This window comes from Granulicella aggregans (assembly GCF_025685565.1).
GTDB lineage: Bacteria > Acidobacteriota > Terriglobia > Terriglobales > Acidobacteriaceae > Edaphobacter > Edaphobacter aggregans_B.
Genome location: NZ_JAGSYE010000001.1, coordinates 691,097 through 746,533 on the forward strand (window position 1 = coordinate 691,097; position 55,437 = coordinate 746,533).

Sequence of the window (55,437 nt, forward strand, 5' to 3'; positions counted from 1 at the left end):
CTTCGACCCCGACAGCCACTTCCTCTTCTGGAAGCCTGACTCGACCGCCCTCATCGAACCCGAAGGCATGCCCTGGCGGCTCGACGAGGGCAACGACCTCGTGTTGAATCTCCACCTGAAGCCTTCCGGCAAGCCAGAGTCCACCCGCGTCCGCATAGGGCTCTACTTCACCGACAAACCCGCCACCCGCCATCCCATGCTCCTCCAGCTCCAGCACGACGCCGCCCTCGATATCCCTCCCGGCGACGCCAGCTTCTCCATCGAAGATTCGCTAAAGCTCCCCGTCGCCGTGGACGTCCTTGGCATCTACCCCCACGCCCACTACCTCTGCAAGCGCATGGAGGCCTGGGCGACCCTGCCATCTGGACAGCGCCGCGACCTCGTCCTCATCACCGACTGGGACATCAACCGCCAGAGCGTCTATCGCCTCGCCCACCCGCTCCCGCTGCCCGCAGGCTCCGTCCTGCACATGCGCTACCTCTACGACAACTCCGCCGCCAACCCCCGCAACCCGCACACGCCTCCCGTCCGCGTCCACGCCGGCAACCGCTCCGAAGACGAGATGGGCCACTTCTGGATACAAGTTCTCCCCCAGCCGTCGAGCACCATGACCGAGATCCAGGCTCGCGAGTCCCTCGAACGCGCCTGGATGGAGTCCGTCCTCCGCAAGTCTCCACAAGACCCCATTGCCCTCTACAACCTAGCCTCACTCGACCTGTCCGAAGGCAAGCCCGCCCAGGCCGCCGACCGTTACCGCAAGCTTCTCGTCGAGAAACCAGACGACCCACGCACCCTCACCGCCCTTGGCTCAGCCCTCGAAGCCAGCGGCGATCTCCCTGCCGCCCAAGCCCAGTTCCGCGCCGCCCACACCGCCGATTCAACCTACGCCGACGCCACCTTCGACCTCGCCGCGCTCGATCTCCGTCTCGCCACTGCAACCGAATCCGCGCCCAACGCAGACGCCAACCTCACCGAGGCCGAATCCCTCTTCTTGATCGTCCTGGCCACCCACCCCAACGATTCCGAAGCCGAGCACCAACTCTCCCTCCTCTACGCCGCCGAGGGTCGCCTCGCCAACTCCCTCGCCCACCTTCAGCGCTGGCAATCCCTCGCCCCCACCGACCCCGAACCACACCGCGCCCTCGCCCAGGTCTACATGCAGATGGGCCAGCTACCCGACGCCATCCGGGAACAGCAATCAGTCGTCACCCTCCTGCCCAACTCCTCCAACGACTGGAGCGACCTGGGCGTCATGCAGGCCCGCTCCGGCGACAAAGCCTCCGCCCGCCACTCCCTCGAACAGGCCATCAAGATCGACCCCACCAACCAGGCCGCCCAAAGCAACCTCACCATGTTGAAGTAAAGATCCAGGGCGTCCTTCACCACCACGAATATCGCCTTGTGAGTCGCTTTCTTCATGCTCGAATCACTTCGACGAGGCCGTGCGTTTTATGGGGGAGCTCTTCGATTCAACGTGAACAACTCTTTGCGGCGGCAGGGGAGCATCTTCTCTCAACCCCGGCACGAACTGCCCTGCCGGAACCGGAACAATCTCGCTAAGCCGCCGAAAATCAAGCTGTGCAATAGAGAACTCCCCCGCTTGGCCTCCAAAACAGAGTAGTGCTACAAGGTGCCCATCCTTGAGCCACGACTTAACCTCATCGGGCATTCCAGTCTCCATAGGTGTCTCGCCAGGCACAGCATAAGTGGATGAGCGTTTCCACGCGGCATCTTCCAACGCCTTCATCAAGTTGGGCTTTGCGATTACAGCCTCCACCAACCTAGACCACCTCGTGCAAAGCGCGACGAACTTCGCAAACTGTGGAAGCGTCAACGCTGCTCCCACACGGGTCGCGCCTGTGCTTCCCAGCAGTCCAGTTTCGTTCGCGATAAAGGTCTGCAATCGGAATGCATTAATGAATTGTTTGACGTTCCGCGGATTATGGTCGAAGACAGCATCGGCCATGTCGATGCATTGGTTCAGCGTGCCAGAATCGTCTTCTCCATTCACGATCTGGATCGCCTTCGCCGACTTCTGGCTCGGCGGAAATAACTCCTCCGGCGGCTTCACATCAGGATTGATCATCGCCTTTAATCCCGACACCCGCGGCACCGGCAGCGCGTACGACAGCTGGATAAACTTTTCCAGGAACCGATGCCCGTACTGCATCCCTACCGCAAACGTATCCCTCGCGTCCACGTTGTAAAGGTAAGGCAGAAGTTTTTCCTGCTTGGCCGCGAGCGCCGCCGCGACCTTGTCCCGGTCGAGCCCAAGAATCAGCCCAATCCGAGGAGCACTGCTCAGCAGAGTCAGCATGGATTGCAGCAATTCAGCCGCCTTCGAGTATTCGCAACGATCCAGATCGTCGATAAACACATAGACGTCATCATTGCCCGCATACGCAGTCACCAGCGACTGGAAGTCATGCGTGATCTGATCGATCAGCGGCAGCTTTTCCGTATAACTTGGCCGAGAGAACAGCTTTGTCCCCTTCTTCAGGTTGGCCGGACTGCCAAGTAAGTCGCCGAGCTGATGAAAAAATAACAGCAGCGCCGCCGCCGATCCTCCCATCCCACCGATCACGGCAAGCGTCTTTCCCGCAGCCTTCGTCGGATCCTTCTCAGACCAGAAGTCGCCCGCAAATGTAGAAAAATGAAGGTAGAGATACTGCCCGATCGCAACCAATGCGATCGTAGTCAAAACGACCCCGAACACCATCTTCAGCGTCTCTATTGTGTCCTGCCACGAGATCCGCAACCGAATCAGCCGGAAGCGAGCGGCAATCCTTTCACGAATCGTCAGGCTCTTATTCATCTGCCGGTCAAAGTCGCGGATAAAGACCGCCCACAGTCCATCGTCCGCGTTGTATTGCCAGGCATTGAAGCGAACGAGTTTCTTCCGCCCTTTAGCTCTGAGCGCATCCTCGAGTTGCAACATGAACGAGGACTTGCCCGATCCCCAACTTCCTTCAATCGACAGCGTCAAGGGAGTCTTCGTATGCGGGTCGGCCAGGAAATTGGCGACCGCATCCACATATCGCTTGAAGCCCAGCCGCTCATCCGCAGTGCCCGCCGGTTGATCTCCCAGAACATGATTTGAAATCGCCTGGGAGCCGCCCTTTACAGGATCAGAAGAAGCCTTCGAAGCCGATGGAAGATCAGCCTGCGCTTGGCTCGAGGGGATCGGCACCGATTCAAGCTCGCGGTCGTCCCGGTCCTTCGGGGCGAAGTCGCGAAGAGACGCTTGTGATTTGCTGCGAGGCTGAGGTGGCGTGGCACGCATGATGCGAAAGTCTAGCGCGATTCTTATGCCGTTTCGCAAGAATCTTTGTGGCCGATGCTCGCCTGGAATGTGGTTGTTTGTGATTCAAAGTCACCCGCTCAACCTCAACTCGACTTCTTAGAGATGTTCCCTTGAGCCCGGCAGTATTTCTTTACTTCTGGCAGGTTGAGCAGAAGTGCGTACTCCGCCCACCCACCACAATCTTCTTGATGGGAGCCTTGCAGACCACACAAGGCTCCCCCGTCCTCATGTAAACCTTGTGCTCAAGCTGGAAGAACCCGCGCACACCGTCCGCATCCACATAGTCCGACACCGAAGACCCACCCAGCGAGATCGCATGAGTCAGCACCGAGATCAGCGCCTCCCGCAGCCGTGCCAGTTCTGCCCGCGTCAGCCGCCCCGCCTGCCGCTTCGGCTTGATCCCCGCCCGGAACAGGCTCTCATCCGCATAGATATTTCCCACCCCATGCAGCAGCGACTGGTTCAGCAGCGCCGCCTTGATCGCCGTCTTGCGACCACGAAACAGAGCCACAAACTCCTCCAGCGGGATCGTCAGCGGCTCCGTCCCCGGACCCGCGTAACCCTCCTCCACCTCGCTCACCACCGAAAGCCGCCCAAACCTCCGCGCGTCGACAAACCGCAGCTCCTTGCCTCCGCTCAAGCCCAGCACCGCATGGGTGTGCGGCGGCAGCGGTACCTCAGCCTCTGACACCAGCAGGCGCCCCGTCATCCCCAGATGCACCAGGAACTGCGAGTTTTTACCACTGCCGCGAAGGTCGCAAACAATCGTCTTCCCCACCCGATGCACCCGCTCAACCCGGCTCCCGGTCAGCACCTCGGCAATCTCCTCCGGAGGCGACTTGAACGTCTGCGGCTTGTTGCTGGTCCACACAGAGAGGACGATTTGACCGTGGATGCGAGCGTGGACGCCGTTTGCGACCGTTTCGACTTCGGGGAGTTCAGGCATGACCTAGTCAGGTTACTGCAAGCTTCCTGTCCGATGCCGATTGTGCAAGGCCAATCCCTCTGCAGCCGATAGAGCAGGGATGAAGCGCTCACTCCATCTCCTAGCCCTCGCCGCACTGATCGCTCTTGCCTTCCTGGCTCCGCTGGCCTGCGCCGGCCAGGGCGCGCCACCTTTCCGGACAGAAGACCCCGAGACACCCGGCAATCGCCACTTGGAATTTAACTTTGGCGCGGCCGGAAACCGCAACCCCTCGGACGGCGAGTACGAGCTGCCAAGTCTCGACCTCGCCTATGGTCTGGGCAGCCGGATGCAGCTGAAGTACGAGCTTCCGCTCGTCGTCGCCGAGACCCGGCCGACAGCAGACGACCCCACCGATGGGCGAGTCATCGGAGGCCTCGGCCACAGCGTTCTCGGGGCCAAGCTGCGCTTCTACCAGCACACGCCTGGCAATAGCTGGATCTGGCACGGAAGATCGGAAAAACGCGAAGGAGCGGAGTCGCCCGAGGAAGAGCCTAGCTTCGCCGCCAGCATCTTTCCCCGGCTCTCGCTCGACAATCCGACCCGGAGCGTCGCCCGAGGCGTGATCGAACGCGGTCCGAATCTGCTGCTACCTGTCGAAGTCTCCGCAAGGATGGGCCCCATCCATCTGAACGGCGAGGCCGGCTACCAGTTCGGCAACCGCGACGTGCCCCAAAGCTGGGTCCGGGGCCTGATGATCGGCCACGACTTCAGGCGCGGCACCCAAGCCTACATCGAGATCTACGACCGCCAGGACGCAAACCGCATCGACGGTCTACAAAAGCGGAGGGATGCCACCGCCGAGTTGGGCGGACGGCAGACGCTGGGCCGCCACAAGCGGGTGCTCCTGCTCCTAATGGGAGGACGCAGCTTCCAGAGCGTCGTCCCCGAGAGAAGCCAGCCAAGCTGGATCGCGTATGTCGGCGTGCGATTCATCCTTGGACCCGAAGAGGCAGTCTCCGAGCGGGAGGAAGAACCGGGCAAAAAAGAAGACTGAAGGCGGCGAAGAACAGGAACTAGCTTCTCCATAAACCATCGTCAGCACCAATAGAGCCCTCTGCTCATGTGCACGTTATAGATTCTTTACCCCCCGACAACGGCAGCACGCTATGCTCTCCTCATGACCTCCAGCCCCCTGCGTTCCACGCTCCTGGCCATGCTGCTCGCCTCTTTCCATTGCGCGCACGCGCAAGACCAGAAACCCAGCTCGTCCAACCCATTGCCTTCAGGGCCAGCTCCCACCACACTCGTCCTGCCGAAATCAACTGGACCGGTGACGGTCTTTTCCTCCAGGCCTCAGGACGTTCCCCCAGACACTCCGGAGCTCTCCGAAGAGGACAGCTTCTGCACTACTCCTTCCAGCACCACCTACAAGACCGATCGACACCTGACCGCCGAAGAGAAGAAAGCCGTAGACCTCTACGCACGGAACACCAGTAAGACGATCTCGAGCAACTGGAAGATCCCGCGCGGAGCAGGTGATCCCTGGCGGAAAGGTGCTGTAGTCCGGATCCGCTTCGAGATTCTGCCGGACGGTTCTTTGAACAATCCGACCATCATGATGACCTCTGGCCGAGCCAGCTACGACCAGAGCGCGCTCGATAGCATCAAGCATTCGGCACCGTTCGCTCCCCCACCACCTATCGATACAAGTCCGATGAAGGTGTGTTTTAGCTTTGGCTACCGCATGGATCCCAGCCACACTACCACCAGCGACCTCCCGGAAGACGTCTTCGCCAAGAAGAAGCCGTCGCCACAGTGACCGCCAGCGGGAGAGTCTGCGCGAAGTATAGAATTGCGTAGGGCGTTCGTCGCAGGCTGCGCTCCTATCTTTCGAATTCTTTGGAGCAGCAACTCTCGTGACTCAGCGCAAATCAGCGGTAATTCTTGGTGCCCAGTGGGGCGATGAAGGCAAAGGCAAGATCGTCGACGTGCTCTCGGAGAAGTTCTCCGTCGTAGCCCGCTACGCCGGTGGTCACAACGCGGGCCACACCGTCATCATCAAGGGCAAGAAGTTTGTGCTGCAGTTGATCCCTTGCGGCGTGCTTCGTCCGGAGTGCAAAGGCGTCATCGGCAACGGCGTCGTGCTCGACCCCATGGCCTTCCTCAACGAAGTCAAGAAGCTCAAGGACGCCGGCCTTCCGGTAGACGAACAGCTCTTCGTCTCGAACCGCGCACAGGTGATCCTCCCCTACCACCGCATGATCGAGCTCGCAGCCGAGAACGCCCCCGGCCGCACGAAGATCGGCACCACCAGTCGCGGCATCGGCCCGGCGTACGAAGACAAGATGCACCGCAGCGGCCTCCGCGTCGTCGACCTGCTGAACTCCGCTCTGCTGCGCACCCACATCCAGAACGCCTGCTTCGAGAAGAACACCATCGCCCACGCGCTCTTTGGCACCGAGCCGCTCGACCCCAAGGCCATGTACGAGGAGTACGCCCGCGCCGCCGAGAAGATCGCGCCCTTCGTCACCGACACCGCCGTCCTTCTGAACGACGCCATCAAGAACGGCGAAAAGGTCATGTTCGAAGGCGCTCAGGGAGCCCTGCTCGATATCGACCACGGAACCTACCCCTTCGTGACCAGTTCCTCAGCGACAGCCGGGGGCGCCGTCACAGGAACCGGCGTAGGCCCGACCAGCATCGGCACCGTCATCGGCGTCACCAAGGCTTACGTCACCCGTGTCGGCGAAGGCCCGTTCCCCACCGAGATCCACGACAACTCCGCCGACCTGCTCCGCGCCCGCGGCCAGGAGTACGGCGCCGTCACCGGCCGTCCGCGCCGCTGCGGCTGGCTCGACCTTCCCCTGCTCCGTTACTCCAACATGATCAACGGGACGGAGTGGCTGGTCGTCACCAAGATGGACGTAATGGACGAGTGCGCCGAGATCCCTGTCTGCACCGGTTACCGCATCAACGGTCAGGTCACGGACGTGATCCCCGCCGACATGCGCGGCTTCGAGTCGATCCAGCCGATCTACACCACCCTCAAGGGCTGGAACTGCTCCACCGAAGGCATCACGGAGTTCGACAAACTCCCGCAACTGGCGCAGGATTATCTCCGCTTCGTCGAGAAGGAGTCCGGAGCGAAGATCGGCATGGTCTCGACCGGCCCGGATCGCGACCAGACCATGGTGCTGCCCGAGTTTGAAGATCTGCTCCGAAGCTAAGACGGATACAAGAGGAATTTTCTATGGTGAGCTTCACAGTCCGACTGCGTTTCGATCACGAGCACCACGAGCAAGTTGCCGAGCAACTGCGTGCCCTCACGCTGGCCTCCAGGCAGGAGCCCGGCTGCGTCAACTACGTGGCCCACTTCCTCGAGGCCGACTCGAATACCGTCCTCATCTACGAGCAGTACAAGGACGACGACGCCCTCGAGTTCCACCGCAACACACCCCACTTTCACCAGTACGCCATCGGCGGTTTCTACCAGTTGATGCTGGAGCGGCAGATCGAGAACCTCACCGCCATCTGCTAACGTGCGACCCTCTGGCTGCGTTTAATCGACATGACCATCCCGAGCTGCGGCGCCTGCTTTGACTAGCCCGCAGGGATGGGGCTACGATCCGGATAAGTTATGTCGCTTACACATTCTGTCGAAGGGTGGGGTCGACTGAACGGGCACGGAGCTTCCGTGAAAGCCGGCAGATCACTCGCGCGTGGTGTGCGACATCTCCGGGTAGCGTTGCTGCTGGCGATCGCGGTCCTGGGCGTTGCAGCCGTCGCCCACGCCCAGCACGCCCACAAGGAACACAAGCGCGACGAGAAGCGGGAGATCGAAGCCGCCGAGCAGCAGTGGCGCACCGCCCAACTTGCCGGCGACGTTACCACCATGGACAAGCTGCTCGCCGAAGATTACCTCGGCATCTCCAACAATGGGCAGCTGAACAACAAGACCCAGCAGCTCGAGCGCCTGCAGAAGCGGATGCTGGTGATTACAAAGATCGACGTATCGGATGTGAAGATCAAACTCCTGGGACGCGTGGGAATCGTCACTTCGCTGGCCCAGCTTGAAGGTACCAACGACGGACGTCCGCTCCAGGGACTCTTCCGCTACACCCGTATCTACAAACGCTACCCCGACGGCTCCTGGAAGATCACGAACTTCGAAGTCACCCGCGTCCCGAATAAGGGCGAACGCGGAGCCCCAACCGACTAGACCCGCTTACAGCGAAGAAGCAGTGAAATGCCGCGGAGTAGCAGCGGGCTTCAGCCCGCGGTGACCCTCGCCACCTTCAAGCGGGGCTTTGGCCCCGGAGCCCGATCTCCATCCAGCTGACCGCGCGGATAAATTCGAAACACCAAATTTCTCTCAGGCCGTCATTCTGAGCCGAAGGCGCAGAATCCCCGCATTCCGCCCGTAGCCGCACGCCTCTCAAGGACAGCCGCTCCCTGAAGTCACGGCGTTTCGCCCAACTTCCCAAACGCCTCCCGCAGCCTCTCCCAAGTCACGTCCAGACTCTCCGGCAACACCCGCGTCTCACTCACCACTGTCATAAAGTTCGTATCTCCACTCCAGCGCGGAAGCCCATGCAGATGAATATGATTCGCGACGCCCGCCCCAGCCGCCTCACCCAGATTCAGCCCGAAGTTCAGCCCATCCGGCCGATAGACCGCCCGCAGACACCTCTCCACCGACTGCGCCAGCGTCATCATCTCCCCAGCCGCCGCAGGTTCCAGCGCCGCCAGCGAATCCGTATGCCGGTACGGCACCACCATCACATGCCCAGTCGAATAGGGGTAGGCGTTCAGGCAGATGTAGCAAGAACTACCGCGATGGACGATGTGCGCCGCCTGCTCGGCCAGCTTCGCATCCATCCCCGAGGCGATCGCGAACTCCACCGACGCGATCATATTGCAGAAGACGCACGCATGGTCTCCCACCCAGGCTTCTAGCGCAACAGGAACGCCCTTGCGCAGGTTCTTTTCAGCACGGCTTACGTAGCTGTAGCGCCAGGGAGTCCAGAGACGATCCATGGAAGAAGGTTACAGCAGCCCTTGTCCGAAGATCGTTGCCTGCGGCCCAGCTCCAAGCATCCTCGCCATGTTTTGTGAAGCCCACATCAAAATACGCGTCACTCCCGCCCCGGCCACCGAATAACCGCCCTATTTGCATCATCCGTGGAGCGTATCCGGTTGACTACCACGAATCAGGGGCATATGCTTTTGATTGAGCTACCGCGTGTGGGATCCAAGTGCAGGCAGCCCCTCTGCAAGACATGTCCACTCTCCGATTGACATATCTGAACCCGGAAACAAATCAAGCAGCCCTTTTTATCGGGAACTCCACCGATGGGCCTTGTCCCGGGATCGCAGAGCTTGAATCTTGGAACCCGGAGTGCGCATCATCATGGTAGACGACCATAATTCTGACTACAACGAAGGCAAACCCCTGAGCACTGAAATCGAACTCCTCTCGCCCGAAACGACAGTCGAGCACAACGACCTGTCACTTGAATCCACCTCTAACCCCGTCCAGCACGCCGAAGCCACCGAGACCCATGGTTCTATAGCCACTCTCGCCGCTCACGAAGAGACTGCATCCAGCGAAGAACCAGACTACGACGCAGCCGACTTTGCTGCCGCCCTGGCCAACTTCGACCGCGAGCAGGCTGCTGAGACGGCTGCTGCTGCCAACCTGACGACCGAAGAAGTGATCGTGACCGGTACGGTCGTGAAGATCACCGACAAGCACGTCGTTGTCGACATCGGACTCAAGTCCGAAGGTCTGATCCCGCTAGACCAGGTTCTGGACGCCAACGGCGTCTCCAAGTTCCAGGCCGGCGATCAGGTTGAAGTGGTTGTCGAGCGCGAGGAGCCGGAAGGCGGCTATCTCGTCAGCTACGACAAGGCACAGCGGTTGAAGGTGTGGGACAAGCTCGAGCAGGCCGCGAACGATAAGGTTCCCGTCAAGGGAATGGTTCTCAGCCGCGTCAAGGGCGGTCTGACCGTCGATATCGGCATCAAGGCGTTCCTCCCGGGCTCGCAGGTCGAAGTGCGCCCCGTCCGCAATCTCGACGGTTACATCGGCACCGAGATCGAAGTCCGCGTCATCAAGCTGAACAAGAAGCGCGGCAACGTCGTCATCTCCCGCAAGGAGCTACTCGAGGAAGACCAGAACGCGAAGAAGTCCGTCACGCTCGCGACCCTTGAAGAGGGCAGCATCCTCACCGGGACCGTGAAGAACCTGACCGATTACGGCGCATTCGTCGATATGGGCGGCCTCGATGGCCTGCTCCACATCACCGACATGAGCTGGGGCCGTCTCACTCACCCCCGCGACCTCGTCAACGTTGGCGACGAGATCCAGGTGAAGGTCCTCAAGTTCGACAAAGAGAAGCAGCGCGTCTCGCTCGGCTTCAAGCAGCTCACGCCTGACCCGTGGCTCGATGCGACCGAGCGTTACCCGATCGGTGCACAGGTTCGTGGTCGCATCTTGTCTGTTACGGATTACGGCGCGTTCGTCGAGCTCGAGCAAGGCATCGAAGGTCTCGTCCACGTCTCCGAGATGACCTGGTCCAAGCGGATGAAGCATCCGTCGAAGATGGTCAAGCCCGGCGATGAGGTCGACACCATCATCCTGAGCGTGAACCCGAACGACCGCCGCATCTCCCTCGGCATGAAGCAGCTCCAGGACAATCCCTGGGAGCAGCTCGAAGACAAGTACCCGACCGGCGCCATCATTGAAGGCCGCGTTCGCAACCTGACCGACTTCGGTGCCTTCATCGAGATCGAAGACGGCATTGATGGCCTCGTCCACGTCTCGAACCTGAGCTGGACCAAGCGCATCAAGCACCCCTCTGAAGTCCTGAAGAAGGGTGAGAAGGTCCGCGCGATCGTCCTCGGCGTTGAGCCGGAGAACCGCCGCCTCTCGCTCGGCGTCAAGCAGCTTCAGCCGGATGTCTGGGACACGTTCTTCGCCCAGCACCGCGTTGGCGACGTCATCAAGGGCAAGATCCTGCGCACGGCGCAGTTTGGAGCCTTCGTTGAGATCGCTGAAGGAGTCGAGGGCCTCTGCCACGTCTCTGAAGCAGCCGATGCTACCGGGAAGCCCGTCGCGCTCGATGTTGACTCGGAGCATGAGTTCAAGATCGTCAAGATGAACCAGGAAGAGAAGAAGGTTGGCCTCAGCATTCGCGCAGTCGGCGAAGAAGCCAGCCGTGCCGAAGTGGAGAGCTACAAGGAGCGCGAGAAGTCGCCGAAGGGATCGGGCAACTCCGGATCCTCGTCTTCCTCCACGTCTTCAAGCAGCACCACGCTGGGCGATCTGATCAACTGGAAGAAGTCCGAACGCGAGTAATCGCACTCCAGCACCCAAGACTAAAGGCCATCCCAACCGGGATGGCCTTTACCTTTGCGATCAAAAACGATAGTGGACGAGATAGGCGATCTCAGAACCTGCCTAGAAACTCGACGCCCGATCCAACAGGAAAACACGTCCTCTCGACCGACCAACGGGAGTGGAGAGACCCCCTCATTTCGCCTTTGCTGACGTTCGAAAGCCCGAGGGAAGCAAACTTCCTGGTTAGCACACCGGCTCCCAGCCAAATGCCTCAGGCAGCGTCCGTCGACCGCGACTGCATAGCCCCAGGCCACGCCGTAGTCGTCGTCATCTTCATCGATGCGCGTCGCATAATCTCGATCTCGGCGGGAGCCAGCATATCCGGGGGAAGCCCCGCGATCGCCACATGGCCCGGGCTATCGCCAAGAACCTCAGAGATCTGGTTCCAGCGCAGGAACGGCGAAGTAGTAGGCAGCGTAATCAGGCGTCGCTTCGGCTCTGGCAGCGCGAAGTAGAGCGTCCAGGTAAGGAAGGTGAGGCATACAGCAGCATTGCCGACGATGCTGAAGAGCCCATACATGGAAGAAGAGGTGCTGTGCATCCACGCCGACTGGATCATGTCCGTCGTCGCCATCACTCCAAGGCCCAGGCTCACGCCAAAGATGCGGCTGCGATAGGAGAGGCCCATCGGCCGGATGGCGAAGCAGACAAAGAGCAGGAGGCAGAGGATGAGAATGCTCTGGGTACGCTGCATCTGCGAGACAAAAGCAACCAGGTAGTTGACGGTGGTGATGTGCGGAGCGAACGCCGAGCCGAGAGCCACAAGAACCGATATCGCGGCGACCCACTTGAAGACCAGCATGCCGAGAGTGTTCAAACCCTTGAGCGGTGCCATCGCCAGCCGGTACATGCTGACAATGACAATCAGCATCAGAACGGAGTTGAACGCGAATCCGGACCAATAGATCCAGAAGTCATACTGATAGGCGACACGGGCGTTGGGGAACATCTGCCAGCGGGAGACCACCACCCATTGCGCCGCAATAAAAGACACCCTGGAGGCGAGCAGACCGGCGAGGAAGCCGTACTGCTTCAAAGATCGCGAGAGACAGATAGCTGCGAGCGCGGCGACACAGAAGAGAGGTTCGCAATACTCAAGAAGTTTTACGGTCTCGGGTACGGTCATCGGGTCATCCTCGCGTAACTCTGGTGATTACAGAAGTCTACGCGAAGATGACCCGCTGGCAAATCAATTTCTTGGGCCGGTTATCGGCGATCGTTCTACTTGCCTTTGTTGTTCGCGGCGATGCCACAATCCGTCGTGCCATCCGGAGGGCAGGTCGGGATCGGCATGAACGACGAAGTCATCGAAGAAGAGGCAATCGTTTTGGCGGAAGCGGAAGACGTCCGGGTGGAGGCTGCGGCACCGGTAAGGGCGAGGACGACGACGAAAGCGCGGACGATGTTCTTCATGGTGTAGCTCCTTATGGGTAGGGGTCGAACAAAAGTTGTAGACAAACTCGATATCCAGAAGATAAGATCGTATCGTCGATAAGTCCAATGAAATCAGATATATAGCCTAATAATTAACGCGGTAGATTACTAACGTAATACAACTCGCGCGGCATAGTGAAACTTTCCACAGGCTGAAACCCGTCTCGCGGCAACCCTGACACGCACGAAAAGGGCCACCCGAAACAGCGGGTGGCCTCACTTTTGTTATAGATTTCTTAGCCTTCTGCCCCGGCGGGGCAATCGAGCACCGTCGTAGAGTCAATGGGAATCCCTGGACTCCGCCGCCTTCTCTGCAACTCACCCGGACAGGGGTCCGAGGAACTCCAGGAAAGCTAGACCTCGACCGGGGTCTCGACTGACGCAGCGTTCGACGCGGCCGCGGGCTTCTTCACGACTGGTTCCAGCTTCTTCGAGGGCGCAATAATGGCGTGCAGCGTCGTGCCTTCCATGCGCGGCATAAACTCGACCAGCCCCGCATCGCCGATGTCCAGAATCAGGCGGTTGATGATCTTGTAGCCCAGATCGCGGTGCGCCATCTGCCGGCCCTTGAAGCGCAGCGACGCCTTCACCTTGTCGCCTTCGCCCAGGAAGCGCACGGCCTGGTTCTTCTTGGTCTGGTAATCGTGCTCGTCCACGGTCACAGAGAACTTGACCTCCTTGACGACGATCACCTTCTGCTTCTTACGCGCCGCGCGCTCGCTCTTGTCCTTCTCGTAAAGGAACTTGCCGTAGTCCTGGATCTTGCAGACCGGCGGAACGGCATTGGGGGAGATCTCAACGAGATCGAGCGACTTCTCGCGCGCCATCTTCAGGGCGTCGAATGGTGCCATGACGCCAAGCTGCTCGCCATTTTCGTCAATGACGCGGATCTCGCGAGCGCGAATACGCTCGTTGGTACGGATAAAAGACTTCGCGGAACGCTTATCAATCGGTGGGATAATTTGCCTCCACAGCGAGCCCGCAGGCTGGCCATGCGTAGTTGAGATTTAGGCGCACCCTTTTCAGGTTGCACCGCACACTAAAGTGTAGCATTCGGCACGTCCTGCCATAGGTTACCGGCAGGCTAAATGCCCGCGAATACGAATCGGCTGGCAAGCCCACCGGAAGGCAAAGATTGGACATTTGGGCGAAGAGAAGGGCAAGATGGAAAACGCCGCAAAATCATGCGCCTTATCGCGCAGCAGTCAAAGAATCTGAAAGGTCAAGGAATGAAACGCAGGATCCTGCTGGTAGATGATGAAGTAGCCGTGTTGCTGACGCTGAAGGCAGTCCTTGAGATCAGCGGCTTCGATGTAGATACCGCCGCGTCAGCCCGCGAGGGCAAGGCCAAGCTCCGCAAGTTCGAGTACAGCATGGTCATCACCGATATGCGTATGGAGAGCGAAGACGCGGGCGTCGATGTCGTGAAGGCCGCCCGCGCCGCTGCGTACCAGCCCGCCGTAGCCCTGCTCACCGCCTTCCCCACCGACGACGAAGGCTGGCAGTACACCGGTGCCGACAAGATGCTGGTGAAGCCCATGCAGACCCGCATCCTGCTACAACAGATCGAGAAACTCCTCGAGACGCACGAAGCGAAGAAGGCTAAGGCTACCGGCATCCCCGCAGTACCGGTAAAGGCCGTGCGCAAGTCCGCCCCCAAGAAGGCCGCATCCAAGCGCGTCGGTACCGCGAAGCCGGGAACCAGGAAGTAAAGACGCTTCCGATCACCCGCTCGTGTCGCGTGTCGGATATTCTCCCCAACCTCAACTCTTCGGGTGCCCCATCCATCATCGCGCCTCTTGCGAAGGTGGGTGGGACGTATGCCTCCTACTTCGCCGTATGCGCCTTCACAAACTCCCGCAACGCCAGGTTGATGCCCAGCGCCTTCTCCACGCCGCCATCCAGCATCCGCAGCCAGTCCGACGCCGGCTCCTTCAGCTCCACGGTTCCCAGCAGGTAGCTGGTCTGCACCAGGATCTCCAGCGCGTTGCTGAGATCGTGCGCCAGCTTACGGATTCCCAGCGCGACCTCCTCCGGAATCATCTCCTTGGTTGAGTCAGAGGGCAGGGGTTTGTTCGAGTCAGTCATGGAGGCCGCTTTCTGTTCTAAAGTTCTTCAGAATCAAGTGAACGCGAGTTCAGTGTAGGCGAGCCGAGCCTCAATTGACAGCACCCTCCGGGTTTGACACACTAGAGTTTCACGGTTGAAGGCTTCAGCAACTTGCTGAGACGCTTTTACAGCGTGCCGTAGTGGCGGAATTGGCAGACGCGCATGGTTCAGGTCCATGTACTCGCAAGGGTGTGGGGGTTCGAGTCCCCCCTTCGGCACCAAAGATTTTTCTCTCCAGCTTCAAACCCCGTCTTTAGTTAGACAGAGCGAAGGCATGGCGACCCAGCTTGACCAGATTTTGGCGCGAACCGCGCTCGATGTAGCAGAGCGCAAGGCTGCTGCCGATCTTCGGGCCGTTGAGCACCGGGCAGCAGCTCACCAGCCACGCGGATTCGCCGCAAACCTCAAAGCCATCTCCGAAGCAAAATCTCACCCCGCAGTCATCGCGGAGCTCAAGAAAGCCTCGCCCTCTCGCGGCGTGATCCGGCCTTCCTTTGATCCCGAGCCGCTTGCGAAGGCCCTCGAAGCCGCTGGTGCCGGTGGTCTCTCTGTCCTGACCGACGAACCCTTCTTCCAGGGCTCTCTACGCAATCTAGAGATCGCTTCGGCGGCCACGACGATCCCCTGCCTGCGCAAGGACTTCATGGTCGACCGCTTCCAGGTCCTCGAAGCCCGCGCCTCGAACGCCGACGCGATCCTGCTGATCGTCGCGGCCCTCACAGACGCCGACCTGAAGCTCCTGAGCAACGAAGCCTACGCCTGCGGCCTCGATGTTCTCTGCGAAGTCCACGATCGCAATGAGCTCGACCGCGCCATCCAGATCGGCTGCCAGATGATCGGCGTCAACAGCCGCGATCTGCGCACCTTCGTGATGCACCCCGAGATCCAGCTCGAGCTCGCCGAAGCGATCCCAACCAATGTCGTTCGCGTAGCCGAGAGCGGCATCAAGGACCGCGAAGACATCGACCGTCTCACTGCCGCCGGCTACGACGCCTTCCTCATCGGAGAAACCCTGATGCGCGAGAGCGATCCGGGCGCAGCCCTCAGCGCCTTGCTCGCACGCCAAGCCGCAGTCGTGGCCTGAGTCGGAATCCATCCCCATGTGGATTAAGTTCTGTGCCAACACGAACCTCGAAGACGCTCTCATCGCCGCGGAACTTGGCGCGAATGCGGTCGGCTTTGTCTTCGCTCCCAGCAAGCGCCAGGTGACCGCAGCACAGGTCGCAGCCATCACACCTCATCTCCCGTCAGCGCTCGAAAAGATCGGCGTCTTCATGTCAGCCGACGCACTCGAGATTGCAGAGATCGTCCGCTCCTCGGGACTCACCGGCGTTCAATTGCACGGAGCCTTCGACGCTGCTCTGGTCCGCTTACTGCGCGAGCATCTGGGAGAAGACATCTCGATCACCCAGACCGTCCACTGGGAAGTGGACGGCAAGACCAACAATGCAGAAGATCTCGCCGCCGAGTTGAAGGAAATAGCTCAAGAGCCCGCCATCGACCACGTCCTCATCGACTCGAAGAGCGCCAAAGGCGCGGGCGGGACCGGCGTCAGCTTCGACTGGAGCGAAGCGCGCGAAGCCCTCGCGCAGTTTCAGGGTAGGCTGATCGTCGCCGGGGGCCTGCATCCGGCCAACGTGGCTGCCGCCATCGCGGCGTTGAATCCTTGGGGCGTTGACGTCGCCAGCGGAGTTGAAGCAGAACCCGGAAGAAAAGACCGCCAAAAGCTGATGTGCTTCATCGACGCAGCCCGGAATGCGAGACCACGAGCAAGCTCTGGCCCTTACGTCATCACCCAACAGACGTAGGGTGGTCTATAGCACTCCTAGCGTAGGCTGTAAGCATCTGCATGTTTGCCAATCTGAGATCTAAGGCGACCGATGATTTCGGATCTGAACGAATTGCGGAAAGCGATCGACGAAGATCGGATCGTCCCGGGCTTCCAACCCATCACGGCGTTGCGAAGTGGCAGGCTAACCGGCTTTGAGTTGTTGTCGCGATGGCAACACCCGGCCTTCGGCCCTATCCTACCGGAAAACTTCATCCCCCTGGCCGAGCAGCACGGCCTCATCTGGGAGCTCACCCGCCAGGTCCTGCGCAAGGGCTTTGCGGCGGCCCGCGTCATCGCCGATCCACTCTTGCTCTCGATCAATGTCTCTCCCATCCAGTTGCGCGATAGCTCCCTGGTAAAGACGCTTCGAGACCTGGCCGATGTAGGCGGTTTTCCACTAAATCGCCTGATGATTGAGATCACCGAAAGCGCCATGTGCACCGACCTCCTACGCGCTCAGGTGGTGGCGAGGGACTTGAAAGCGATGGGCTGCCGGCTCGCCCTCGACGACTTCGGGACGGGCTACTCCAGCCTGGCACAACTTCAAGTGCTTCCCTTCGACGAGCTAAAGATCGACCGAATCTTCGTCAGCGCCATGACGAAGTCGCGGGAGAGCCGTAAGATCGTCGCATCGATCATCGGCCTCGGCCACAGCCTCGGGCTTACAACCGTCGCCGAAGGCGTCGAGACAGAGGCGCAGGCCGACATGTTGATCTGGCTGGGTTGTGAGCAGGTGCAGGGCTGGCTCTACGGCAAGGCCGTCCCGGTAGCTCAGATCCCAGGACTCATCGCCGCTCCTCCGCGTCCTATCTCGCCGGCGATGGCGAGCCCCGGCGAGGGATGGGCCAGTTCGAACCTCGAAGCTCTCCCCACCCAGCGCTTGTCCCAACTGCAAGCCATCTACGATGGTGCGCCGGTGGGCCTCTGCTTTCTCGATCGCAACTTTCGCTACATCAGCCTGAATCCGCGGCTCGCGGAGATCAATGACATTCCCCTCGCAGACCACATCGGCAAGACCGTCGCCGAGGTCCTCCCGGAGCTCTTTCCCCGGATCGAAGCGGCCCTCCTCGCCGTCCTCAACGGCGAATCGCTTCCGGAGACGGACATCGCGATTCCGGCAAAAGTCCCCGGCGACTCGCCGAAGATGCTTCGCGCGACCTTCTATCCAGCCTTCGACGAGGCAGACGAGGTCATTGGAATCTCAATCGCCGTGCTGGACCTCACCAGCGAGGCGGAGTCTGCGGCAAGGCACAGCGAAGAGGCAACACTGGTCGCACAGGCCGCCGAATTGACCCATGCGGTGGAAGCCCTGACCCAGAGCGTCCAGACCAGCTCCCAATGGGCGTCCGGTCCCGGCGATATCAGAGCGCGCACCCGCAATCTCGGGTGGATGGAAGCGTTGCATCCGGATGACCTGGAACCCGCCATCATCGCGATGAAGAACTCGCTCGACTCCGGGGTTCCCGTCGATATCAAATACCGCGTCGGCGATCTGGAAGGCAAGTGGAAGTGGATACAGTCACGCGGAAGACCGCGTTTCGCTCCCACAGGAGAAGTGGTTCGCTGGTACGGCAGTGTGCAGGAGATCCACGATCTCAAGATCGAAGCAGACAGCAGAATGCCCGTGCACAGCTAAGCGCACGGGCATCCATTCGACATCGGATCGATATCTGGATTTTTTGATTTGGAAGAGGTTCTGGACGGGGCCGACCTCGCGAAGCAGGCGGAATGTCCGCCGAATACGTTAGGGATTAGTGATGCGGCTGCGACTCGTGAATCCGCGCGTGGGGCGTGCGGTCATGAATGGTCGTCGAGCCATGCTGGTGAACGCTGGGAGTCTGCGTACGAGCTTCTGCAAGTACGGGACTTAGACCAGCAACCAGTGCGAATACGAGAGCAATTCTCAGTTTCATATTCTCCTCCGTTGCTGCTGATAAGACGCTCCGGCATGATGCTCGGATTCATGATTTTGTTGTGTGGCCCACTGGAAATTCGTTACAGAATCGCAGAAAACTCCCTCGCCAGGATTAAATTTCTGCCCGGGTGAGCTTGCGAGCTATTGGCGACCCGTGTATCGTCGACTTCAAGATGACTTTTGCCTCCAGCCGTTTTGGGTTTACCGTCCGCTACTGGCGCTCCTTTTGGGGCCCACGAGCGGCGTCGGCGGAGTAGCTTCATCTGAAACCTTGGCAGCACTTCAGTTGAATCGACATCCACACGAGCCGCGACCCCAAAGGTTGCGGCTTTTTCGTTTTAGACCTGCACTTCTTGATTTCGTTTAGAGGCACACTGGATATTGGTTTCGTTTTACAGGCGTATGAAATACCCGGTTCTGCTTAAGGGCACGGCTTTAGCCGTGCCGTAGGTGCTCTGTATCCGGTGCGGCTTCAGCCGATGGGGTACGGTTTTCGTTCAACTTCGGCCTTTTTGACCAGGCTTTTTAGAGGAAACTTTCGATGAGCGGTTCAGCGACGATAACGGAAACGATAGCGGAAGAGACGACAACCCCAGCCAGCGCCACGGCCGGACGCTTCGGAGCCTACGGCGGGCGCTATGTGCCGGAGACCCTGATGGCGGCGCTCGAAGAGCTCGAAGTCGCCTACGCAGCCGCGCAGACCGACCCGGCCTTTCACGCCGAGCTTGACGGCCTGCTGCACCACTACGCCGGCCGTCCCACCGCGCTCTACTACGCCAAGCGTTTATCCGAGACCCTCGGGGGCGCAAAGATTTACCTGAAGCGCGAAGACCTGCTCCACACCGGCGCGCACAAGATCAACAACGCGCTCGGCCAGGGCCTGCTCGCCAGGCGCATGGGCAAGCAGCGCATCATCGCCGAGACCGGCGCAGGCCAGCACGGCGTCGCCACCGCCACCGTCTGCGCTCTTCTCGGCCTCGACTGCGTCATCTACATGGGCCAGGAGGACATGCAGCGCCAGGAGCCGAACGTCTACCGCATGAGGCTTCTGGGCGCGGAGGTGCGCGGCGTCACCGGCGGCTCGGCCACGCTCAAGGACGCCATCAACGAGGCCATGCGCGACTGGGTCACCAACGTTCGCTCCACCTACTACGTCCTCGGCAGCGCCCTCGGAGCGCACCCCTACCCGACCATGGTCCGCGACTTCCACCGCGTCATCAGCCGCGAGGCGCGCCAGCAGATCCTGGATGCTGAGGGCAAACTTCCCAATACGATCGTCGCCTGCGTGGGCGGCGGATCGAACGCCATCGGAGCCTTCTACGAGTTCATCCCGGACGCCAACGTCGAACTGATCGGCGTAGAAGCCGGCGGCCGAGGCACAGGTCTCGGCGAACACGCCGCCCGCTTCCAGAAGATCGGCGGAGGCACCCCCGGCGTCCTCCAGGGCACGTACTCCTACGTCCTGCAAGACGACGCCGGACAGGTCTCCAGCACACACTCGGTCTCAGCTGGATTGGACTACGCCTCGGTCGGCCCGGAGCACGCGATGCTCCACGACTCCGGCCGCGCAACCTACGTTTCTTGCTCTGATGATGCAGCGCTGAAGGCGACTGTGACGCTCTCGCGGACGGAGGGGATAATTCCCGCGCTGGAGTCTGCCCATGCAGTAGCCGAAGCGATCCGACTTGCGCCGTCAAAGTCCCCAGATCAGATTATTATGGTCAACCTGAGTGGGCGGGGGGACAAGGATATGGGCATCCTCGCCCGTGAACTAAACCTACACGGCTCGCTTACACGATAGTTAGTCGACTTCGGAGGGTTCCGCCATGAAGATGCGTCGGTTGTTCTTAGTTATGCTAACTAGCTTGTTCGTTTACGGAAATTTGTTGAGCGCCCAACAAGATACACCGCCTGTTGCCTCGCCGGTAGACCATCCCTTGCGAGTGAGTGGCGTTGCGCCAGGAATGCGCATAGCTGGCCAACAAGCGGTGTATCCGCTTGCCGCAAAAGCCGCTGGTATTGAAGGTTCAGTTTTACTTAAGTTCACAATATCTGCTGAGGGTAAGCCGGAGGATATTCAAGTTCTGAGTGGTCCGCCGGAACTTCGTAAGGCCGCAGTTGATGTCGCTAAGACTTGGACTTATCGTCCTTATCTCAGTTCCGGTCATCCTATTGCGAAAGAGATAACTCAACCGGTCAACTTTCGCCTTGGCGATACGCCTGCAGAAAAGGCCGAAGCTCAGGCAAACGCCCAGGCGCAGCTTAAACAGGCCGCTGCGCAAGACTCGAAAGCGAAAGAATAGGTTTGATTACAACATATGCCAATTGACTTCCCCAAGAAACCCGGTATCGTCGCCTACCTCACCACCGGCGACCCCGACCTCAACACCACTCGCGACATCGCCCTCGCCGCCATCGACAACGGCGCCGACGTGATCGAACTCGGCGTCCCATTCTCCGATCCCCTAGCCGACGGCCCCGTCATCCAGCGCGCCAGCGAGCGTGCCGTAGCCCGCGGCGTCCGCATCACCGACGTCCTCGTCGTCGCGAAGCAGATCCGTGAAGCTCGACCCAACGCCGGCCTCGTCCTCTTCTCGTACCTCAACCCCGTCGTCCGCATCGGCATCGAGCCGCTCTGCCGCGAGGCCGCCGACTCCGGCATCGACGGCATCCTGCTGACCGACATGATCGTCGAAGAGGCCGACGAGTACCTCGAAGCTCTGCGCGCCAACCAGCTCGCGCCCATCTTCCTCGCCGCGCCAACCAGCCCAGACCGCCGCCTCAAGGCCATCGCCGAGGCCAGCCTCGCCACCGGCAAGACCGGCTTCGTCTACGCCATCTCCCGCGTCGGCATCACCGGCGCACAGACGCAGGTCGCCGACGACGCCGAAGACCTCGTAACCCGGCTGCGCCAGTTCACCAAGCTGCCCATCGCCGTCGGCTTCGGCATCTCGAACTCCATCCACGTTGCGGCCGTAGGCAAGTTCGCAGAGGCGGCCGTCATCGGCAGCGCGATCGTCTCGCTGATCGAAAAGACCCCGCCCGCGGAGGCAGCAACTGTTGTAGGCAGATTCATCTACAAACTCCGCGATGGCGCAGGCCCGTCCCAGCAGTCGGGTATCCGCATGGCGGTCCGGTAAACAGGGTTCCCAGTATGATGGGCGTTGCGGATTTCAACCTTCAACGTAGAGAGATAGCGGCACATGAGCGAGACAGGGAGCACAGAGTTGGAGCTGGCAGACTGGCGGGCCAAGATCGATGCCATCGACGAGCAGATCGTGAAGCTCATCAGCGAGCGAGCAGCAGCAGCAACCGCCATCGGCGAAATCAAGCATCGCAGCGGCCTCGCAGTCTATGAACCGCAGCGCGAACAAAGCGTCTTCGCACACGTAAAGCGAGTGAACCCCGGCCCGCTGCCCGACCAGGAGATGCAACACATCTACGAGCGCCTGATCGACGTCATGCGGTCGCTGCAGAAGAAGAGTTAGCAACAAGATTCAGTTTCATAGAAACAACAGCAAGGGACGCAGGCAAATGATCGTAGCGATGCAGGACCAGGCTTCCGATGAAGCCATTCAAAATGTGATCGAGCGTATGGTAGAGCTCGGGTTCAACGTCCACCGCACCACCGGCTCGGTGCAGACCATCCTCGCCGGCGTCGGCACACCCAGCCACTTCGACGTGGCCGAGTTCAAGGTGCTCGAGGGCGTCTACGACGCCTATCGCATCTCCTCACCCTACAAGCTCGCCGGTCGCAACTTCCGCCCCGAAGGCACACGCATCACCTTCCCCAACGGCGTCGTCGTCGGTGGCGACGAGATCGTCCTCATGGCTGGCCCCTGCTCGGTCGAGAACCGCGACCAGATCCTCACCTCCGCCCGCCAGGTCGCCGCAGCCGGTGCCCAGTTCCTCCGCGGCGGAGCCTTCAAGCCGCGCAGCTCGCCGTACAGCTTCCAGGGCCTCGGCCTTGAAGGCCTCAAGCTGCTGCGCGAGGTCGCCGATGAGACCGGCCTCCTCGTCATCACCGAGGTCATGGAGATCTCGCAGATCGACGTCATGCTCCCCTACATCGACTGCTTCCAGGTCGGCGCGCGCAACATGCAGAACTTCAACCTTCTGCGCGAGCTTGGCTACGTCCGCAAACCGGTGCTGATGAAGCGCGGCATATCCGCAACCATCGAAGAGGTCCTTCTCTCCGCCGAGTACATCCTCTCCGGCGGCAACTACGACCTCATGCTCTGCGAGCGCGGCATCCGCACCTTCGAGACCTACACCCGCAACACCATGGACGTCTCGGCCGTCCCCGTCCTCAAGAAGCTCACCCACCTGCCCGTCTTCGCCGACCCCTCACACGGCGTAGGCATCCGTGACCTCGTGCCACCCATGGCGCTGGCCTCTGTCGCCGCCGGTGCCGACGGCCTCCTGATGGAGATGCACCCCAACCCCGACAAAGCCATGTCCGACGGCGCACAATCCCTCCGCCCAGAGCAGTTGACGGAGCTGGTAAAGAAGTTGAAACAGCTAGCGCCGGTAGTGGGAAGAACCATCGCGGAGGGCGTTCCCGCGCTCCAGAAATAGCTTTCATAGCGCAATTGGCGGCGGTAAAATTGAGGTTAGCGAGGTGCGCTAATGGCCGTAATTACTGAAGAAGAAAAGCTTCGCCGCCGCCAATCGAACGAAGACGCCATCGGCACCCTCGCGATGGAGGGATTGTCTCTGGACGCTCCTACGCTCGCGCTGATGCGTCGATTCGAAGAGGGCGAGTTGGATCGCGAAGAGCTTTCTGCTGCGGTACGGTCGCGCGTTGCCAGCCTCCACGCCCGGATGTCATCTGCCGGTTTAGTAGACGCTATCGTTGGCGCGGCCTGATCGAAGGTGAGTTCCGGATTCACAAACGATCCGCACTCGGAACTCGGCAATGCGTGTCCGCGCAACCTCTTCAAGCTTACGAACTACGCTGACCTTCACGCCCTCGAAGCTCCTCTCGTTTTTACTCGAATCGGCGAGATGAGAGATCGCGGAGTCACCGGCGACTTCGACACAGCCCATCTCCTCGACATCCACAAATACCTCTTCCAGGACGTCTTCCCCTGGGCCGGCGAGCTGCGAGTCGTCGACATCTCGAAAGGCAACACCAACTTCGGCCCCGCTATGCAAATCGGTAGCGCGCTTCATGAGCTCTTCAACAAGCTCGCGAAAGAGAAGCTGCTCACAAATCTCAACACACTATCCTTCATCACACGAGCCGCCTTCTATCTCGGCGAGATAAATGCCATCCATCCCTTCCGCGAAGGCAACGGCCGCAGCCAGCGCGAGTTCATCCGCCCGCTCGCCCTGCACGCAGGCCACCCGCTCTCGTGGTCGCTGGTCGGGACGGGCTTCACCCAGCAGCAGATGATCGATGCCTCCATCCTCTCCCACACTCAAGGCGACAACACCCAGCTTGCTGCCATAATCGAAGCTGCGCTGTTCTCCAGGCGCGCGAGTAAATCTTCAAGCGAATGATCGAGCGGATCGTCATTATCGGGACTGGACTGATCGGTGCATCAGTGGGTCTCGCCCTGCGTCAGGCCGGATTCGTCGGCTCCATCTCAGGCTTCGACGCCAGCGGAGCCGAGCTGGCTGCGGCACTCGAAAATGGCGCGATCGACACCGTCCTGCATAGCCGCGCCGAGACGCTGGCCGCCTGTGAGAGCGCCGACCTCATCGTCCTCGCCGTCCCCGTGCTCGCCATCCTCGACTGGATGCACCTCCTCGCTCCCGTGCTGAAGCTCGGCCAGCTCGTCACCGACGTAGGCAGCACAAAACTCCAGATCACCGAAGCCGCCACACGGCTCTTCGCAGGCAAGCAGTCAGCGACCTTTCTCCCCGGCCACCCCATGGCCGGCAAGGAATCTGGCGGCGCGGCGCTCGCCGAGGCCACACTCTTCCAAAATGCAATGTGGCTCTTCACCCCGCCCACAAACCACGAGCCTTCAGCCATCGAACAGGAATGGCGTACCTGGGTCGCGAAGTTCGGCGCACGCACGCTCAACCTCGACGCCGCCCATCACGATGAGCTCTGCGCGTGGGTCAGCCATCTCCCACAGATGCTCTCCACCGCTCTCGCCGCGCTGCTTGAAGACACCTTCGGCAACGATCCCGCGCGGCGCGCCGAGATCGACGCCATCGGCGGTCGCGCGTTACGCGAGATGACGCGCCTTGGCGCAAGCCCCTACAGCATGTGGCGCGACGTCGCTCTCTCGAACACCGATCCCGTTGCCGCAACCCTGCTCGCGCTCGAACAGCGCCTCCAGCACATCCGCGAGAACCTCAAGACCCCCGAGCTGCGCGAAGAATTCCTTCTAGCCAACAAGTTCCGCGAAGCCCGATAACACTTCTCGCTCGTCATTCTGAGGCGTAGCCGAAGAATCCCCGCATTTTGTTCGGGGCACCACCGAGCCCTAAGCCCCGCCCCGCCGAACAAACCCACGATCCAGCCTATACACCAGCGCAATCGCCACAAGATACGCAACAATATCCCACCAAGAGAAATACCGTCCCAGCAACAACTGTCCCGCCAGCGTCCGCCTGAACGCATCCAGCACCGACTCGTGATACAGCTTGAAGAACTCCACCAAAGCCGCAACCACCGCCGCAAATATCGCCGTTGTCAGCGCGCTCCACGCAGGCGCAAGCAAAGCAACGACCCAATACACCATCGCTGCCCACAGCATCGATCCGCCATACTTCACGATCACGTAAGGCAGCCCCATCGGCACGCGCCGCAGCACCAGCCCGAGAACAATGGTCAGGATGAGCAACGCAACATAGGCGGAGCGGCGGGAGTTGGATGCAGATGGCATGTCTTCTCATGTTAAGTGAAAGTGCGCCCTGCGCGGGCAGCGGTCACTTCGTGACGCGTATACCGCTTCGCGTTGTTCGCGAACAACTCTTCATCTCGACCGAAGGAAGGGCGACGCCAAGCCCAACACAAGTCACGAAGTGACCGCCCCGCGCGCAGCGGGTCTTTTCAGTCTTTCGGTAATCTAAACAAGTATGAAGCTGACCATCGCAGCGATCCGTTCCGGCACCGACCCCGTAGGCAAGCTGCCCCACGCCGCCTTCCATCGCTGGCTTGAAGACCCCATCTACTGCCAGAAGTGTGACGCCGCCTACAACCTCGTCGTCCCATGGGACGATGCCGTCAGCAAGTTCTTCGAAGACCAGTCGCGCCCCCTCATCCTGATGCTGCGCAAGGCCGTGCAGCTTGGCCACGGCAACAACCACCGCGTCTCCCACTTCGAGACCTCAGGCGTCGTCGTTCGCAGCATCACCTCCGCGAATTGAAGCGACACCAGCGCCTCATCACGTAACATTGACGAGATGATTACCGAAGCCACCAGCATCAGCCTCGATGACGTCCTCGCAGCACGGGAGCGGCTGCGTGGCTCGATTTATTACTCCCCCTGCCCGCACTCGGTGATGCTCTCCGCTCAGACCGGCCAGGAGATCTACCTCAAGCTCGAAAACCTGCAGATGACGGGCAGCTTCAAGGAGCGCGGCGCGCTCAACCGCATCGCCATGCTCACGCCGGAGCAGGCCGGCCGCGGCGTCATCGCCGCCAGCGCCGGCAACCACGCCCAGGGCGTCGCCTACCACGCGACCAAGCGCGGCATCCGCGCTCTCATCGTCATGCCGCTCGCGACCCCGCTGGTCAAGGTCACGGCAACCCGCGGCTTCGGCGCCGAAGTCCTCCTCTACGGCGCAAATTACGACGAAGCCTGCGAAGAGGCCACCCGCCTAGCCGCCGAGCAGAACCTTACCTTCATCCACCCCTTCGACGACCCCGCCGTCATGGCCGGGCAAGGCACCATCGGCCTCGAACTCCTCGAACAGATCCCCGAACTCGAAGCCGTCGTCGTCCCCATCGGCGGCGGCGGCCTCATCGGCGGAATCGCCTGCGCCATCAAGCAGTCGAAGCCCTCGGTCCGCGTCATCGGCGTCCAGACCGCGCGCCTGCCCTCCATGCAGATCGCCATCGAACAGGGCCACCCGGTCACCATCGACCCTTCGACCACCATCGCCGACGGCATCGCCGTCCGCCGCGCAGGAGACGTGAACTTCCCCGTCGTCCAGCAGTATGTCGATGAGATCGTCACCGTCGATGAGGATGAGATCGCCTCCTCCATCCTCGTCCTGCTCGAACGCGAGAAGACCCTCGCCGAAGGCGCAGGCGCAACCGCCCTCGCCGCTCTCCTTCAGAAGAAGACATCGCTATCTGCTCGTCCGCTGCCTGCTCACACCGCCGTTCTGGTCTGCGGCGGCAACATCGACGTGACCCTGCTCTCCCGCATCATCGAGCGCGGTCTCGTGCAGGATGGCCGCATGATCCGCCTCCGCATCCATCTGCTCGACAAGCCCGGCGCTCTCGCAGAACTCACCGCCCTCATGGCCAAGTACCGCGCCAACATCGTCGACACCCTCTACAACCGCGCCTACTACGGTGTGAACCTCGGCGACACCACCATCGACATCACGCTCGAAACTCGCGGTCGCGAACAGGTCGAAGAGCTGCTTGGCGCTCTAACCACCGGCGGATATAAGTTCAGCCGCGTCCTGTAAGAACTTCTGAACACGAGGCCGCCACAATCCAACCCTTGTCCTCCTTCGACGAAGTCGGAGGATCTGCTGTTACAAGGGTGCCGAGTGCCCATATCTGGCAGCTTCATCGCCAGATGTGGGAACCCCGCCACCAGTCCAAAAGGGAATTACCGATAACCGCTGCGCAGAGAAATGGAGTAGCAGCGGGCTTCAGCCCGCGATAACCACCCACAACGAAAAGGGGCTTCAGCCCCGGAGACCGCGCTCCCAGAGCGTCTGCGTAGCTTTCGCATTCAACTGCCGGGCCAGCTTCGTCGAGTACGCCACCGAGGCCATCAGCGCGTGATACTCCGCGCCCGGCGCCATCTCACCGTCCGAATGGAACCCCCTGAACCGCCGTAGCTGCACAATCTGATCGTCCAGCAGAGCCAGGCATGCCTTCATCTCCAGAAGCTCGATCTCTTCTCTCTGCTCCCTGGTCAACCGCGCCTTCGCATACAGTTCGTCGCTCATAGCGGCGATCTTATTTCGCCCCGGCGAAGGGCTTTATCCCACACTCGCGCTACGCCGCGTCAGGACATCACGTTCGTACCGCATCTATTCGCGGCTGAAGCTGGTCTCCGCCTTTTCCTTTTGCCGTTCAACAGCAAGTTGAATCAGTCGATCGATCAGCTTCTTGTAAGGCAAACCCGACGCCGCCCACAGCTTCGGGTACATGCTGATCTTCGTGAACCCCGGCATGGTGTTGATCTCGTTCAGGAAGATCCTCGCAGGCTGCCCCTTGCGTTTCGGCTCCATCAGGAAGTCCACCCGCGCAAGTCCCGCACAATCGCAGGCGCGAAACGCCGCGAGCGCCATCTCTCGAATCTGCTTCGCTTCCGCCTTCGAGAGCTCTGCCGGAATAATCGGCACCGAAGCATCCGAATGGTACTTGGCGTTGTAGTCGTAAAACTCCGCCCCCGGCACGATCTCACCCACCACCGAAGCCTCCGGCGCATCGTTGCCCAGCACGGCCACCTCAAGCTCCCGAGGCTTCGCTCCCGGCCCACCCACACCCTGCTCGATCACCAGCTTGCGATCGAAGCTCGCGGCAAGGTCCATCGCCGCCGCGAGCTCGCTGCGATCGTGCACCTTGCTGATTCCCACCGAAGATCCCAGGTTCGCCGGCTTCACAAACACCGGATACTCGAGCGCCTTCTCAATCAGCTTCGTGCAACGCTTCGCATCCGCCTTCCACTCGCTGCGCAACAATGCAATGTGCGGCGTCTGCGGCAGTCCGGCAGCCGCGAACAGCCGCTTCATCACATCCTTGTCCATTCCAGCCGACGAACCAAGCACGCCAGAGCCAACGTAAGCTACATCCGCAAGCTCAAGCAGCCCCTGAATCGTGCCGTCTTCACCAAACGTTCCATGCAGCACCGGAAAGATGAGGTCGACTCCAAGAGCATTGTTCTCTGACGATGACTGCGCGAGAGCAGTATCAGCACTGGCGACAAGGTCGATTGTCTGAAAAACCTGCGCCACATGCGGCTTCGGCGCAGGGATGCGCAGCGGCTCTCCACTGCGAATCACAGCCGCAGCAATGGCAATCTCAGGGTCGTGTTCGGACGGCACTTCAAGAGCCGAAGGCGCAGGCGAACCAGTAAGCAAGTGCTGCGCCTCGAGGTCGCGCACCCATTGCCCTTGCTTCGTAATGCCAAGCGGAACGATCTCGTACTTCTTGCGATCGATCGCTTTAAGAATCGAGGCAGCAGAGAGCAGCGAGACCTCATGCTCGCCAGAGCGCCCACCGAAGAGAATGCCGATGCGAAGTTTTTTCTTTGCCAACTTAGATATTCCTTCCGAACGTGCGCTCAACGCGGGTTGAAACCTTGAAATACCAAAACCATAGGACAACGTTAAAGGCATTCGTCGCCGCGCTCATAAACTCCTTCGTAACAGTCTCTGGGGAACGCCCAAGCGACTGCAATTTGAACCCGAAATGGATTTGCATCGCGACGTACACGAGCCTGCTTACGAAGAGAAGCCGCAACAGAGTAAAGGCAGAGTCCGAACGCATCCAGGTTGCGACGCCGGCACAGATCATAAAGATCAACATCACACCATAGGTCACGGTCCAATAGAGTTGGGCCGACCTCGCGATGCGGCCAAGCCAAGTGAGCGGTGCAATGATGGTCAGCGAGATGCAGAAAAAGAGAAGCCATCCACCGATAGCTTCTCGGGGCGTTTCTGGCGGCAAGCTCTCCATCTGCCACGCTGGCTGCCATTCTTCGGGCATTGCTCTCCTTAGGGATAAATCCTGTTCAGCGTTCTCGCGAACGGAATCGTCTCGCGCACATGATCCAAGCCGCAGATCCACGCCACCGCCCGCTCAATTCCCATCCCAAACCCAGCATGAGGCACCGACCCGTACCGCCGCAGATCCAGATACCACTGGAACGCATCGAGCGGCAGATGATGTTCCTCAATCCGGCTCTTCAGCAGGTCGTAGCTATCGATGCGCTGGCTACCGCCGATGATCTCGCCATATCCCTCCGGCGCAAGCACATCCACGCAAAGCGCCTTCGTCGGATCGAGCGGGTCGGGCTGCATGTAGAACGCCTTGAACGCCGCAGGATAGCGATGCACCATCACTGGTCGGTCGTACTGGCTTGATATGTACGTCTCATCAGGCGACCCGAAGTCATTGCCGTAGACAAACTCGTTCTCGATCTTGCCTTCCTTGAAGGCCTCTGCCAGCATCGTCGCAGCCTCGTCGTAGCTGATCTTCGGAAACGGAGCCTGGATCGTCTCGAGCTTCGTCACATCGCGGCCAATCACCTTCAGATCGGCCCGATGACCTTCCAGCACACGAGCAACGATGTGCGCGATGAAGTTCTCCGCCAACTCCATCAACTCATCGAGACCGATATAAGCGACCTCCGGCTCGATCATCCAGAACTCCGTCAGGTGCCGCCGCGTCTTGGACTTCTCCGCGCGGAACGTCGGCCCGAAGCTGTACACCTTGCCAAGCGCCAGCGCCGTAGCCTCGATATAGAGCTGCCCCGACTGCGTCAGATACGCCTTGTCGTTATCGAAGTAGTCCATCTCGAACAGCTCGCTCGTTCCTTCACAAGCATTCGGCGTCAGAATCGGCGGATCGGTGCGCGTGAAGCCGTTCGTATCGAAGTACTCCGCAGCAGCGCGCATGATGGTCGCGCGGACGCGAAGAATCGCCGACTGCCGTGGCGTCCGCACCCACAGATGCCGGTGCTCCATCAGAAAGTCGACGCCATGCTCCTTCAGCGAGATCGGAAAAGGCGTCTCCGCCGAAACCTGCTGCACGATCTCAAGATCGATCACATCAAGCTCAAACCCGCTGGGAGCGCGGCTGTCAGCGCGAACCTTGCCCGTAACGATGACGCTCGACTCCAGCGTGAGCCCCTTGATGCGATCAAAGACCTCCAGCGCCACCGCCGCCTTCGGCACGATGCCCTGGATCGTTCCCGTGCCGTCGCGAAAGATGGGGAAGAGCAGCTTGCCGCTCTCGCGAAGGTTATACAGCCAGCCGCGCAGGGTGATCGTCTCGCCTTCATGGGCGGCCAGCGTGGCGATTGTTGGATAAGTTACTTTTTCGGTTACAGACTCTGGCATGTGTATCTCTTTCAGTTACAAATAGCGTTTTCGACTTAGAAAGTTGCTCACTCTTTTGCTTGTCTTTCCCGAAGGGAATCTGCTTCTGCATTTTTCTCGAAGAGATCGTACGCCGTCCGCGCCTTCGCGGTCACCGTCTCAGCCGTCTCCTCGAGCTCATGCGAAATCTCAAGAATCCCTGGAAGGCCGGCAGGAAGCTGTGCCGCCAGACGCGACAAAGCAGCCCAGTCGATCGCACCCGACCCTGGCCACAGATGCTCATCGCGCACACCGCCGTTGTCATGCACATGAAGCTCCGCGATACGCGGCTTTAGTAACGCAAACGAGCCTTCAAGCCCAATCTCCGAAAGCTGCGCATGACCCGTATCGAAGCAGACGCCCACGTTATCGAAGTGCCCCACCTTCAGCACCTCGAGGATATGCTCCGGCGTGGCCACCTCGTTGTGCAGGTTCTCCACCAGGCACTTCACTCCGAGCGGACGCGCAAACGCCTTCAGATGCTCAATCGCCGTCAGCGAGTTCTCAAGCGACCGCGCGCTCCAGTGGTCCTCGCGCACACCCAGATGCAGCACGACCGCACCAAACGGTATCTGCTCCGCAGACTCCAGCGCCCGCTTCACCTCATCCATCGCATCGATCCGGCGCGACTTCTCCACATCGATCAGGTTCAGCGTGGGCGCGACATGCCGGCTCCACTGCGCATCCGCATACAGCGGCTGGTGCAGCGTAGCCGTGACCTCGTTCGACCGGAACCACTGCGCAATCTCGCGCACCGCCGAGCGATCGGCGTAGTCGAAGTGATGGCGCGCGGCGAAGATCTCAATCGACCTAGCCCCGCCCCGAACCATAGCATCCAGCAGGCCAGGGTGCAGGCGCTGCTGGAGAAATACGTGGGTAGAAATTCCAGGCTGCATCACTTCTAGGCTAACAGCCTGCGGTTTCAACGGCACGATCCCTTAGAGCTACCGCAGCACATCATCTTGATTGTCATTCCCGGAAGGAATCTGCTTTTGCCCCTGCCGGGTTATCCATCCATGTATCTTCACCGCGATGAACTGGGAACGCCTAAACTCTCCGCGCTAAACTGGAGCATCCCCACCGGCCCCTTTCAAAAGCAATCGCGGAGCAGCCTTGCGAAACGTTCTCCTGATCCTCCTTGTCCTGACAGTGGTCGTCGGCCCCGCAAGAGCCCAATCCGAGATCCAGTCTGAGCCAGGCACCCAAATCCTCGTCCGCGAAGACGACGGTTGGCGAGTACACCTTGGCGACAACCCCGCCTACGCCGCTCCGAACTTCGACGACTCGACCTGGGAGCAGACTAGCTTCGCCAACGACCTGCCCGATTCCGTCTCCCACGGAAACTCCCGCTGGTTTCGCAAGCGTATCGCTCTCCCTGCGCAGGCCGGTCCCATCGACCTCCTCCTCATCGGCACGCAAGCATCCTTCGAGGTCTACGTCGACGGCGAACGAATCGGCGATCCCATCCGCTCTTCACTTCGCTGGCGGAAGGACCAGGAACTGATCTTCCCGCTTCGCTCCGCAGCCGGCTCCGGCAACAACACTGTGGAGGTGGCCATTCGCTCTCATCTCTACCCGGCCGAGTTCAGTGATGGCCTTAGCTTCACACGGGCGACCACCGGGACTTCCGCCGCCATTGAGGTTGCAGCCCGCGCTCACCAGGGAACCCGCGTCGGCAAGCTCGTCTTTCCCATCGCCGTCCTCGTCGTCATGAGCCTCGCAGCGCTGCTTCTGCTCGGGTTCTTCTACGAGCAACCCGCGCGCAGGGAGTATCTCTGGCTAGGATTTACGCTCCTCTTCTACGCTCTGACCATTGCTATCCCCGCCATGGACATCTATGGTGGCGCACCGTATTCCTGGAACGCCTTCCTCGGAGATCCCTGCCTTTACTTCTTTTTCGCCAGTCAGCTTGGGTTCATCCACAGCTTTATCGGACGTAGCCCTGGCAGGTTTGTTCGCATCTATCAGGTTGTTCTCATCCTGCTCCCCCTTCCCTTCAACACGCTCCTGTGGCGAGGCAGGTTTGCCAACGGTACGCTCGAATGGGTCGAGAACTCGCTCACGCTGCCTGCCATCGTCCTCGTTCTGGTCATTCTGGTTCGCGCCTATCGCGCGGGCAACCGGGAAGCGCGATTGCTTCTCCTTCCTTCCGTCTTCGCAAACGCGGCCGGGTTCCTATTCGGGATTGAGCTGATCGTACAAACGCACGACCCCAGCTTTGCATTTCCATCGTTAAACCTCGGCCTGGTACGCTTTAACTTCGAACCGACCTTCGCAGCTACGTACCTGCTCTCGATTGGGTTGCTTATCTTTCTGCGGTATGACCAGGTCTCGCGCGACCAGGCGCAAACCCAGGCTGAACTTGAATCTGCCCGCACCATTCAGCAGATCCTCATCCCCGAAGAGCTGCCGAATATCCCTGGCTTCCGCATTGAATCCGTCTATCACCCCGCCCAGCAGGTCGGCGGCGATTTCTTCCAGATTCTGCCCATCGAAGGCGGAGGCATTCTCGCAGTGCTCGGCGACGTCTCCGGCAAGGGCCTTCCCGCCGCCATGAACGTCGCGCTGCTCGTCGGAACCTTCCGCACCCTCGCCGAAACCACCACCGACCCGGCGGAGATTCTTACCGGCCTCAATCGCCGCCTGCTCGGGCGCTCGAAGGGCTTCACTACGGCGATCGCGGTCCGCATCGCGCCCAACGGAGAGGCCGCCCTGGCCATCGCCGGACATCTGAATCCCTATCTCAGCGGCCGAGAACTTGTGCTGGAGGCAGCGTTGCCGCTTGGCCTGACTGCCGAAGCCGAGTACGCAAATACCACGCTAACGCTTGCACCCGACGACACCCTCACCCTCCTCACGGACGGCGTGCTCGAAGCCCGCGACGCGACGACTCACGAACTCTTCGGCTTCGACCGAACCCTTGCCATCAGCGCACTCCCCGCCGCAGAGATTGCGGCCACCGCCCAGCGCTTCGGCCAGGACGACGACATCGCCGTCCTCACCCTCACCCGAGTGGCTGTGCCTCTGAAATCCTGACCGGCCCGGACAGTTTGGCACCTCGTGAGCCACTGCCACAACCTTTGTCATTCCCGAAGGGAATCTGCTTTTGTGCTTGCCGTTGTTTGTCTAAACAGACCGTGCCGGTACGAGGGGAGTCTCGTGAGATTCCGCCACGTTCTCAAACTGGTCAATCTGAACTTCGCCCTCGGGGAAGATGGCCTTCACCTGCAACTGCCCGCCCATCGCCTGGATAAAATTCCGGAGCGTCGAGACATACATATCCGCCCGCTTTTCCATCTTCGAGACCGCGCCCTGGTTGATCTGGAGGACCTTGGCAAGATTGACCTGGGTCAGGTTCCGGGCCTCGCGGAGCTGGTGCAGCGTCATCACCGCAGCCGCTTCGGTGACGCCCCGCTGAATCCGCTCCTCGGCCTCGGGGGTTAGCGGCTTGCGAACATCCTTCCATTTGTGCGCCATCGGCTTCACTCTCCAATCTCGATCAGGTGCTGGGCATAAATCGCTTCTGCGCGGCGAATCGCGTCAACGTACCAATTCGCATCACCAGTCTTGTCGCCGCCCAGGATCAAGTAGGCGTTCCGGCGAGGGTCGAAGGCAAATAGAATACGGTAGGGTCTGCCCTGATGCTGCACACGAAGCTCTTTCATGTTCGGGTATTTTGACCCAATCAGCGTGTCCACATAGGGCCGTCCGAGCATCGGGCCGTAGTGCTCCAGCTTTGCCACCGCACCGTTCACGCTCTCCCACTCCGATTCATCCAGAGATTGATACCAGGTGAGAAACTCGTCGCTTACCTCAACCTCCCAATCCATGGATAAATTATGCCTCACAGGTGATATTCCGGCAAGGTGATACTGCCTCCTGCGGGTAACGGGGACGAAGCCGGGGCCCAAGCGTAGTCAATCGCCAAGCGTTGCAGATGAGAGAACAGACCGCCGAAAGTCACCCAAGTCGTCGAATACCCTCCAAAGTCCGGCGATCTTGAGCTCCTCCGAAGTTGGCCCGTCAAGCGTGTATTGCGAGCGATCCTTTATCAACCGAATCGAGCGGTCAGCGCGCCGCACTTCAACGCACCAATTTCCAAAGAAAGCTGCGTCATATCGAGAATCGAAAATGATCCATCCAGCCGCACTAAGTTCTTCCAGCAAGTTACCGACCTCCTTCACGATCTGCTTTGGCAGATGCTGGTCTCGTGAGTTCATGACCTCAATATCCCGCCGCCTTCCCAAAGTGATGCCGCTGATCATCCGCCCCCCGCAACTCCCCCGTCTTAGGATCGACCGCGATCATCTCGCTATCTCCCCACACCCCGGGGTTCTTCTCGTCGAACTGGCCGGCGCGGTTCACCGTGTACCCCATCTTCTTCAGCTCCTCGACCAGCGGCAGCGGAAAGTTCTTCTCCACGTCGATCCGGTCCGGCAGAAACTGATTGTGGAAACGCGGAGCATCCGCCGCCTGCTGAAGATTCAGCCCGTTATCCACCACGCTCACAATGTCGCTGATGACCGTCGTGATGATCGTCGACCCACCCGGCGAGCCCAGCACCAGCGCGATCTTTCCATTCTTCAGCAGCATCGTCGGCGTCATGCTGCTCAGCGGCCGCTTGCCCGGAGCAATCCCATTCGCCACGCCCTGCACCAGGCCCATCATGTTCGCCGTGCCGGGTTTCGAAGCGAAGTCGTCCATCTCGTTATTCATTACAAACCCAAGCCCCGGCACCACCACACCCGAACCAAACAACCCATTCAGCGTGTAGGTACTCGAGACCGCATTCCCATCCTTGTCAACAACAGAAAAATGCGTCGTCTCCGTCGACTCATGCCCTGTAGCAACCGTAGGCACCGGCGGCAGAAACCCCGCAGGCCGCACCAACTCCTTCGAAGGCGTCGGCTTCAGCGGATCGATCGTCTTCCGCCACGCCGCCGCATAGGCCGGATCGGCCATCTGCTTCAGCGGCATCGTCACATACGCCGGATCGCCCAGATAATCGTTTCGGTCCATGTACGTCCGCCGAAACGCCTCGATGAGCAGATGCACCTGCTGCGGCGACCGGTCGCCCATCTTCGAAAGGTCATAACCCGACAGAATATTCAGCGTCTCCAGCAGCACGATCCCGCCCGAAGACGGCGGCGGCGCGGTCACGATGTCGTACCCGCGATAGCTCCCCGTCAGCGGCTTGCGGTCCTCCACCTTGTAGCTGGCAAGGTCCTGCCGCGTAATCAAGCCGCCATTCTGCTGAAAGTAATCGGCGATCTTCCCGGCGATCTCGCCCTTGTAAAAATCATCGGGATCAGCCGCGATCCGCGTCAACGTCTTCGCCAACTCCGGCTGAACGAAGCGGTCGCCCTCCTTGTACAAATTGCCGTCGCGCTGAAAGATCCGCTTCGCCTCAGGCAGCCGCCCCGCCGCCTTGTTCACCACGAAGTTGTTGGCCTCTTCCGCAGTCAGGACGTAACCTTCACTCGCCAGCCTGATCGCCGGGGCCATCACCTGCTTCAGCGTCAGCTTGCCGTAGGTCTTCTCCGCATAGACCAGCCCCGCGACCGACCCCGGAACCCCGCTCGCCTTGATCCCCTGCGTCGACAGCCCCGGCACAACGTTCTTCTGCGCGTCGAGATACATGTCCGCCGTCGCCGCAGCCGGAGCCCGCTCACGATAGTCGAGAAAGTGCGCCTGCCCCGACTTATCGCGGATCAGCATGAACCCTCCGCCGCCCAGATTCCCCGCCTGCGGAAACGTCACCGCCAGCGCAAAACCGACAGCCACAGCAGCGTCCACCGCATTGCCACCAGCCTTCACCATCGCCACCCCGGCGTCGGCAGCATCGTGCTGAATACTGACCACCATAGCGTGTTGGGCGCGAACGGGAGGGGGATCGGTCTGGGCTAGCAACGCGGCGGATTGCAAGGCTGGCAGCGCGATTAGAGAGCAAGCAGCCAATGCACGAAAGACGCGGCGACGGTAGATCGCGGGCATGAACAGGATTCTCCTGGATTTGAGGGTACGGAACCGGAACTTTTAGAAGAAGATCCGGAACCGATCACAAAAACGAGCAGATATTGCCACCAAGTCATGCGCTTTATCCTAATTCGACCCGCCAGATCTGATCACCGCGATTTATTACAGCCATGCGACAATCTATTAGCGACCCATGGCCATTACGGACGTTCAGCAACCCACCGCACTCCCCTCGCCCGCCACGATCACCCCGGCGCTGCTAAAGACTCATAGCATCACCCCGGACGAGTACGCCCGCATCGAAAAAGCGCTGGGCCGCACGCCCTCGCTCACCGAGCTCGGCATCTTCTCCGTCATGTGGTCGGAGCACTGCTCCTACAAGTCCTCCCGCGTCCACCTGAAGCGCCTGCCCACCAAGGGAACCCGCACCAGCGGCCCCGGCTCTGTCGTCCAGGGGCCCGGCGAGAACGCCGGCATCATCGACGTCGGCGACGGCTGGGCCTGCGCCTTCAAGATCGAGAGCCACAACCACCCCAGCTACATCGAGCCCTACCAGGGCGCGGCCACCGGCGTGGGCGGCATCCTCCGCGACATCTTCACCATGAACGCCCGCCCGCTGGCCGTCATGGACTCGCTGCGCTTCGGCCCGCTCGAAGGAAAGACCGAAGGTATCGACTACGCCCGCAACCGCCAGACCATGTCCGGTGTCGTCCACGGCGTCGGTGGATACGGCAACTGCTTCGGCGTCCCCAACCTCGGCGGCGAGACCCGTTTCGAAGAGTGCTACTCCGGCAATCCGCTGTTGAATGCTTTTGCTCTTGGATTAGTCAAGATCGACGAGATCTTCTACGCCAAGGCCACCGGCGTCGGCAATCCGGTCATCTACGTCGGAGCTAAGACCGGCAGAGACGGCATCCACGGCGCCACCATGGCCTCCGAAGAGTTCACCGAAGGCTCCGAACAGAAGCGCCCCAACGTCCAGATGGGCGACCCCTTCCTCGAAAAGCTTCTCCTCGAAGCCTGCCTCGAAGCCATGGCCACAGGCGCGGTTCTAGGAATTCAGGACATGGGCGCAGCCGGCCTCACCTGCTCCACCTGCGAGATGGGCGCGCGCGGCGAACTCGGCCTTACCATCGAGCTCGACTTGGTTCCTCAACGCGAGGAGGGCATGTCCAGCTACGAGATCATGCTCTCGGAATCGCAGGAGCGCATGCTCCTCGTCGCCGACAAGGGCCGCGAGGGCGAAGTCCTCCGGGTCTTCGAAAAGTGGGGCCTCGACGCTTCCATCGTCGGCATCGTCACCGCCGACGACACCATGCGCGTCACCCACCACGGCGAACTCGTCGCCGAGATCCCCAACAAGGCCCTCACCGACGACGCCCCCGTCTACCATCGGCCGGTAGGCACCTGGAAAGCTCCAGTCCCGCTCGACCCGCCAGCATGGGTCCTCGAAGAACTGAAGAAGCCCCGCGACTACACCGCCGACCTCAAGAAGCTCCTCGCCAGCGCCAACATCTGCAGCAAGCACTGGATCTTCGAGCAGTACGACTCCATGGTCCAGACCAACACCGTGCAGGGCCCGGGCGGCGAAGCCGGCGTCATGCGCATCAAGGGCACCGGCGGCGCGCACAAGCACAGCTTCCTCGAAAAGGTCGCCGACCTCATCGCCGAGTCCACCCCCGAAGGCGAAGCCGCCATGGAAGCCGACCCCGCAGGCGCTTCTGAGATGTGGGCAGCCAAGCCCGAACGCGGCCTCGCCATGGCTCTCGCCGGCAACGGCCGCTGGACCTACCTCGACCCCAAACTCGGCGCGATGCACGCCGTCGCCGAAGCCGCACGCAAGGTCGCCTGTACCGGGGCGACGCCGGTCGCAGCGACAAACTGCCTGAACTTCGGCAACCCCGAAAAGCCCGAGATCATGGCGCAACTCTCCGCAGCCATCGACGGCATCGCGGAAGCCTGCACCGCCCTCGGCACTCCCATCACCGGCGGCAACGTCTCCCTCTACAACGAGACCAAAGGCGAAGGCATCTATCCCACCCCGGTCCTCGGCGTGGTTGGCATTCTGGATGATGTGACCAAGGCCGTACCGAGCGCGTTTCAAGGTATCGGCGATGTCATTCTTCAAATCTTTCCGTTAGAGCCGAACACCGCGCGACACTATCGCGCCGAAGAACCTGAACAGGTATGGCTACGGGAACTCGGTTCTAGCGAATACGCCAAGACAATCTTTCGGGAACTCTGGGGCAGTGTTCCACCGATTGATCTTCATGCGAGTGCGAAGGTTAATTCAGCTTTGATCGCACTCGCCAATGAGCAGCTCATCAAATCGGCGGCGGATGAAGGAAGTGGCGGAATCGCAGTCACAATCGCGAAGTGTGGCTTGCCAAATGGTATTGGCGCTTATATCGGCGTAATCGACGAGCAGCCCGACCCTCTAGCTCATGTTTCTTTGTTTAGAGAAAGCATTGGCAACGTAATAGTGACCTGCTCTCCCGCAAATGCAAAGGAAATTGAGCAGATCGTCTTGGAAAGGGGTGCCGGATGCCAGCAAATCGGAACCACGATTGCGGATCACATCCAAAGCGGTGATATTTGCGGTCTTGAGGCTTACATAAACCTATCTCTCGATGAGGTGCGAGCGGCATTTTCAGCGTCCCTTGAATCCCAGCTTGCGGCGGAGGTGCTCGCTTGAGCGAAGCGATGGAGTTGGCGATGGAAGAGCAAAGCAGATCCTCCGCTGCGCGAAGGATGACAAGTGTTGAAGGTATCGCTGCTCCGGCTCCAGCGGTAGATCTTGACGACGACGAAACCCCCTTCGACAAGCTAAAAGAAGAGTGCGGCGTCATGGCCGTCTACAACCATCCCGACGCCGCCCGGCTCACCTATTGGGGCCTTTACGCCCTCCAGCATCGCGGCCAGGAGTCCGCCGGCATCGCCAGCGCCGACGGCCAGAACGTCAACGACATCAAGGGCATGGGCCTCGTCTCCGAGATCTTCAAGGACGACGTCCTCTTACAGCTTCCGGGCCACATGGCCATCGGCCACTCGCGCTACTCCACCACCGGCGACTCCGCGCTCCTCAACGCGCAACCCATCTCGGTCGAATCCACCAAGGGCCTCATCGCCATCGCCCACAACGGGAACTTAACGAACCTCGGCAACTCCAAAGAACGCCTCGAGCGCGACGGCGCCATCTTCCAGACCACCTCGGACTCCGAGATCATCATCCAGCTCATCGCGCACTCCAAAGAGACCACGCTGGTCGACTGCATCGCCGACTCGCTCTCGCAGGTCGATGGTGCCTTCTCCATCGTCATGATGACCCGCAACCGCATCTTCGCCGCGCGCGATCCCCACGGCTTCCGCCCGCTCTCGATGGGCCGCATCGCTGGCGTCGACGGCGCTCCCGACACCTTCGTCTTCGCCTCCGAGACCTGCGCCTTCGACCTGCTCCACGCCAAGTACGAGCGCGACGTGCTCCCCGGCGAACTCGTCATGGTCTCCGAAGATGGCGTCACCAGCCGCTACTTCAACACCGACGAGAAGCAGGCAAGCTGCGTCTTCGAACACGTCTACTTCGCCCGCCCCGACAGCCGCATCTATGGCCGCTGGGTGCAGCAGAGCCGCGAAGAGATGGGCCGGACGCTCGCCCGTGAGTCCGGCGTCCCGGCAGACCTCATCGTCCCCGTCCCCGACTCCGGCGTGACGGCCGCGATTGGCTATGCCAGCGAGTCCGGCATCCCCTTCAACCTCGGCCTCATCCGCAACCACTACGTAGGCCGCACCTTCATCCAGCCCGAACAGCGCGTCCGCGACTTCGGCGTCCGCATGAAGCTGAACCCGGTCCGCAGCCTGCTCGAAGGCAAGCGCGTCATCCTCGTAGACGACTCCATCATCCGCGGGACGACAAGCCGAAAGATCGTGCGAATGGTAAGGGCCGCAGGCGCAAAAGAAGTGCATATGCGCATCTCCTGCCCGCCCACCATCTCACCCTGCTTCTACGGCGTCGACACCCCGAGCACCAAGGACCTCATCGCGGCAAACAGCACGATCGATCAGATCTGCAAGTTCATCGAAGCCGACTCCCTCGCCTACCTCAGCCACGACGGCCTCTTGCACAGCTGCACCAAGGGCGAGCCAGCAGGCGGCCTCACCAAGGACAGCTTCTGCACCGCCTGCTACACCGGCATCTACCCCAGCCAGGTAGTCGACGTCACCGAGATTCTGCCTGCCCCACAAGCCGTCGCCGTCTAAATTGGCCGCCAAGCCCGTCACGACCCACCACACGGCCGAATGAACCACCCCAAGCCCGTCATTCTGAGGCGCAGCCGAAGAATCCCCGAATTTCGCTCGTGCCGCCCGAAAACTCGCAAGGCTCACCCGAGCAGTCCGTCATCTCGACCGAAGCCTCTCGCAGTCTCATCGCGAGAGGCGCAGTGGAGAGACCCCCGCATCTCGTCTTAGGTGCCCGCGAGATCAAAGGGTCTCACTCACCTCAAACATCCAGCTTCTTCAAATACCCAAAGCTCTGCTTCATGCTCTCGAACACCGGCCCCTTCGTCTCGTCCTGATCCAGAAACGCGTACTTGATCCCCTGCCGCTTTGCCTGCTTCAACAACTCCGGCCAGTTGATCGTTCCGGTACCCAGCTCCGTAAAATGCTCGGCCACAGCACCCATGGCAAACCCCGTAGGCGCTCCAGCGGTCCGGTCTTTCATGTGGACGAGGACCGCGCGGTCCGCGTAGCGGTGCAGCATCCCCGCAGGGTCCTGCCCCGCCTGGGTAAGCCAGTAGAGATCGAACTCCATCTTGACCAACGCGGGATCGGTCTGCGACATCAGCGTATGCCAGCCCGTAACGCCATTCTCCTGCGGCTTGAACTCGTAACAATGATTGTGGAAGGCGAACGTCATTCCCGCATCTTTCACGGCCTTACCCCAGCGATTGAAGTCCGCGGCAGCCTTGGCAAAGCCCGCAGTGGAGGTCCACTGATCCTCGGGCATCATGGGACACACCATGAACTGCAGCCCAAGCTGCTTGCCGTAATCAATCTTCTCCTCAAAGCCCGCATAGTCGAAGTGCGCGGAGACCAGCCCGAGACCAGAGTCGGCGACGATCTGCTTCAACTCCGCTGGCGGATGCGTATACGCGATCGGGTAAAGTTCGATCTGCGAGAAGCCCACATCATGGATCGACTTGAGCACCGCAGCGAGATTCGTCTGCGCCTGGCGACGAACCATGAAGAGTTGAACGCCATAGGTGAGATGGCTCACGGGAGCCGCAAACGCATTGCGCGGCAGGCTAAGCGTACATCCCGCAGCGGCGGCAAGGCTGGCAAGACGGAGCAGATCACGGCGGGTCGGGTTCTTGGGCGGCATCACGATGCAGGTACTCCTGTTGGTGGATTCTCGCTTCGGTGATCTCTAGGGGATCGCCTTAGGACGCAGATCACGATATAGCAGGAGCCGTGCAAGGAGCCAATCGAGGGTAAACGTCAGAAGCCCCGGACATCAAGGTCCGGGGCTTCTGGGTGGAGCATCCGCTTGTTTGTTCGGAAGACTCCAGGGTCGTTTCTGGGGAGAGAAACCAGGTCTCGAGTTTTTTTGAGGAGACCTGGACATCCGCGAGTTCTGCACTATTAGCGGATGAGCTTGGCGACTCGGCTTCGATTTGCGATCCGGTCAGGATGTGGAACCACAACGTCTTCGTGGTTTGGAAGTTTCAGATAAGCGCCGTTACGACCCTGGCGGCGGGCCTCCATCAGGGCAAGCTCAGCGCGCGCGAACACCTCGCTGGCAGGCTCCTTGAACGCGCACTGCGTGACCCCGATGCTCAGCGTGATGGCCGGCTGATCATGGGGCAGGCTTGGACTCTTCAACGCCTCTTTGAAGCGTGAGGCGATCACCATCGCGTGTTCGGCTGCGTTCTCCGGGAGCAGAAGGAAGAACCGGTCCTCGGCAACGCGGCCGCACTTATCGTAAAAGCGCAGGATCGACGAAACTGTTTTGACGACCGTCTTGAGAGCATCAACACTCCGCGCAGCGCCATGCGTATCCGCGATCGACTTGAAGTGGTCGACCTCGATCAGCATCACGGACACCGGGCTATGCGTCCGGCTGCTGCGGGCGATCTCCGAGTCCAGCGCATCTTCAATGCCGTAACGGTTCAGCGTCCCCGTAACCGGATCAAGCTGCCCCTGCTGCTTGATCGCCTGCGCGACCTCCGCAAGGAACATCAGCACGCCGAACAGTCCCGAGGCACAGAGAAAGATCACATCGCCCAGCGTGGAAAGTGTCTCCAGCGCAAGATGCACCGAGGCAAGCTGATCCGCGGCGCTGGTTGCGCCATCCTCCATCAACATACCCGGCCACGTCACGCCCACCGCAAAGCACAGTGGCAACAAGGCCGAGAAGCAAAGAAAACCGGCCAGCACCTGGAGCAGAAAGCTCCGGTTCGAGCGGCGGTAAAACTCGGCGGCCATCATCGCCCGGACCAGGGCGATAAAGGCCGACATCGCGACCAGGCGCGGAACAGCAAGATCGTAGACAGCGGTGAAGTAGAGCACGACGGCAGCCGTCACCGCGGCAGCATCATAGAGCAGCGAAAGCACACCCTTGCTCTCAAAGAAGCTGATCGTGCCCCGGTACATCATCACGTAGGCGCCGAGATAGATCAGGCTCGGAATCACCACCGACACAAACGGGCGAGACCCTCCCTGTCCCAGCAGCAACATCGTCGCCGGAACCCAGAGCAGGAAGCCATACGCATGAGCGTTCGAGCCACGAGGATTTGGATACGTCCGGCGAACCGCGAGCAGCACCAGGGCAAACGCCGCCGCAAGCGGCAACTGCGATGCAAGCAGAGTTCGGGGGTCCAACCAGGAAAGGATATGCATTGACCTGCCTTCTCGAAAAAAGTCTATCGAGTGAGGCTGGGGCAGCGTATCCCCCAATCATGGTAGGAATGCGGCACTTCAGGACATTACTTTATGCCGATAGGAGGGGTTGGAGACGCCCACCCCGCCGCGGTTCTTTCGCCGCAGGGCAGGCATCGCCGAGCTACGGGTAAAGCTACTTCTTGACAGGAGCGATGGTGTCCTTCGCGACCTTCGCGATGCGGAACTTCACCACGGTCTTGGCCTTGATCTTGAGCGGCTCGCCGGTCTGGGGGTTGCGGCCGAGGCGGGCCTTGCGGTCTGCCTTGACGAGCTTGCCAATGCCGGGGATGGTGAACTCGCCGTTCTTCTTGGTCTCCTTGACGGCGGTCTCGGCCAGCAGCTCGAGGAAGCCTGCAGTCTGCTTGTTGGTGAGTTCGAGCTTCTCCGCGAGGTGGCGGACGAGTGCTGTCTTGGTCATTCCCTTTGCCATGTTTTCGTGCTCCTTAAAAATGAATTGAAACGATATGTCTCACCGGTCCGGACAGCCTTCGCAAGGCTTATGCTGGCGGTCGGCGCGTGAGGCAAAATTCTCGATCTGTCGCTGAAATCCCCAATGTTTACAAGGGTTCCGAGAACTGTACCGGTATTCACCTTCGGCCTTTACGGGCTATTTGTCAACCGTGTTTGTCGAGTTTCCACAGGAATTTATGGGTTTTTTAGGCATTTGTGCCGTTTAAGCCTCCTTTTGCCTGATTATCGCGCGCTTGGCAGACCAAACAGAGCCTTGTTTACTGACGTCGGCGGTGTTCGTGCCTCGCCGGAGTTTTCGCCGATCAGAGGCGTATTCAGCAGCTCCACCAGCGGCGTCGCACGCTCAAACCGCGAGACGATCTGCTTCAACAGCGTGGGCTTCAGCGCCTCTTCCGCAGGCAGCGTCGCCGACACGCCCCACTGCCGATGCAGCAGCAGATCAAGCGCCGCATCGTCAGGAGAAAATCCCTTCGGCGCACGCGTCAGCTTCAGCCCGTCGAACGGAGTCAGCACCGAGGTGAGCTTTTTATCGGAGAGCATCGCACGAAGCTGAGCGTGATGATTGCCACCGTCCGCCGACAGATACTGCCGAATCGCGAAGAGCTGTTCACGCTCCGGCATATAGACTCCAGCAGCGATCGTGATCGAGTTCTGGTTCAACTCAAAGTAGTATCCGCCGCCGGATGTCTTCTCCAGCCCAGCCCGCGCCCACCACGCGGCAACGTTGGTCTTATACGGCTGCTTGTTCGGGCTGAAGCGGATGTCGCGATAGATCCGCATCATCACCTTCTGCGGAGGCCTGACATGCTGCGGGGCGAAGCCAGCGAATGCATGATTGATCGCTTCGATCAGCGCCAGCATCGGAGCCTTCAGCTCGCGCTCGTAGATGGGCTTCCGTTCGTCGAACCAGACGCGATCGTTGTTGCGCTTCAGACCGCGAAGAAACTTGATGGATTCAGCCGTAAACACAGGAGAGGAAGACTTCGTAGCCATCCGTCGATTCTAGAGGCTTGCACCTTTATTTCGTCGGACTCGTCGCCGTGAACTCCGAACAACAAGGCTTCATCACCGGCTGAAACTCCATCAACTCCACCCGCGTTCCATCGGGGTCATACCAGTTGGCCTGCCACTTGCCATCGAGCCCCATCGAAGGCCCATCGTGCCGAGGTGCCAGGCGATCTTCCGCATACAGCGTCGTCACCGCCTTCTCCATGTTCGGCACGCCAATCGAGAAGTGATTCATTACCCCCAGCGCCCGCGCATCGACATGATCGAGCGGCGTCGTCGAGCCATCGCCGACCATCATGTACTCCATCCAGTCCTTGCCCTCCGGCACCTGCAGCGAGATCCAGTCCACATGGTCAGGCTTCATCGCCCCATACCAATACGGCCGAAAGCCCAACAGGTCACGATAAAACTTGTCCTCGGCAGCCTTGCTCTTCACCATATAGCCGACATGAATGATCCGCGTCCCAATAGGCTTCGCCGCTAGGGGCAGAGCATGTGCTTTGCCCGTCTGAACAAACTCCACCAGATTGCCTTCAGGATCGCGCGAGCCGAACCAGATGCTGCCATCGGACGCCGTCTTTACGTCGCCCAATCGTTCGGCGTGACGCGCTTCCATGTAGCTATGCAGGCCCTTTGCGTCGACTGTGTTGAACGCGACGCAGTTCAACCGGCTGAAGCCATGTTCCGCCGGCAGCGGCAGCACCTCGACAAACTGCGTCGCGCTAAAGGAGTACCGCACTCCCGAAGCATCCTGCGGGTCCACCCCCTTCGCTGCGCCAAGGATGTGGCCATAGAAGTTCTCACTCGCCGCCATGTCGCTGGAATACACGCATATGTGCGAGATGCCGGTAATGGCCGGACGCGCAGGTTCAGCGTTCGCTGTAAGTGAAGCTGCGAGGAGGCAGACGGACGGAAGGATGAAGCGGCAAAAAGAGCGGAGTGTCATCGCTCAACACGATAGACCTCGCGAAAGCCCCGAGTCTACCTCTGCCCTGATAAATCGATTGACCGCTCCACGCCCTTAGTTCATCCAGCTTCGATCATTCGGGTTCCGCTTGTCATCCGGATCGACATAGCGCCCATCCTTGTCGAAGTGAACCTCGCGGTTCTGCCCGCGCATGTACACCTCGAACTTCTTCGCCGCGCGCCGCCGCTTCCACCGGTAGTACCCGTTCCGTATCCCGAAGTACCGCTCCGTAACCCCGAAGGCCAGCCCACGCGTGGGCGCGAATCGCACAAACAGATATCCGCACAGCGCGCCCGAAAGCTGCAGCAACGCTCCAAACCGGTCGCCGCCCTTCAGCAGCACTGCGACGGCGATCAGGATGTAGATCGTCACCATGTACTTCGCCTTCAGCCGCAGCACGAAGAAGAGCAGGAACTCCTGGTCGCCGAAGATCATCCCGATCGCGACCAGCAGCCCGAAGACACCAGCCCACGCCCCATAGGTAAAGTCGTGTGGGTCGAGCCCGACGACATGCGTCAGCGTAATCGCCGAGGCCAGCACCGCGCCGCCGATCGACGCCGAGAAGAACAGCTCATACAGCCACCGGCTGCCATAAGCGCCTTCCAGCAGTGACCCGGTGAACCACAACGTCAGCATCCCGAACAGAATGTCGGTGATGCCCACGTGAACGAACGCGTAGGTCACCGGCTGCCAGAGCATCCCGGTCAGGAAGTGCGCCGGTTCAAGCACCAGTCCGGCAGTCAGCAGTTGGCCAACGCCGGGGGCGATCCACGCCAGCACAGCCAGCGTGAAGAAGACGGCTACGTTCACCAGAACCAGCTTGCGCGTGGCTCCGGCGAAGGGAGGGAAGGTCATCGTGATCGGGCCGGAGCGGGGCATGGCACCTCTTATTCCATCATAGGCCGGGAGATGCCGGGTAAACGCGAGAAGCAACCGGAGGAGGTAACCACGGTTCACGACCGGAATGGAACCCGGCCGCTCCTGCTTACGAAGGACTGACCCAGTGATAAACCCGCTGAATCAGCTGATAAATGCGATGATCCCGCGATCAAATTGCTGATTGATTTGACCGCATAGCTCGGCTCATAATCGTGCATGGCGACAACTTCCGCGTTCGTTCCGAGCTCCGCGCTCCTCGCACCCCCGTCCGCCTCGCAGCCCGAACTCCCCCGCGACTGTACCTTCTCCGAGTCCGACTGGCGCGCGCTAGCACCCTTCTGGTACCCCGTCGCCTTCTCGCACGAGGTCACCGGCCAGCCCTACGCCGCCCGCCTCCTCGACGAACGCGTCGTCCTCTACCGCATCTCCGACGGCACCGTCCACGCCGCCCGCGACATCTGCTTCCACCGCGGCGTCCCCATGAGCATGGGCCACGTCGAAGGCGACGAGATCATCTGCCGCTACCACGGTCTCCGCTACGACTGCTCCGGCAAGTGCGTCTCCATCCCCGCCCATCCCAACGGAGCCATCTCGCCCCGCCTCCGCCTGCAGGTCTATCAGGCGCAGGAGAAGTACGGCCTCATCTGGGTCCGACTCGTCGACGACGGCCCGCGCGAACTCCCCGAGATGACCGAATGGAACGACCCCGACTACATCCAGGTCCTCCCCGAAAGCGTCGACATCGCCGCCGCCGCAGGCCGCCAGATCGAAGGCTTCCTCGACGTCAGCCACTTCGCATTCGTCCACAAAGAGAGCTTCGGCGAACCCGACAACCCCGTCGTCCCCGACTACGTCGTCACCAAGACCAAGTCCGGCTTCATCGCCGACTACATCAGCTCCGTCAGCAACTACGCCCACGGCTTCAAACACCTCGGCCCCCCGGACTTCATGTGGCATCGCCGCTTCGAGACCTTCCTGCCCTTCACCGCGAAGCTGACGGTGATCTTTCCCGGCGGCGGCAAGCTGCACATCATGAACGCCGCATCACCCGTCTCCGCGCGCAAGACGCGCCTCTTCGTGCCCATCTGCCGCAACTTCGACAAGGAAGCCGACCTTCAGCCAACGCTGGACTTCAACTACCAGGTCTTCGCCGAAGATATCGCCATCGTCGAACGCCAGTTCCCCGAAGACCTTCCCCTCGATCTCCACGCCGAAGCCCATTTCCCCGCCGACCGCAGCTCCATCACCTACCGCAAGGGCCTGGCCGCGCTAGGCCTGGGCCGCAGCTACACCGCGTAAGCAGATTAGGAGTCCGATGAACTACCTTTCGCTGGCAATAATCTTCCTGCTGCCTCTTTTCTCGCAGACCGCACCACCCACCCAAACCTCCGTCGAGGTCGTAAACATCGAGAAGCAGCCCTGGTCGACAGCCGCGGACAACGCCGTCGCTCGCCAGATCGTCAGCCCCCAGAACTCACGCGCCAAGAAGATCAGCATGGCCGACATCATCATCCCCGCCGGCGTCGAGGTGAAGCGGCACCACCACCCGGTCGCCGAAGAGATTTACTACATCACCTCAGGCGAGGGCATCATGACGATCAACGGCGCATCCCGCCGCGTCGGCAAGGGCGACGCCATCGTGATCGAACCCGGCGACGTCCACAAGTTCCTCAACGACACCAAGGCCGACGTCCGCATGATCGTCACCTCAACCCCCGCCTGGACACCCGACTCCATCGTCATGAACCCATAACCACACCGCCCGTATCTTCACATCTGCGACACAGCCTGGGTGCCCCATCCATGACAGTTTCATCGTCATGGGTGGGACGTAAACCGCCCTCCTGCTCCGTCGACTCAGCCCAAACCCTTCGGGTGCCCCATCCATCCGGCTTCATCGGATGGGTGGGACGTACACCGCTCGAATCGCAAGCTACTTCCTGGCAGGCATCGGCAACACCGCAATACTCCGATGCCCTGCGGCATCCACCGACCGCACCCCAAACACCACATTGTCCTTCGAGACCGGCAGCTTGATCGTCGTCTTCGTCCCCGCCGACACAAACGTAGTCCAGTCCGGCAATTCCGTAGCCCTCCACACCACCTCGTAAGCAGTGTTCGCAGAAGCACCCAACGGAGCCTCCCAGGCCAGCTCCGTGTTGTTATCGAGCGCCGCCGTAAGAATGTGAACGTTCTGCGGAACTCCCGGAGCCGAAGCCAGCGTCGCCAGAGTAGCCGCATTCAGCCGCGCAACGTTCGCGACATAGTCAAAGTCGACGTACTTCAGCAGGTCGCCATACTGGACGCCATTCTCGACACGAATGTTCTGGTGCTGGTGGTCGAAGTTCTCCCGCCACTCCGTGATGCGAACCGCCGTGAACCCTTCAAGGTTGAAGCTGGTGTGATCGCCGCCCCGCAGATAGCGGTCCGCGCGAAAGATCATCACCGGATGAAACGGCTCCTTCGTTGTGACCGTCGCGGTGAAGTGCTTCGTGTGGATACCAGACTCCGGGAAGTAGGTGTGATCCACGTCCACCATCGCCCGCGCAAGCTCCCGTGAAGGCGCATCCGAGTCCGACCCAAGCCCATGAATCTGCCGCAACACATCCGCCGACTTGTCCGCCGATCCCTCAAAGATCCCTGGGCTAGGCACGCCTTCCGAAAACACGCGCACAGCCGTCTTGTCCTCGACCTCCGCCTGCCCCGGCGTCGTATCCCCGCCCACGATATCGTTGTTCAACACCGCCTCAAGCTGCCATCCCTCTGCCTTCGCCAGCTTCGCCAGATGCCGGCTGCCATTCAGCCCCTGCTCTTCTCCAGCCACAGCCACAAAGACGATCGTCGAAGGAAACTTCAGCTTCGAAAGCACCCGCGCGCACTCGATCGACACGGCCACGCCGCTGGCATCGTCATTCGCTCCTGGAGCCGCATCGTGCGTATTGAAGTTGTCCGAGTTCCGCGAGTCATAGTGCCCCGTCACCAGCACCCGCCGCGCCGCCTGCGCCGGGTCGGCCCCCTTCAGTACCGCATAGACATTCGTCAGCGTCGTCGGTTTGCGTATGCGCGAGTTGGGCGCATCGCTCCCGGGCTCGGTGAAGGTATCGCGCTTCACCTCCAGACACCCTCCGCAATCAGCCGAGATGCGCCCAAACTCCGCCGCAATCCAGTCCGCCGCCGCCGTCACGCCCGTCCCCGGCGCAAGGTCCGTCTCCATGCTCGAAAGCGTGCTGCGATTGTTGAACGAGACCAGCTTTTCAATCGTCGCGTGAATGCGCTCCGCTGAAACCTGCTTCAACGCACCCGCGATCGCTGGGTCAGCCTTCGCCGGCAGTATCGGCGCACCGTAACTTCCCGTTTGCGCCTGGGTTTGCTGCATTGTGAAAGCGAATGCAACGAAGACGAGGACGATGCGGCAGCGATAAGAGACCATGAAGCAAAGCTCCTGTGGAAACCGGGAATGGAAGTTACGCGTACTCTGACTTCTGAGCCTGTCGCCACCGGGCTTGACGTGGCGGCAGGGTATCGCTAGAAAGAAGTACGGGGTGCGGGAAGACGGGTGACTCTAAACCTTCATCCTAATGGGCCTAGCGTAGCTGCGGGCCGGATCAACAAAAATTCTGGAGGTTTGCCATGGCCGTAGTTTGCCCCGAGTGCGACAACCCGCTGATCATCGACGCGGAAGAAGTAGAAGAAGGCGAGACAGTACAGTGCGACGAGTGCGGTGCCGACCTCGAGGTCGTCTCCGTCGATCCACTGGAGATTGCCGTAGTGGATGAAGCAGGGTACGACGATGAAGATGCAACCCATCACGACGAAGATGAAGACGAGTAGCTCGCAGGGCAGGAGCCGTATACTTGGGATCATGACGCAGTCTGCCCCCGGTACCCCTTCCCCTCTGCCCCGCCGTCTGTTCTCTCGCAGCTTAGGTGTCTCGGCTCTTTCGCTCGCCGTCCTCTTCGGTTCGGTGACAGGTGTTTTCGTAACCGGCGCGACAACCCCTCTGATGGCGCAGAAGCCGGGAGTCCTGCGCGTCGTTTCCGGCAAGGTGACCGACAAGGGCGACAAGCCCCTGAAGGGCTCCGTCGTCTACTTGAAGGATGACAAGACGCTCTCGGTCAAAAGCTTCATCGCCGACGATTCAGGCGGCTTCCGCTTCGGCCAGCTCTCCCAGAACTCCGACTACGAACTCTGGGCCGAACTTGACGGCAAGAAGAGCAACACCCGCACCATCAGCTCCTTCGATAACAAGAACGAGTTCGTGATGAACCTGAAGATTGATACCGGCAAATAGCTCCTCTCCAACCCAATCGTCATCTCGACCGAAGCCGCGAACAGCTTCATCGTTCGCGGCGGAGTGGAGAGACCCCCGCATTGCGCCTTTGCATTTGCTCCTGCCGTTGTATTTGCATTTAGCGTTGCTCTTGCATTTGCCCTTGTTCTCGCCGTCATCCTGAGCGAAGTCCCTTGCAGCGTCATCGCAACGGACGCAGTCGAAAAACCCCGACGCGGCTCACACCCCCAAAACTGCTCGGAACTTTCAGCCTCGAATCAAACGACAGAGCCTGATCGTGGCGAGCAGACCGCAAGAGCTTCCACCTACCCAAGCTTCACAAGAGCGCCCCTCAGGTCCTCAATCAAATCCACCGGCTCCTCTAACCCAATGTTCAACCGCACAATCCGCCCAGCATAATCCCCCGTCGGCCGCTCCAGCCCCGGATAAGCCATAGCCAGGCTATGCGTCCCGCCCCAGCTCCATCCAATCCCAAACATCTTCAACGAATCCACAAGCCCATTCACCTGCTCCGGCGAATAGCGCCGATCAAACACGATCGAGAAGATACTCGACGAACCGGTAAAGTCCCGCTTCCAAAGCTCATGCCCAGGGCACGACTCGAAAGCCGGATGCAGCACCGTCTCAATCGCCGGCTGCTCCACGCACCAGCGCGCTACTTCGAGTGTCGAAGCCTCCAGCTTCTCGAGCCGCACGGCAAGCGTCTGCAGCCCGCGCAGCGCGAGGCTGCAATCGTCCGGCGAGACCGCCATGCCAATCTGCTGATGCGTCGAGCCAACGGCGCGATACGCCGCCTCCGTATTCACCGAGACGCTCCCCAGCAGCAGATCGCTATGCCCGCCAATGTACTTCGTCAGAGCCTGCATGCTCACGTCCACACCCAGCGCAAACGCATCCAGCAGAACGCCCGCAGCATACGTGTTATCAAGCGCCACGGTCACGCCCCGCTCGTGCGCAGCCGCCACGATCGCCGGCACATCCTGAATCTCCATCGTGACTGACCCCGGACTCTCGCACCAGATCAACGAGGTATTCGGCCGGATCAGCGCCCCAATCCCCGCCCCGATCATAGGATCGTAAGCTTCGACCTCAATCCCCAACCCACGCAGCAGATCTCCCGCAAGATGCCGGTTCGGCCCATACGCATTGCTCGGCACCAGCGCATGGCTCCCCGCCTTGCAAAACGCGAAGTAGATCAGCGAGATCGCCGCCTGCCCGCCAGGCGCGAGGAACGTATGCCGCGCACCCTCCATCGCCGCAATCCGCGCCCCTAGCTCCAGCGCCGTAGGCGTGCCATACACGCCATAGTTCCAGCCACGCTCCATGTGCCACTCATCATGCGCATTCGCCATGCTGCCCAGAAGAATGGTCGAGCCGCGATATACCGGCGTAGCGAACGACTCAAAGCCCTGAGGCACATCAGGCTTCGAATGAAGGATGCGTGATTTCCAATGCAATTGTCAGAAGCTCCTGGATAAGACTCGATTCTATCGAGAATTCCAAAAGGCCTCGCGCCCCACTGAATGAAAACAGAGCTTACGTTCCAGAGGAAAACCTTAGTGACTCCAGGAAGCTGTGCCGGAGTTCTGGGGTGATACGGAAGTTTGTCTCCGATGTCAGACGCTCAAACGCGCTTCGGGCATCGACGAGCCGAGCGCGTTCGGCGGCAATCAGCACTCCGAGGGTTCCGACGATAGAGAATCCTCGGGCTAGAGCTTCGCGCCTTCCCTTGAACTCATCGATGAGTACCTCCGGTGCGCTGACTTCAATTGCGAGCTGGATCGCGTCGCGCTCGCCGGCATCAAGCAGGCAGAGATCTTCATCTGGTTGGGTTGTAAGTGGGGAGACCTCAAGCCATAGAGGCGGCTCGGCCGCCCATCTGGCAACCGCTGGCGGAGCACCTGCGTGAGTAAGTTCTGCAAGAACAATGGGAGGCGTGATGACACGCCGATAGAGGAATGGCAGGAGGAAGTCGCATTCGACCTGAACCAGGTAGTTCAAAGGAGACGTGTCTGCAACAACGATCTTCTCCGCGATTTTTATCTTCTGGAGATCGTCATCAGGTCGCATGCCAAATCATCCACCCCATAAGCATGATCCCAAACCTGATGTTCCTTTAAGAATCCTTCGAATTCAAAACGGGAAAGCCCCAGAAGTGTACGCGCCTGAAGAGGAGTCAGCGCCTCCGTACGGTACCCTTCGATCGCGAGAGCCTCAAGCGCGGCCCTGCCTGGGTCCGGCTGCTGCATGAGTTCATCGGAGAGTTGTACCGTGATCTGCATGTGACCAAGCTACCACGGGTATTTTCTCTAGGCAAATAAAAAGCGAATAGAATAGCCGCAGGATTACCTTATGTCCTTCCCCACCCTCCCAGACCGCTTCGGCTTCCTCCACATCGACCTCAACAGCTTCTTCGCCTCAGTCGAGCAGCAGCTCCACCCGGAGTACCGAAACCGCCCCCTCGCCGTCGTCCCCACCCTAGGCGACACCACCTGCTGCATCGCCGCCAGCTACGAAGCCAAAGCCCTCGGCATCAAGACCGGCACCCAGGTCGGCGAAGCCAAGAAGCTCTGCCCAGACATCATCCTTATCGCCGGTAACCACGACCACTACGCCGAATACTCCCACAACATCGCCAAGGCCGTAGAACGCTGCTGCCCCGTCGCCCACACCCCTTCCATCGACGAGATGGTCTGTCAGCTCATCGGCCGCGAGCAGGAGCCTCCCACCGCCCGCAAGATCTCCCTCGCCATCAAGCAGGCGATCAAGGACGACGTTGGCGAGACCCTCCGCTGCTCCATCGGCATGGCGCCCAACCGCTACCTCGCGAAGATCGCCAGCGACATGCAGAAGCCCGACGGCCTCATCGGGTTACTGCCCTCGCAACTGCCTCGGGCGATAGCACACCTCGAACTCCGCGACCTTCCCGGCGTCGGCGCAAAGACCGAGGTCCGCCTCAACGCCAAGGGCATCACCACCATGGAGCAGCTCCTCGCGCTCGACCGCAACGGCATGCACTTGCTCTGGGATTCGGTCTGGGGCGACCGCCTTTACCACTGGCTGCGCGGCGCGGACAGCGGCGACGACGGCGCTCCCGTGCCTACCGAGATCCAGAAGTCTCTCGGCCACTCCCACGTCCTCGGCCCCGAGTTCCGCTCCGCCGAAGGCGCATGGTCCGTCGCCCACAAGCTCCTGCACAAGGCCGCCATGCGCCTCCGTATGGAGAAGTTCTACACCTCCTCCATGGCCGTCACCATCCGCTATCAACTCACCCGCGAGCAGGCCGAGCGCATGAAGTCGAAGAAGCACTTCAGCGGCATCAAGCACACCGGCTGGGGCATGGAGGCAAAGTTCGCCGACTGCCAGGACACTCTCACCCTCCTCGAAGTCCTGCGCGGCATCTGGCAGCACGCCCCTCAAGGCGCGGAGTATGCTCGCCCCTTCTTCGTCGGCGTCACGCTCAAGAACCTCATCCCGGAGAGCGAGCACCAGGAGACCCTCTTCGGCGACTTCGACAATCGCAACGAGCTCTCCGCGACCATGGACAAGCTCAACCTCAAGTACGGCCACACCACGCTACACTTCGCCGGAATGCTCAAGGCACGCGAAACCGCACCCACCCGCATCGCCTTCACCCAGATCCCCGTGCAGTACGGCGTCGACTACATGTAGGCTGCGCTATACCTCCATTGAGCCGTCATCCTGACCCCGAGCAAAGCGAAGGGGAAGGACCCCGAGTGGTTCCACATCACCCAAACCGCTCGAACCTT

General features: G+C 60.5%; 57 protein-coding genes and 1 tRNA gene (1 of these 58 running past the window's edge). 30 read left to right on the forward strand and 28 right to left on the reverse strand.

Annotated features, from left to right (window positions below; translation table 11 throughout):
* Nucleotides 1-1,363, forward strand: the 3' portion of a protein-coding gene (locus OHL18_RS02870; protein WP_263373324.1) for a tetratricopeptide repeat protein. It extends 752 nt beyond the left edge of the window; 1,363 of the gene's 2,115 nt are visible here — the last part of the coding sequence; the start codon falls outside the window, past its left edge; the stop codon is at nt 1,361-1,363.
* A gap of 63 nt (nt 1,364-1,426) precedes the next feature.
* On the opposite strand, the gene OHL18_RS02875 is transcribed toward OHL18_RS02870, so the two are convergent.
* Together OHL18_RS02875 and mutM are read right to left on the reverse strand one after the other, a co-directional pair.
* Nucleotides 1,427-3,034 carry a KAP family P-loop NTPase fold protein gene (locus tag OHL18_RS02875; RefSeq protein WP_263373325.1) on the reverse strand — a complete coding sequence of 536 codons (1,608 nt, stop codon included), beginning with the start codon at nt 3,032-3,034 and terminating at the stop codon, nt 1,427-1,429.
* Nucleotides 3,035-3,434: 400 nt separating this feature from the next.
* A complete protein-coding gene (mutM, locus tag OHL18_RS02880; RefSeq protein WP_263373326.1) occupies nt 3,435-4,250 on the reverse strand; it encodes a bifunctional DNA-formamidopyrimidine glycosylase/DNA-(apurinic or apyrimidinic site) lyase in 816 nt (271 codons plus the stop codon).
* Between the two features lie 79 nt (nt 4,251-4,329).
* Here mutM and OHL18_RS02885 point away from each other — a divergent pair, with 79 nt between their 5' ends.
* From OHL18_RS02885 to OHL18_RS02905, 5 genes are all read left to right on the forward strand, one after another.
* Nucleotides 4,330-5,265 carry a hypothetical protein gene (locus OHL18_RS02885; RefSeq protein WP_263373327.1) on the forward strand — a complete coding sequence of 312 codons (936 nt, stop codon included), beginning with the start codon at nt 4,330-4,332 and terminating at the stop codon, nt 5,263-5,265.
* A 123-nt stretch (nt 5,266-5,388) separates the two neighbouring features.
* Nucleotides 5,389-6,030, forward strand: a complete 642-nt coding sequence (locus OHL18_RS02890; RefSeq protein WP_263373328.1) for a TonB C-terminal domain-containing protein — start codon at nt 5,389-5,391, stop codon at nt 6,028-6,030.
* Nucleotides 6,031-6,127: 97 nt separating this feature from the next.
* Nucleotides 6,128-7,438: an adenylosuccinate synthase gene (locus OHL18_RS02895; RefSeq protein ID WP_263373329.1), complete on the forward strand. Its 1,311-nt coding sequence runs from the start codon at nt 6,128-6,130 to the stop codon at nt 7,436-7,438.
* Between the two features lie 23 nt (nt 7,439-7,461).
* Nucleotides 7,462-7,749 (forward strand): putative quinol monooxygenase, encoded by a 288-nt coding sequence (locus OHL18_RS02900; RefSeq protein WP_263373330.1) that lies wholly within the window; start codon nt 7,462-7,464, stop codon nt 7,747-7,749.
* 156 nt (nt 7,750-7,905) lie between these two features.
* Nucleotides 7,906-8,430, forward strand: a complete 525-nt coding sequence (locus OHL18_RS02905) for a nuclear transport factor 2 family protein (protein WP_263373331.1) — start codon at nt 7,906-7,908, stop codon at nt 8,428-8,430.
* 239 nt (nt 8,431-8,669) lie between these two features.
* On the opposite strand, the gene OHL18_RS02910 is transcribed toward OHL18_RS02905, so the two are convergent.
* On the reverse strand, nt 8,670-9,248 hold the full coding sequence (locus tag OHL18_RS02910; protein WP_263373332.1) for an HIT family protein: 579 nt from the start codon (nt 9,246-9,248) through the stop codon (nt 8,670-8,672).
* A 373-nt stretch (nt 9,249-9,621) separates the two neighbouring features.
* Here OHL18_RS02910 and OHL18_RS02915 point away from each other — a divergent pair, with 373 nt between their 5' ends.
* Nucleotides 9,622-11,571, forward strand: coding sequence for a 30S ribosomal protein S1 (locus OHL18_RS02915; RefSeq protein WP_263374577.1), 1,950 nt, complete (start codon nt 9,622-9,624; stop codon nt 11,569-11,571).
* A 253-nt stretch (nt 11,572-11,824) separates the two neighbouring features.
* Here the strand turns inward: OHL18_RS02915 and OHL18_RS02920 are convergent, their stop codons facing one another.
* The 3 genes from OHL18_RS02920 to infC form a co-directional block, all read right to left on the reverse strand.
* Nucleotides 11,825-12,739 carry a hypothetical protein gene (locus OHL18_RS02920; protein WP_263373333.1) on the reverse strand — a complete coding sequence of 305 codons (915 nt, stop codon included), beginning with the start codon at nt 12,737-12,739 and terminating at the stop codon, nt 11,825-11,827.
* Between the two features lie 95 nt (nt 12,740-12,834).
* On the reverse strand, nt 12,835-13,026 hold the full coding sequence (locus tag OHL18_RS02925) for a hypothetical protein (protein ID WP_263373334.1): 192 nt from the start codon (nt 13,024-13,026) through the stop codon (nt 12,835-12,837).
* Nucleotides 13,027-13,400: 374 nt separating this feature from the next.
* Entirely contained in the window at nt 13,401-14,054 is a 654-nt protein-coding gene (infC, locus tag OHL18_RS02930; RefSeq protein WP_317890479.1) for a translation initiation factor IF-3, read from the reverse strand.
* A gap of 222 nt (nt 14,055-14,276) precedes the next feature.
* On the opposite strand from infC, the gene OHL18_RS02935 reads away from it, so the two are divergent.
* Nucleotides 14,277-14,759 carry a response regulator gene (locus OHL18_RS02935; RefSeq protein ID WP_263373335.1) on the forward strand — a complete coding sequence of 161 codons (483 nt, stop codon included), beginning with the start codon at nt 14,277-14,279 and terminating at the stop codon, nt 14,757-14,759.
* A gap of 115 nt (nt 14,760-14,874) precedes the next feature.
* Here OHL18_RS02935 and OHL18_RS02940 read toward each other — a convergent pair whose 3' ends face one another.
* A complete protein-coding gene (locus tag OHL18_RS02940; RefSeq protein ID WP_263373336.1) occupies nt 14,875-15,135 on the reverse strand; it encodes a hypothetical protein in 261 nt (86 codons plus the stop codon).
* A gap of 155 nt (nt 15,136-15,290) precedes the next feature.
* Here OHL18_RS02940 and OHL18_RS02945 point away from each other — a divergent pair.
* From OHL18_RS02945 to OHL18_RS02960, 4 genes are all read left to right on the forward strand, one after another.
* Nucleotides 15,291-15,377 (forward strand) — tRNA-Leu (locus OHL18_RS02945).
* Between the two features lie 53 nt (nt 15,378-15,430).
* Nucleotides 15,431-16,240 (forward strand): indole-3-glycerol phosphate synthase TrpC, encoded by an 810-nt coding sequence (trpC, locus tag OHL18_RS02950; protein WP_263373337.1) that lies wholly within the window; start codon nt 15,431-15,433, stop codon nt 16,238-16,240.
* A gap of 16 nt (nt 16,241-16,256) precedes the next feature.
* Complete coding sequence (locus tag OHL18_RS02955) at nt 16,257-16,964, forward strand: phosphoribosylanthranilate isomerase (protein ID WP_263373338.1); 708 nt, start codon at nt 16,257-16,259, stop codon at nt 16,962-16,964.
* A 72-nt stretch (nt 16,965-17,036) separates the two neighbouring features.
* Nucleotides 17,037-18,623, forward strand: a complete 1,587-nt coding sequence (locus OHL18_RS02960) for an EAL domain-containing protein (RefSeq protein WP_263373339.1) — start codon at nt 17,037-17,039, stop codon at nt 18,621-18,623.
* Nucleotides 18,624-18,738: 115 nt separating this feature from the next.
* On the opposite strand, the gene OHL18_RS02965 is transcribed toward OHL18_RS02960, so the two are convergent.
* A complete protein-coding gene (locus tag OHL18_RS02965) occupies nt 18,739-18,900 on the reverse strand; it encodes a hypothetical protein (RefSeq protein WP_263373340.1) in 162 nt (53 codons plus the stop codon).
* Between the two features lie 543 nt (nt 18,901-19,443).
* On the opposite strand from OHL18_RS02965, the gene trpB reads away from it, so the two are divergent.
* The 8 genes from trpB to OHL18_RS03005 all read left to right on the forward strand — a co-directional run bounded on the left by trpB (nt 19,444) and on the right by OHL18_RS03005 (nt 25,276).
* Nucleotides 19,444-20,703: a tryptophan synthase subunit beta gene (gene trpB, locus OHL18_RS02970; RefSeq protein WP_263373341.1), complete on the forward strand. Its 1,260-nt coding sequence runs from the start codon at nt 19,444-19,446 to the stop codon at nt 20,701-20,703.
* A gap of 25 nt (nt 20,704-20,728) precedes the next feature.
* A complete protein-coding gene (locus OHL18_RS02975) occupies nt 20,729-21,205 on the forward strand; it encodes an energy transducer TonB (protein ID WP_263373342.1) in 477 nt (158 codons plus the stop codon).
* A 15-nt stretch (nt 21,206-21,220) separates the two neighbouring features.
* Nucleotides 21,221-22,042: a tryptophan synthase subunit alpha gene (trpA, locus tag OHL18_RS02980; RefSeq protein ID WP_263373343.1), complete on the forward strand. Its 822-nt coding sequence runs from the start codon at nt 21,221-21,223 to the stop codon at nt 22,040-22,042.
* Nucleotides 22,043-22,105: 63 nt separating this feature from the next.
* Nucleotides 22,106-22,390, forward strand: a complete 285-nt coding sequence (pheA, locus tag OHL18_RS02985; protein WP_317890456.1) for a chorismate mutase — start codon at nt 22,106-22,108, stop codon at nt 22,388-22,390.
* A gap of 46 nt (nt 22,391-22,436) precedes the next feature.
* A complete protein-coding gene (gene aroF, locus OHL18_RS02990; protein WP_263373344.1) occupies nt 22,437-23,480 on the forward strand; it encodes a 3-deoxy-7-phosphoheptulonate synthase in 1,044 nt (347 codons plus the stop codon).
* A gap of 51 nt (nt 23,481-23,531) precedes the next feature.
* Nucleotides 23,532-23,771 (forward strand): antitoxin VbhA family protein, encoded by a 240-nt coding sequence (locus OHL18_RS02995; RefSeq protein WP_263373345.1) that lies wholly within the window; start codon nt 23,532-23,534, stop codon nt 23,769-23,771.
* Nucleotides 23,772-23,777: 6 nt separating this feature from the next.
* Nucleotides 23,778-24,407: a Fic/DOC family protein gene (locus OHL18_RS03000; protein ID WP_263373346.1), complete on the forward strand. Its 630-nt coding sequence runs from the start codon at nt 23,778-23,780 to the stop codon at nt 24,405-24,407.
* Nucleotides 24,404-25,276, forward strand: coding sequence for a prephenate dehydrogenase (locus OHL18_RS03005; protein WP_263373347.1), 873 nt, complete (start codon nt 24,404-24,406; stop codon nt 25,274-25,276). The genes OHL18_RS03000 and OHL18_RS03005 overlap by 4 nt, the downstream gene beginning before the upstream one ends.
* 69 nt (nt 25,277-25,345) lie before the next feature.
* Here the strand turns inward: OHL18_RS03005 and OHL18_RS03010 are convergent, their stop codons facing one another.
* The gene (locus tag OHL18_RS03010) at nt 25,346-25,747 is read right to left on the reverse strand and encodes a ribosomal maturation YjgA family protein (protein WP_263373348.1); all 402 of its coding nucleotides are present in this window, start codon (nt 25,745-25,747) and stop codon (nt 25,346-25,348) included.
* A gap of 193 nt (nt 25,748-25,940) precedes the next feature.
* Between OHL18_RS03010 and OHL18_RS03015 the strand changes: the two genes are divergently transcribed.
* Together OHL18_RS03015 and ilvA are read left to right on the forward strand one after the other, a co-directional pair.
* Nucleotides 25,941-26,231: a hypothetical protein gene (locus tag OHL18_RS03015; RefSeq protein ID WP_263373349.1), complete on the forward strand. Its 291-nt coding sequence runs from the start codon at nt 25,941-25,943 to the stop codon at nt 26,229-26,231.
* A gap of 36 nt (nt 26,232-26,267) precedes the next feature.
* Nucleotides 26,268-27,506 (forward strand): threonine ammonia-lyase, encoded by a 1,239-nt coding sequence (gene ilvA, locus OHL18_RS03020; protein WP_263373350.1) that lies wholly within the window; start codon nt 26,268-26,270, stop codon nt 27,504-27,506.
* Nucleotides 27,507-27,731: 225 nt separating this feature from the next.
* Here ilvA and OHL18_RS03025 read toward each other — a convergent pair whose 3' ends face one another.
* From OHL18_RS03025 to OHL18_RS03045, 5 genes are all read right to left on the reverse strand, one after another.
* Nucleotides 27,732-27,998, reverse strand: coding sequence for a hypothetical protein (locus tag OHL18_RS03025; RefSeq protein ID WP_263373351.1), 267 nt, complete (start codon nt 27,996-27,998; stop codon nt 27,732-27,734).
* Between the two features lie 84 nt (nt 27,999-28,082).
* The gene (locus OHL18_RS03030) at nt 28,083-29,312 is read right to left on the reverse strand and encodes a D-alanine--D-alanine ligase family protein (protein ID WP_263373352.1); all 1,230 of its coding nucleotides are present in this window, start codon (nt 29,310-29,312) and stop codon (nt 28,083-28,085) included.
* A gap of 1 nt (nt 29,313) precedes the next feature.
* Nucleotides 29,314-29,763, reverse strand: a complete 450-nt coding sequence (locus tag OHL18_RS03035; RefSeq protein ID WP_263373353.1) for a hypothetical protein — start codon at nt 29,761-29,763, stop codon at nt 29,314-29,316.
* A gap of 8 nt (nt 29,764-29,771) precedes the next feature.
* A complete protein-coding gene (asnS, locus tag OHL18_RS03040) occupies nt 29,772-31,118 on the reverse strand; it encodes an asparagine--tRNA ligase (protein WP_263373354.1) in 1,347 nt (448 codons plus the stop codon).
* A 47-nt stretch (nt 31,119-31,165) separates the two neighbouring features.
* Nucleotides 31,166-32,032, reverse strand: a complete 867-nt coding sequence (locus tag OHL18_RS03045; protein WP_263373355.1) for a sugar phosphate isomerase/epimerase family protein — start codon at nt 32,030-32,032, stop codon at nt 31,166-31,168.
* A gap of 217 nt (nt 32,033-32,249) precedes the next feature.
* Here OHL18_RS03045 and OHL18_RS03050 point away from each other — a divergent pair, with 217 nt between their 5' ends.
* Complete coding sequence (locus OHL18_RS03050; protein ID WP_263373356.1) at nt 32,250-34,172, forward strand: PP2C family protein-serine/threonine phosphatase; 1,923 nt, start codon at nt 32,250-32,252, stop codon at nt 34,170-34,172.
* Between the two features lie 90 nt (nt 34,173-34,262).
* On the opposite strand, the gene OHL18_RS03055 is transcribed toward OHL18_RS03050, so the two are convergent.
* The 4 genes from OHL18_RS03055 to ggt all read right to left on the reverse strand — a co-directional run bounded on the left by OHL18_RS03055 (nt 34,263) and on the right by ggt (nt 37,130).
* Entirely contained in the window at nt 34,263-34,613 is a 351-nt protein-coding gene (locus OHL18_RS03055; RefSeq protein ID WP_263373357.1) for a helix-turn-helix domain-containing protein, read from the reverse strand.
* Nucleotides 34,614-34,618: 5 nt separating this feature from the next.
* A complete protein-coding gene (locus OHL18_RS03060; protein ID WP_263373358.1) occupies nt 34,619-34,966 on the reverse strand; it encodes a type II toxin-antitoxin system RelE/ParE family toxin in 348 nt (115 codons plus the stop codon).
* A gap of 87 nt (nt 34,967-35,053) precedes the next feature.
* Entirely contained in the window at nt 35,054-35,356 is a 303-nt protein-coding gene (locus tag OHL18_RS03065; RefSeq protein WP_263373359.1) for a hypothetical protein, read from the reverse strand.
* Between the two features lie 4 nt (nt 35,357-35,360).
* Nucleotides 35,361-37,130: a gamma-glutamyltransferase gene (ggt, locus tag OHL18_RS03070; RefSeq protein ID WP_263373360.1), complete on the reverse strand. Its 1,770-nt coding sequence runs from the start codon at nt 37,128-37,130 to the stop codon at nt 35,361-35,363.
* A gap of 175 nt (nt 37,131-37,305) precedes the next feature.
* On the opposite strand from ggt, the gene purL reads away from it, so the two are divergent.
* Nucleotides 37,306-39,807 carry a phosphoribosylformylglycinamidine synthase subunit PurL gene (gene purL, locus OHL18_RS03075; RefSeq protein ID WP_263373361.1) on the forward strand — a complete coding sequence of 834 codons (2,502 nt, stop codon included), beginning with the start codon at nt 37,306-37,308 and terminating at the stop codon, nt 39,805-39,807.
* A gap of 152 nt (nt 39,808-39,959) precedes the next feature.
* Nucleotides 39,960-41,369 (forward strand): amidophosphoribosyltransferase, encoded by a 1,410-nt coding sequence (gene purF, locus OHL18_RS03080; RefSeq protein WP_263374580.1) that lies wholly within the window; start codon nt 39,960-39,962, stop codon nt 41,367-41,369.
* 241 nt (nt 41,370-41,610) lie between these two features.
* Here purF and OHL18_RS03085 read toward each other — a convergent pair whose 3' ends face one another.
* From OHL18_RS03085 to OHL18_RS03110, 6 genes are all read right to left on the reverse strand, one after another.
* On the reverse strand, nt 41,611-42,492 hold the full coding sequence (locus OHL18_RS03085) for a sugar phosphate isomerase/epimerase family protein (RefSeq protein ID WP_263373362.1): 882 nt from the start codon (nt 42,490-42,492) through the stop codon (nt 41,611-41,613).
* A 260-nt stretch (nt 42,493-42,752) separates the two neighbouring features.
* Complete coding sequence (locus OHL18_RS03090) at nt 42,753-44,009, reverse strand: GGDEF domain-containing protein (protein ID WP_263373363.1); 1,257 nt, start codon at nt 44,007-44,009, stop codon at nt 42,753-42,755.
* 175 nt (nt 44,010-44,184) lie between these two features.
* Nucleotides 44,185-44,481 (reverse strand): HU family DNA-binding protein, encoded by a 297-nt coding sequence (locus OHL18_RS03095; protein ID WP_184217885.1) that lies wholly within the window; start codon nt 44,479-44,481, stop codon nt 44,185-44,187.
* A 263-nt stretch (nt 44,482-44,744) separates the two neighbouring features.
* Nucleotides 44,745-45,515 (reverse strand): DUF2461 domain-containing protein, encoded by a 771-nt coding sequence (locus OHL18_RS03100; RefSeq protein WP_263373364.1) that lies wholly within the window; start codon nt 45,513-45,515, stop codon nt 44,745-44,747.
* Nucleotides 45,516-45,540: 25 nt separating this feature from the next.
* Complete coding sequence (locus OHL18_RS03105; RefSeq protein ID WP_263373365.1) at nt 45,541-46,476, reverse strand: VOC family protein; 936 nt, start codon at nt 46,474-46,476, stop codon at nt 45,541-45,543.
* Nucleotides 46,477-46,551: 75 nt separating this feature from the next.
* On the reverse strand, nt 46,552-47,376 hold the full coding sequence (locus OHL18_RS03110; RefSeq protein ID WP_263373366.1) for a rhomboid family intramembrane serine protease: 825 nt from the start codon (nt 47,374-47,376) through the stop codon (nt 46,552-46,554).
* 216 nt (nt 47,377-47,592) lie between these two features.
* Between OHL18_RS03110 and OHL18_RS03115 the strand changes: the two genes are divergently transcribed.
* Both OHL18_RS03115 and OHL18_RS03120 read left to right on the forward strand, forming a co-directional pair.
* Complete coding sequence (locus OHL18_RS03115; protein WP_263373367.1) at nt 47,593-48,675, forward strand: aromatic ring-hydroxylating oxygenase subunit alpha; 1,083 nt, start codon at nt 47,593-47,595, stop codon at nt 48,673-48,675.
* Nucleotides 48,676-48,691: 16 nt separating this feature from the next.
* On the forward strand, nt 48,692-49,129 hold the full coding sequence (locus OHL18_RS03120) for a cupin domain-containing protein (RefSeq protein WP_263373368.1): 438 nt from the start codon (nt 48,692-48,694) through the stop codon (nt 49,127-49,129).
* Nucleotides 49,130-49,309: 180 nt separating this feature from the next.
* Here the strand turns inward: OHL18_RS03120 and OHL18_RS03125 are convergent, their stop codons facing one another.
* Entirely contained in the window at nt 49,310-50,806 is a 1,497-nt protein-coding gene (locus tag OHL18_RS03125; RefSeq protein WP_263373369.1) for a M28 family metallopeptidase, read from the reverse strand.
* Between the two features lie 200 nt (nt 50,807-51,006).
* Between OHL18_RS03125 and OHL18_RS03130 the strand changes: the two genes are divergently transcribed.
* Both OHL18_RS03130 and OHL18_RS03135 read left to right on the forward strand, forming a co-directional pair.
* Nucleotides 51,007-51,207 (forward strand): hypothetical protein, encoded by a 201-nt coding sequence (locus OHL18_RS03130; protein ID WP_263373370.1) that lies wholly within the window; start codon nt 51,007-51,009, stop codon nt 51,205-51,207.
* Entirely contained in the window at nt 51,149-51,667 is a 519-nt protein-coding gene (locus OHL18_RS03135) for a carboxypeptidase-like regulatory domain-containing protein (protein WP_263373371.1), read from the forward strand. Before OHL18_RS03130 ends, OHL18_RS03135 begins: the two co-directional genes overlap by 59 nt.
* Nucleotides 51,668-51,972: 305 nt before the next feature.
* On the opposite strand, the gene OHL18_RS03140 is transcribed toward OHL18_RS03135, so the two are convergent.
* From OHL18_RS03140 to OHL18_RS03150, 3 genes are all read right to left on the reverse strand, one after another.
* The gene (locus OHL18_RS03140) at nt 51,973-53,124 is read right to left on the reverse strand and encodes a cystathionine beta-lyase (RefSeq protein WP_263373372.1); all 1,152 of its coding nucleotides are present in this window, start codon (nt 53,122-53,124) and stop codon (nt 51,973-51,975) included.
* 79 nt (nt 53,125-53,203) lie between these two features.
* Nucleotides 53,204-53,737, reverse strand: coding sequence for a DUF3368 domain-containing protein (locus tag OHL18_RS03145; RefSeq protein WP_263373373.1), 534 nt, complete (start codon nt 53,735-53,737; stop codon nt 53,204-53,206).
* A complete protein-coding gene (locus tag OHL18_RS03150) occupies nt 53,707-53,949 on the reverse strand; it encodes a UPF0175 family protein (RefSeq protein ID WP_263373374.1) in 243 nt (80 codons plus the stop codon). Before OHL18_RS03150 ends, OHL18_RS03145 begins: the two co-directional genes overlap by 31 nt.
* Nucleotides 53,950-54,019: 70 nt before the next feature.
* Between OHL18_RS03150 and OHL18_RS03155 the strand changes: the two genes are divergently transcribed.
* On the forward strand, nt 54,020-55,339 hold the full coding sequence (locus OHL18_RS03155; protein ID WP_263373375.1) for a Y-family DNA polymerase: 1,320 nt from the start codon (nt 54,020-54,022) through the stop codon (nt 55,337-55,339).
* Nucleotides 55,340-55,437 lie beyond the last annotated feature (98 nt).

Bases quoted from the DNA above. Each gene is read 5' to 3' on its own strand.
- mutM (WP_263373326.1), bottom strand. From the start codon at position 4,250: ATGCCTGAACTCCCCGAAGTCGAAACGGTCGCAAACGGCGTCCACGCT.
- OHL18_RS02885 (WP_263373327.1), top strand. From the start codon at position 4,330: ATGAAGCGCTCACTCCATCTCCTAGCCCTCGCCGCACTGATCGCTCTT.
- OHL18_RS02890 (WP_263373328.1), top strand. From the start codon at position 5,389: ATGACCTCCAGCCCCCTGCGTTCCACGCTCCTGGCCATGCTGCTCGCC.
- OHL18_RS02900 (WP_263373330.1), top strand. From the start codon at position 7,462: ATGGTGAGCTTCACAGTCCGACTGCGTTTCGATCACGAGCACCACGAG.
- OHL18_RS02910 (WP_263373332.1), bottom strand. From the start codon at position 9,248: ATGGATCGTCTCTGGACTCCCTGGCGCTACAGCTACGTAAGCCGTGCT.
- OHL18_RS02915 (WP_263374577.1), top strand. From the start codon at position 9,622: ATGGTAGACGACCATAATTCTGACTACAACGAAGGCAAACCCCTGAGC.
- OHL18_RS02920 (WP_263373333.1), bottom strand. From the start codon at position 12,739: ATGACCGTACCCGAGACCGTAAAACTTCTTGAGTATTGCGAACCTCTC.
- OHL18_RS02925 (WP_263373334.1), bottom strand. From the start codon at position 13,026: ATGAAGAACATCGTCCGCGCTTTCGTCGTCGTCCTCGCCCTTACCGGT.
- OHL18_RS02935 (WP_263373335.1), top strand. From the start codon at position 14,277: ATGAAACGCAGGATCCTGCTGGTAGATGATGAAGTAGCCGTGTTGCTG.
- OHL18_RS02940 (WP_263373336.1), bottom strand. From the start codon at position 15,135: ATGACTGACTCGAACAAACCCCTGCCCTCTGACTCAACCAAGGAGATG.
- trpC (WP_263373337.1), top strand. From the start codon at position 15,431: ATGGCGACCCAGCTTGACCAGATTTTGGCGCGAACCGCGCTCGATGTA.
- OHL18_RS02955 (WP_263373338.1), top strand. From the start codon at position 16,257: ATGTGGATTAAGTTCTGTGCCAACACGAACCTCGAAGACGCTCTCATC.
- OHL18_RS02960 (WP_263373339.1), top strand. From the start codon at position 17,037: ATGATTTCGGATCTGAACGAATTGCGGAAAGCGATCGACGAAGATCGG.
- OHL18_RS02965 (WP_263373340.1), bottom strand. From the start codon at position 18,900: ATGAAACTGAGAATTGCTCTCGTATTCGCACTGGTTGCTGGTCTAAGT.
- trpB (WP_263373341.1), top strand. From the start codon at position 19,444: ATGAGCGGTTCAGCGACGATAACGGAAACGATAGCGGAAGAGACGACA.
- OHL18_RS02975 (WP_263373342.1), top strand. From the start codon at position 20,729: ATGAAGATGCGTCGGTTGTTCTTAGTTATGCTAACTAGCTTGTTCGTT.
- trpA (WP_263373343.1), top strand. From the start codon at position 21,221: ATGCCAATTGACTTCCCCAAGAAACCCGGTATCGTCGCCTACCTCACC.
- pheA (WP_317890456.1), top strand. From the start codon at position 22,106: ATGAGCGAGACAGGGAGCACAGAGTTGGAGCTGGCAGACTGGCGGGCC.
- aroF (WP_263373344.1), top strand. From the start codon at position 22,437: ATGATCGTAGCGATGCAGGACCAGGCTTCCGATGAAGCCATTCAAAAT.
- OHL18_RS02995 (WP_263373345.1), top strand. From the start codon at position 23,532: ATGGCCGTAATTACTGAAGAAGAAAAGCTTCGCCGCCGCCAATCGAAC.
- OHL18_RS03005 (WP_263373347.1), top strand. From the start codon at position 24,404: ATGATCGAGCGGATCGTCATTATCGGGACTGGACTGATCGGTGCATCA.
- OHL18_RS03010 (WP_263373348.1), bottom strand. From the start codon at position 25,747: ATGCCATCTGCATCCAACTCCCGCCGCTCCGCCTATGTTGCGTTGCTC.
- OHL18_RS03015 (WP_263373349.1), top strand. From the start codon at position 25,941: ATGAAGCTGACCATCGCAGCGATCCGTTCCGGCACCGACCCCGTAGGC.
- ilvA (WP_263373350.1), top strand. From the start codon at position 26,268: ATGATTACCGAAGCCACCAGCATCAGCCTCGATGACGTCCTCGCAGCA.
- OHL18_RS03025 (WP_263373351.1), bottom strand. From the start codon at position 27,998: ATGAGCGACGAACTGTATGCGAAGGCGCGGTTGACCAGGGAGCAGAGA.
- OHL18_RS03035 (WP_263373353.1), bottom strand. From the start codon at position 29,763: ATGCCCGAAGAATGGCAGCCAGCGTGGCAGATGGAGAGCTTGCCGCCA.
- asnS (WP_263373354.1), bottom strand. From the start codon at position 31,118: ATGCCAGAGTCTGTAACCGAAAAAGTAACTTATCCAACAATCGCCACG.
- OHL18_RS03045 (WP_263373355.1), bottom strand. From the start codon at position 32,032: ATGCAGCCTGGAATTTCTACCCACGTATTTCTCCAGCAGCGCCTGCAC.
- OHL18_RS03055 (WP_263373357.1), bottom strand. From the start codon at position 34,613: ATGGCGCACAAATGGAAGGATGTTCGCAAGCCGCTAACCCCCGAGGCC.
- OHL18_RS03060 (WP_263373358.1), bottom strand. From the start codon at position 34,966: ATGGATTGGGAGGTTGAGGTAAGCGACGAGTTTCTCACCTGGTATCAA.
- OHL18_RS03065 (WP_263373359.1), bottom strand. From the start codon at position 35,356: ATGAACTCACGAGACCAGCATCTGCCAAAGCAGATCGTGAAGGAGGTC.
- ggt (WP_263373360.1), bottom strand. From the start codon at position 37,130: ATGCCCGCGATCTACCGTCGCCGCGTCTTTCGTGCATTGGCTGCTTGC.
- purL (WP_263373361.1), top strand. From the start codon at position 37,306: ATGGCCATTACGGACGTTCAGCAACCCACCGCACTCCCCTCGCCCGCC.
- purF (WP_263374580.1), top strand. From the start codon at position 39,960: ATGGCCGTCTACAACCATCCCGACGCCGCCCGGCTCACCTATTGGGGC.
- OHL18_RS03085 (WP_263373362.1), bottom strand. From the start codon at position 42,492: ATGCCGCCCAAGAACCCGACCCGCCGTGATCTGCTCCGTCTTGCCAGC.
- OHL18_RS03090 (WP_263373363.1), bottom strand. From the start codon at position 44,009: ATGCATATCCTTTCCTGGTTGGACCCCCGAACTCTGCTTGCATCGCAG.
- OHL18_RS03095 (WP_184217885.1), bottom strand. From the start codon at position 44,481: ATGGCAAAGGGAATGACCAAGACAGCACTCGTCCGCCACCTCGCGGAG.
- OHL18_RS03100 (WP_263373364.1), bottom strand. From the start codon at position 45,515: ATGGCTACGAAGTCTTCCTCTCCTGTGTTTACGGCTGAATCCATCAAG.
- OHL18_RS03105 (WP_263373365.1), bottom strand. From the start codon at position 46,476: ATGACACTCCGCTCTTTTTGCCGCTTCATCCTTCCGTCCGTCTGCCTC.
- OHL18_RS03110 (WP_263373366.1), bottom strand. From the start codon at position 47,376: ATGCCCCGCTCCGGCCCGATCACGATGACCTTCCCTCCCTTCGCCGGA.
- OHL18_RS03115 (WP_263373367.1), top strand. From the start codon at position 47,593: ATGGCGACAACTTCCGCGTTCGTTCCGAGCTCCGCGCTCCTCGCACCC.
- OHL18_RS03120 (WP_263373368.1), top strand. From the start codon at position 48,692: ATGAACTACCTTTCGCTGGCAATAATCTTCCTGCTGCCTCTTTTCTCG.
- OHL18_RS03125 (WP_263373369.1), bottom strand. From the start codon at position 50,806: ATGGTCTCTTATCGCTGCCGCATCGTCCTCGTCTTCGTTGCATTCGCT.
- OHL18_RS03130 (WP_263373370.1), top strand. From the start codon at position 51,007: ATGGCCGTAGTTTGCCCCGAGTGCGACAACCCGCTGATCATCGACGCG.
- OHL18_RS03135 (WP_263373371.1), top strand. From the start codon at position 51,149: ATGAAGCAGGGTACGACGATGAAGATGCAACCCATCACGACGAAGATG.
- OHL18_RS03145 (WP_263373373.1), bottom strand. From the start codon at position 53,737: ATGCGACCTGATGACGATCTCCAGAAGATAAAAATCGCGGAGAAGATC.
- OHL18_RS03150 (WP_263373374.1), bottom strand. From the start codon at position 53,949: ATGCAGATCACGGTACAACTCTCCGATGAACTCATGCAGCAGCCGGAC.
- OHL18_RS03155 (WP_263373375.1), top strand. From the start codon at position 54,020: ATGTCCTTCCCCACCCTCCCAGACCGCTTCGGCTTCCTCCACATCGAC.